At 68.8% G+C, this 44297-nt stretch carries 44 protein-coding genes and 2 pseudogenes (1 of these 46 cut by a window edge); 28 read left to right on the forward strand and 18 right to left on the reverse strand.

Annotated elements, in window-relative coordinates; all coding sequences use genetic code 11:
• From ACWDAG_RS31190 to ACWDAG_RS31210, 5 genes are all read right to left on the reverse strand, one after another.
• Nucleotides 1–195 carry the 5' end (the start) of an ABC transporter gene (locus ACWDAG_RS31190; RefSeq protein WP_450698874.1) on the reverse strand. Its footprint begins 477 nt before the window's first position, so only the first 195 of its 672 coding nucleotides appear in the window; its start codon is at nt 193–195; the stop codon falls past the left edge of the window.
• A gap of 19 nt (nt 196–214) precedes the next feature.
• The gene (locus ACWDAG_RS31195; RefSeq protein WP_450698875.1) at nt 215–1810 is read right to left on the reverse strand and encodes an ABC transporter permease; all 1596 of its coding nucleotides are present in this window, start codon (nt 1808–1810) and stop codon (nt 215–217) included.
• On the reverse strand, nt 1807–2670 hold the full coding sequence (locus tag ACWDAG_RS31200) for an ABC transporter ATP-binding protein (RefSeq protein WP_450698876.1): 864 nt from the start codon (nt 2668–2670) through the stop codon (nt 1807–1809). Before ACWDAG_RS31200 ends, ACWDAG_RS31195 begins: the two co-directional genes overlap by 4 nt.
• A complete protein-coding gene (locus ACWDAG_RS31205; protein WP_450698877.1) occupies nt 2667–3497 on the reverse strand; it encodes a zf-HC2 domain-containing protein in 831 nt (276 codons plus the stop codon). Before ACWDAG_RS31205 ends, ACWDAG_RS31200 begins: the two co-directional genes overlap by 4 nt.
• A gap of 127 nt (nt 3498–3624) precedes the next feature.
• Nucleotides 3625–4164, reverse strand: coding sequence for an RNA polymerase sigma factor (locus ACWDAG_RS31210; protein ID WP_365833492.1), 540 nt, complete (start codon nt 4162–4164; stop codon nt 3625–3627).
• Between the two features lie 129 nt (nt 4165–4293).
• Between ACWDAG_RS31210 and ACWDAG_RS31215 the strand changes: the two genes are divergently transcribed.
• The 12 genes and pseudogenes from ACWDAG_RS31215 (at nt 4294) to ACWDAG_RS31270 (ending at nt 16051) form a co-directional block, all read left to right on the forward strand.
• Nucleotides 4294–4725 carry a GntR family transcriptional regulator gene (locus tag ACWDAG_RS31215; RefSeq protein ID WP_450698878.1) on the forward strand — a complete coding sequence of 144 codons (432 nt, stop codon included), beginning with the start codon at nt 4294–4296 and terminating at the stop codon, nt 4723–4725.
• The gene (locus ACWDAG_RS31220) at nt 4722–5639 is read left to right on the forward strand and encodes an ATP-binding cassette domain-containing protein (RefSeq protein ID WP_450698879.1); all 918 of its coding nucleotides are present in this window, start codon (nt 4722–4724) and stop codon (nt 5637–5639) included. Before ACWDAG_RS31215 ends, ACWDAG_RS31220 begins: the two co-directional genes overlap by 4 nt.
• The gene (locus ACWDAG_RS31225; protein ID WP_450698880.1) at nt 5636–6601 is read left to right on the forward strand and encodes a hypothetical protein; all 966 of its coding nucleotides are present in this window, start codon (nt 5636–5638) and stop codon (nt 6599–6601) included. Before ACWDAG_RS31220 ends, ACWDAG_RS31225 begins: the two co-directional genes overlap by 4 nt.
• Nucleotides 6598–7386 carry a hypothetical protein gene (locus ACWDAG_RS31230; protein WP_450698881.1) on the forward strand — a complete coding sequence of 263 codons (789 nt, stop codon included), beginning with the start codon at nt 6598–6600 and terminating at the stop codon, nt 7384–7386. The genes ACWDAG_RS31225 and ACWDAG_RS31230 overlap by 4 nt, the downstream gene beginning before the upstream one ends.
• Before the next feature lie 315 nt (nt 7387–7701).
• On the forward strand, nt 7702–9936 hold the full coding sequence (locus tag ACWDAG_RS31235; protein WP_450698882.1) for an RNA degradosome polyphosphate kinase: 2235 nt from the start codon (nt 7702–7704) through the stop codon (nt 9934–9936).
• Nucleotides 9917–11077 (forward strand): CHAD domain-containing protein, encoded by a 1161-nt coding sequence (locus ACWDAG_RS31240; RefSeq protein ID WP_450698883.1) that lies wholly within the window; start codon nt 9917–9919, stop codon nt 11075–11077. The genes ACWDAG_RS31235 and ACWDAG_RS31240 overlap by 20 nt, the downstream gene beginning before the upstream one ends.
• 52 nt (nt 11078–11129) lie before the next feature.
• Nucleotides 11130–11237, forward strand: a pseudogene (locus ACWDAG_RS31245) (DNA mismatch repair protein MutT); the annotation flags it as partial.
• A 79-nt stretch (nt 11238–11316) separates the two neighbouring features.
• Nucleotides 11317–11751, forward strand: coding sequence for an NUDIX hydrolase (locus tag ACWDAG_RS31250; protein WP_450698916.1), 435 nt, complete (start codon nt 11317–11319; stop codon nt 11749–11751).
• Complete coding sequence (locus ACWDAG_RS31255) at nt 11751–11972, forward strand: hypothetical protein (protein ID WP_450698884.1); 222 nt, start codon at nt 11751–11753, stop codon at nt 11970–11972. Before ACWDAG_RS31250 ends, ACWDAG_RS31255 begins: the two co-directional genes overlap by 1 nt.
• A 579-nt stretch (nt 11973–12551) precedes the next feature.
• A complete protein-coding gene (locus ACWDAG_RS31260; RefSeq protein WP_450698885.1) occupies nt 12552–14147 on the forward strand; it encodes an alpha/beta hydrolase in 1596 nt (531 codons plus the stop codon).
• 1021 nt (nt 14148–15168) lie between these two features.
• Nucleotides 15169–15711 carry a hypothetical protein gene (locus ACWDAG_RS31265; RefSeq protein WP_450698886.1) on the forward strand — a complete coding sequence of 181 codons (543 nt, stop codon included), beginning with the start codon at nt 15169–15171 and terminating at the stop codon, nt 15709–15711.
• A 10-nt stretch (nt 15712–15721) separates the two neighbouring features.
• Complete coding sequence (locus ACWDAG_RS31270) at nt 15722–16051, forward strand: hypothetical protein (protein ID WP_450698887.1); 330 nt, start codon at nt 15722–15724, stop codon at nt 16049–16051.
• A gap of 195 nt (nt 16052–16246) precedes the next feature.
• Here ACWDAG_RS31270 and ACWDAG_RS31275 read toward each other — a convergent pair whose 3' ends face one another.
• Nucleotides 16247–16426: an LxmA leader domain family RiPP gene (locus ACWDAG_RS31275; RefSeq protein ID WP_450698888.1), complete on the reverse strand. Its 180-nt coding sequence runs from the start codon at nt 16424–16426 to the stop codon at nt 16247–16249.
• Nucleotides 16427–16572: 146 nt separating this feature from the next.
• Between ACWDAG_RS31275 and ACWDAG_RS31280 the strand changes: the two genes are divergently transcribed.
• A complete protein-coding gene (locus ACWDAG_RS31280; RefSeq protein WP_450698889.1) occupies nt 16573–17181 on the forward strand; it encodes a hypothetical protein in 609 nt (202 codons plus the stop codon).
• Nucleotides 17182–17247: 66 nt separating this feature from the next.
• Nucleotides 17248–17631, forward strand: a complete 384-nt coding sequence (locus ACWDAG_RS31285; RefSeq protein WP_450698890.1) for a hypothetical protein — start codon at nt 17248–17250, stop codon at nt 17629–17631.
• 226 nt (nt 17632–17857) lie between these two features.
• Here the strand turns inward: ACWDAG_RS31285 and ACWDAG_RS31290 are convergent, their stop codons facing one another.
• The gene (locus ACWDAG_RS31290; RefSeq protein WP_450698891.1) at nt 17858–18181 is read right to left on the reverse strand and encodes a hypothetical protein; all 324 of its coding nucleotides are present in this window, start codon (nt 18179–18181) and stop codon (nt 17858–17860) included.
• Between the two features lie 320 nt (nt 18182–18501).
• Between ACWDAG_RS31290 and ACWDAG_RS31295 the strand changes: the two are divergent.
• The 3 genes and pseudogenes from ACWDAG_RS31295 to ACWDAG_RS31305 all read left to right on the forward strand — a co-directional run.
• Nucleotides 18502–18708, forward strand: a pseudogene (locus tag ACWDAG_RS31295) (DNA mismatch repair protein MutT); the annotation flags it as partial.
• Between the two features lie 282 nt (nt 18709–18990).
• The gene (locus ACWDAG_RS31300) at nt 18991–19821 is read left to right on the forward strand and encodes a hypothetical protein (protein WP_450698892.1); all 831 of its coding nucleotides are present in this window, start codon (nt 18991–18993) and stop codon (nt 19819–19821) included.
• A 115-nt stretch (nt 19822–19936) separates the two neighbouring features.
• Nucleotides 19937–20104: a hypothetical protein gene (locus ACWDAG_RS31305; RefSeq protein WP_199931950.1), complete on the forward strand. Its 168-nt coding sequence runs from the start codon at nt 19937–19939 to the stop codon at nt 20102–20104.
• 23 nt (nt 20105–20127) lie between these two features.
• On the opposite strand, the gene ACWDAG_RS31310 is transcribed toward ACWDAG_RS31305, so the two are convergent.
• The gene (locus ACWDAG_RS31310; protein WP_450698893.1) at nt 20128–20475 is read right to left on the reverse strand and encodes a metal-sensitive transcriptional regulator; all 348 of its coding nucleotides are present in this window, start codon (nt 20473–20475) and stop codon (nt 20128–20130) included.
• Nucleotides 20476–20699: 224 nt separating this feature from the next.
• Here ACWDAG_RS31310 and ACWDAG_RS31315 point away from each other — a divergent pair, with 224 nt between their 5' ends.
• The gene (locus tag ACWDAG_RS31315; RefSeq protein WP_450698894.1) at nt 20700–21320 is read left to right on the forward strand and encodes a DUF47 domain-containing protein; all 621 of its coding nucleotides are present in this window, start codon (nt 20700–20702) and stop codon (nt 21318–21320) included.
• Nucleotides 21321–21327: 7 nt separating this feature from the next.
• Entirely contained in the window at nt 21328–22326 is a 999-nt protein-coding gene (locus ACWDAG_RS31320; protein WP_450698895.1) for an anion permease, read from the forward strand.
• A gap of 468 nt (nt 22327–22794) precedes the next feature.
• Here ACWDAG_RS31320 and pstB read toward each other — a convergent pair whose 3' ends face one another.
• From pstB to pstS, 4 genes are all read right to left on the reverse strand, one after another.
• On the reverse strand, nt 22795–23571 hold the full coding sequence (gene pstB, locus ACWDAG_RS31325) for a phosphate ABC transporter ATP-binding protein PstB (protein WP_450698896.1): 777 nt from the start codon (nt 23569–23571) through the stop codon (nt 22795–22797).
• Nucleotides 23572–23612: 41 nt separating this feature from the next.
• On the reverse strand, nt 23613–24668 hold the full coding sequence (gene pstA / locus ACWDAG_RS31330; protein WP_450698897.1) for a phosphate ABC transporter permease PstA: 1056 nt from the start codon (nt 24666–24668) through the stop codon (nt 23613–23615).
• On the reverse strand, nt 24665–25669 hold the full coding sequence (gene pstC, locus ACWDAG_RS31335; RefSeq protein WP_450698898.1) for a phosphate ABC transporter permease subunit PstC: 1005 nt from the start codon (nt 25667–25669) through the stop codon (nt 24665–24667). The genes pstA and pstC overlap by 4 nt, the downstream gene beginning before the upstream one ends.
• A 138-nt stretch (nt 25670–25807) precedes the next feature.
• Nucleotides 25808–26932, reverse strand: coding sequence for a phosphate ABC transporter substrate-binding protein PstS (gene pstS / locus ACWDAG_RS31340; RefSeq protein WP_450698899.1), 1125 nt, complete (start codon nt 26930–26932; stop codon nt 25808–25810).
• Nucleotides 26933–27275: 343 nt separating this feature from the next.
• On the opposite strand from pstS, the gene ACWDAG_RS31345 reads away from it, so the two are divergent.
• Entirely contained in the window at nt 27276–28832 is a 1557-nt protein-coding gene (locus ACWDAG_RS31345) for an FAD-binding oxidoreductase (protein WP_450698900.1), read from the forward strand.
• 118 nt (nt 28833–28950) lie between these two features.
• On the opposite strand, the gene ACWDAG_RS31350 is transcribed toward ACWDAG_RS31345, so the two are convergent.
• The 5 genes from ACWDAG_RS31350 to ACWDAG_RS31370 form a co-directional block, all read right to left on the reverse strand.
• Nucleotides 28951–29652 (reverse strand): phosphatase PAP2 family protein, encoded by a 702-nt coding sequence (locus tag ACWDAG_RS31350; protein WP_450698901.1) that lies wholly within the window; start codon nt 29650–29652, stop codon nt 28951–28953.
• Nucleotides 29653–29884: 232 nt separating this feature from the next.
• The gene (locus ACWDAG_RS31355) at nt 29885–30892 is read right to left on the reverse strand and encodes a C40 family peptidase (protein ID WP_450698902.1); all 1008 of its coding nucleotides are present in this window, start codon (nt 30890–30892) and stop codon (nt 29885–29887) included.
• 75 nt (nt 30893–30967) lie between these two features.
• The gene (locus tag ACWDAG_RS31360) at nt 30968–31741 is read right to left on the reverse strand and encodes a trypsin-like serine peptidase (RefSeq protein WP_450698903.1); all 774 of its coding nucleotides are present in this window, start codon (nt 31739–31741) and stop codon (nt 30968–30970) included.
• Nucleotides 31742–32184: 443 nt separating this feature from the next.
• Nucleotides 32185–32865, reverse strand: a complete 681-nt coding sequence (locus ACWDAG_RS31365) for a hypothetical protein (RefSeq protein ID WP_450698904.1) — start codon at nt 32863–32865, stop codon at nt 32185–32187.
• Nucleotides 32866–32937: 72 nt separating this feature from the next.
• Nucleotides 32938–33525 (reverse strand): hypothetical protein, encoded by a 588-nt coding sequence (locus ACWDAG_RS31370; RefSeq protein WP_450698905.1) that lies wholly within the window; start codon nt 33523–33525, stop codon nt 32938–32940.
• Between the two features lie 363 nt (nt 33526–33888).
• Here ACWDAG_RS31370 and ACWDAG_RS31375 point away from each other — a divergent pair, with 363 nt between their 5' ends.
• The 8 genes from ACWDAG_RS31375 to ACWDAG_RS31410 all read left to right on the forward strand — a co-directional run bounded on the left by ACWDAG_RS31375 (nt 33889) and on the right by ACWDAG_RS31410 (nt 43621).
• Nucleotides 33889–35259, forward strand: coding sequence for a S53 family peptidase (locus tag ACWDAG_RS31375; RefSeq protein WP_450698906.1), 1371 nt, complete (start codon nt 33889–33891; stop codon nt 35257–35259).
• 217 nt (nt 35260–35476) lie between these two features.
• Nucleotides 35477–35761 carry a hypothetical protein gene (locus ACWDAG_RS31380; protein ID WP_450698907.1) on the forward strand — a complete coding sequence of 95 codons (285 nt, stop codon included), beginning with the start codon at nt 35477–35479 and terminating at the stop codon, nt 35759–35761.
• Nucleotides 35762–36513: 752 nt separating this feature from the next.
• Nucleotides 36514–36822 carry a hypothetical protein gene (locus ACWDAG_RS31385; RefSeq protein WP_355155411.1) on the forward strand — a complete coding sequence of 103 codons (309 nt, stop codon included), beginning with the start codon at nt 36514–36516 and terminating at the stop codon, nt 36820–36822.
• A gap of 141 nt (nt 36823–36963) precedes the next feature.
• Nucleotides 36964–37776, forward strand: coding sequence for a hypothetical protein (locus ACWDAG_RS31390; RefSeq protein ID WP_450698908.1), 813 nt, complete (start codon nt 36964–36966; stop codon nt 37774–37776).
• A complete protein-coding gene (locus tag ACWDAG_RS31395) occupies nt 37766–39103 on the forward strand; it encodes a hypothetical protein (RefSeq protein WP_450698909.1) in 1338 nt (445 codons plus the stop codon). Before ACWDAG_RS31390 ends, ACWDAG_RS31395 begins: the two co-directional genes overlap by 11 nt.
• Entirely contained in the window at nt 39100–40659 is a 1560-nt protein-coding gene (locus ACWDAG_RS31400) for an SCO6880 family protein (RefSeq protein ID WP_450698910.1), read from the forward strand. Before ACWDAG_RS31395 ends, ACWDAG_RS31400 begins: the two co-directional genes overlap by 4 nt.
• 13 nt (nt 40660–40672) lie before the next feature.
• On the forward strand, nt 40673–42100 hold the full coding sequence (locus ACWDAG_RS31405; RefSeq protein WP_450698911.1) for an ATP-binding protein: 1428 nt from the start codon (nt 40673–40675) through the stop codon (nt 42098–42100).
• A 21-nt stretch (nt 42101–42121) separates the two neighbouring features.
• Nucleotides 42122–43621, forward strand: a complete 1500-nt coding sequence (locus ACWDAG_RS31410) for a type VI secretion protein (protein ID WP_450698917.1) — start codon at nt 42122–42124, stop codon at nt 43619–43621.
• 16 nt (nt 43622–43637) lie between these two features.
• On the opposite strand, the gene ACWDAG_RS31415 is transcribed toward ACWDAG_RS31410, so the two are convergent.
• The gene (locus ACWDAG_RS31415; protein WP_450698912.1) at nt 43638–44189 is read right to left on the reverse strand and encodes a GNAT family N-acetyltransferase; all 552 of its coding nucleotides are present in this window, start codon (nt 44187–44189) and stop codon (nt 43638–43640) included.
• Nucleotides 44190–44297: the final 108 nt, after the last annotated feature.

A 44297-nucleotide genomic window follows, 5' to 3' on the forward strand; every position in this document is an offset into this window, starting at 1 on the left:
GTCGTCCAGCAGGAAGGTCAGGCCCAGGGCGAAGACCAGGGCGGCGGCCCGCAGCAGGGTGAGTGCGAGCCAGGCGCCCGGCGGGCCGTCGGACAGACATGGCAGGGCGACGAGCAGCAGCCCCACGGCCGCGCCCGCCCCGATCGCCCGCCACGGCACGGTACGCGCCACGGCCGACACCAGTGCCCCGCTCACCGGCACGACGATGCTCCGCTCACTTCCCACACTCGTCCGCCCCCTTCGGCACCTCGGTCCCGAGCACCCGGGCCACCTCGGCCGTGGTCACCCCGGGAGCGGTCAGCTGCGCCCAGTGGGACTTGACGGCGGACGTCACCTCGGCGCGCGGACGAGAGAGCAGTTCCCGTACGACATCGGTCTGTCCGGCCGACATCGACACCGGGTTGGTGGGCGTCAGCGCGATCGCGGGCCCGCTCAGGCTGTCGTCGAGGCGGACGTTCCGGAGGTCGGCGACGGGGTCCGCGTCGCGGCCCAGTGCCAGCCACATCACCGTCACCACGCGGCCGTCGCAGAGCTCGCTGCCCTTCTTCTCGTCGCCGCCGACCAGCACGGACGCGACACCGACCGCGAACTCGGGCACTCGGTTGCCGCCCCAGCGTGTGTCGACCGTCACCTGGCCGGGTGCGGTGGACGGTTCGATCGCCGCGTCGCCGTCCAGGCCGTAGCGGGCCTCGATCCGCTGCCGTACGAGAAGGGGACGGCTAGCGGCCGTACCGCCGGCGAGAGCCTGAACCCGGTCGACGACACCGGCCCAGGTGCCCGTCCGGCCCTTCCACTCGTCGAAAGCGCAGTACTCCGAGACACCGTGGCGCACGCACGACTGCTCCTTCTCCGGGGAAACCGAGGCCCGCTCCCGGGCCGCCGCAAGTTCAGGGGACACTCCTCCGGACTGTCCCACCGCGCCGGTCACCACCAGGACAATGGCACCCCCGAGCCCCACCAGCGCCCCCAAGGGGCGCGGGGAACTGCGCGACCAGCCACGACGGGCCGGCAGCCGACCGACGGCCAATCGCGGCACTTCCCGCGGAGCGAAAAACACCGCGGCCATGGCCGCCACCAGGGCCAGCCCAGAGAGATACAGCGCATGCCACCCCGCAGGCCGACCGACCAGGTCGGACGGCAGCGTCGAGTTGCTGCTCTCGCTCACGACCGGCGACAGCCAGCGGCTCCACTCCGTATCGCCCGTTCCCGTGGCGACGAAGAGCAGGAAGGTGAAGAGCCCGATCACCACGAGCGGCGCGGCGAACGCTGACGGGATCAGCCGGGCGACCAGCAGCCCGAGGAACCCGAACAGCAGCACATACAGGGGAGCCACGGCCAGTTCGGCCAGCGACCCATGCCCCACCGCACCCGGCCGCAGCGCCTGCCAGGTGAACTGGACCAGCACGACCAGCGCGGTCAGGAGACCGAACGGCACCACGGACAGGGCATGCCCGGCTGTCCGCCGCCACGGCTCCATGACCAGCACGTCGAAGTGCCGGTCGGTACCGCGCCGACGAGACCGCAGCGCGGCCCGGTTGACGCAGACGAACAGGGCGATGCCGAACAGTATGGGCGTCGTCTGGGTCGCCCGGTCGACGTCCTGGAGCGCCGGGTAGGCGGCCATGCCGTCCGGTGGGGAGAGCAGCCTCCAGCCGGTGTAGCCGACGTAGAACAGCAGGGTCGCCGCCACCGGGATGTACTGGAGCAGTTCGCGTGCCTCGAAGCGGGCGAGGGCGAACACGGCCGCCCAGCTGCGGTGCCGTTCCCCGTGCACGACGGGCGGGGCCGTCGCCTCCATGAGCGTGCTCATGCCGCCGCCACCTCCGCGCCCGCGCCGTCCAGGGTGAGCAAGTAGCCGTCCTCCAGGGTGGGTTCGAGCAGGTCGGCGCCGGGCGGCGGGCTGCCGACGTTGCGGAAGGTGCCCGTGCCGGTGCGCCAGCCCGCCTTCGCGCCGGGGTCGCGTTCCGTGCTGCTCCACACCCGTCCGGCCGCCCGTGCGGTCAGCTCGGCCGGGGTGCCGTCGAAGCGGATGCCGCCGCCCGCCATGACGAGTACGCGGTTGCAGAGCATCGCCACGTCCTCGGTCTGGTGGGTGGAGAGGAGGACGGTGCGGCCCTCTCCGGCCTGTGCGATCAACTCCCTGAAGCGCATGCGCTGTTCGGGGTCGAGACCGACCGTCGGCTCGTCGAGGACGAGGAAGCCGGGGTCACCGACGAGCGCGGCGGCCAGCGCGACCCGCTGCCGCATACCGCCGGACAGCTTCTTGATGCGCTTGCCGCGCACATCGGCGAGATCGACCTCGCCCAGCACCCGCCGCACCTCGCGGTGCCGGGCACCCCGGTCGGTGATCTCCTTGAGGATCGCCACGTAGTCGACGAACTCGAAGGCCGTGAAGTCCGGGTGGAAGCCGGGGGTCTGCGGCAGATAGCCGAGCCTGCGCCGCACCTCCTGCCGGCCGGCCACCGTCGCCGGGTCGTGCCCGAGCACGGTGAAGGCGCCCCGGTCCGCGGGCACGGCGGTGGCCAGCACACGCAACAGGGTGGTCTTCCCTGCCCCGTTGGGCCCGAGCAGCCCGGTGACGCCCGAGGTCAGCCGCAGCGACACCTCGTCGAGGGCCTGGGTCCTGCCGAAGCGGAGACTGAGCCCGGAAGCGGAAACGGTCGGTGTCATACGGCATCCCCCTGGAAGCGGTCGAAACGGTCACGTACGAGGAAGAGCAGCCCGCCGGCGAGCGCGGCGACCGCCGCCGCCACCCCCTGGCCGGCCGCGGTGAACGGCACGGGCGTGGCGCCGGCGTCGTAGGCATGGGCCGCCAGCAGCAGCGTCACCCACACCCCGCCGACCAGCGACGGTGCGAGCACCGGGCCGAGCCGCGCGGTGAGGACCAGGCCGGTCGAGGTCAGGGCCAGCGCGGGCAGCAGCCAGGCGAGGGCGCCCAGCCCGTACCCCGGCAGCGCGAGGGTCGCCAGGCCGCTGAGGCCCAGCACGGCGGTGACCACGGCGACCGTCCGCACCATCAGCAGCTTGAACCCGTGCATCGGCGCGACCACCGCCATCTCGTACGTCGGGTCCAGCGCGGGCCCGTAGGACAGCGCGACCCCGCCGAGGGGCAGCAGCGGCGCGAGGGCGAGGAAGAGCGTGGGCGAGGCGGCCGCCGTGCCCGTGTGCGCCGCCACGACGCTCATCAGCAGCACGGCGACGACCGCACCCAGCCAGGAACGGCGCAGCACGGGCGTGGCCGCGAGCAGCCGCGCGGTGTGATCGGCGACCCCCAGCCGCATCAGCAGCCCCTCGAACACCCCCGGCCGGGGCGCGTCGAGCTCTGCGTCCAGCCGCTCCCAGCCGACGTCGACCCGGTCCGGGTCACCGACCTCGGCGAGAAGCGCCCGGCACTGTGCGCAGGCGACAAGGTGGGTGTCGGCGGACCAGAGCAGGGGCGGCGCCAACTCGCCCTGGGCGTAGGCCCGTAGGTCCTCTGCGTCCACATGCCAGGTCATGCCGTCACCTCCTGCGTCGGCGCCCGGCCCGGCAGACCCCGGTCGCGCGCCTGCCTGCTCACAAGGCCACCTCCATGCAGGTGCTCCGGCCCCGCGGCCCGGCAGACCCGATTGCACTCCCGCCCGCTCATGTCAGCGCCTCCCGCAGTTGCTTACGGGCCCGCATCGCCCGTGTCTTGACCGTCCCCGGCGGTATCCCGAGCAGCACGGCCGCCTCCCGGGTGGTCAGGCCGTCGATGACCGTGGCCTGGAGCACCGCGCGCAGCTCCGGTGAGAGCCGGACCAGGGCGCCCGCGAGGTCCCCGTGCTCCACCCCCGCGAGCACGCGTTCCTCCGCGGACGCCTCGTCCCGGTGCCGCAGCCGGGCCAGCGCCTGCCGCAGCCGTCCGCGTGCCCCGTCGCCCCGCAGCGCGTCGATCAGCCGCCGTGAGCCGATCCGCCACAGCCATCCGGCGACGTCGCCGTCCTCCCGGTAGCGGGCCTTGCCCCGCCAGATCGCGAGGAACGTCTCCTGTACGACGTCGTCGACCACGCCCGCGTCGGCGCACCGGCCGCGCAGCCGGGCGGTCAGCCACGGCGCATACCGCCGGTACAGCTCCTCGAAGGCGCGCCGGTCCCCGTCCGCGGCGGCCCGCAGCAGCTCACCGTCGCTTCTCGTTTCGCTCACGTCCCCTCATCGGTCCGGTCCCGCGGATCGGTTCACACGATTCCGCTCGACTTTCTCAGGCGGCTTGACTTTCGGAGGCCGCCTGCACCACCCTTTCACTACTCAATTAGTGAAAGGGTGGTTGTCCGCGTGGTCGAGTACCGCATCGACCGGCGCTCCGGCGTCGCCACCTACGTCCAGATCGTGCAGCAGACCAAGCAGGCCCTCCGACTGGGCCTGCTGGAACCGGGGGACAAGCTGCCCACAGCCCGCGAGGTGGTCGAGGCCACCGCCATCAATCCGAACACCGTCCTGAAGGCCTACCGCGAGCTGGAACGCGAGGGCCTGGTCGAGGCCCGGCGGGGCCTGGGGACCTTCGTACGACGGTCACTGGGCACCGCCCCGGCCGAGTCCCCCCTGCACGGGGAGCTGGAGGCCTGGGCCGCGCGGGCCCGAGCGGCCGGCCTGGACCGGGACGACGTGGCCGCGCTCTTCACCGCCGTACTCGATAAGCACTTCGTGGACCAGCACAGTGCGGACCAGCACAGCTCGGACCAGTACAGCCAGGGGGACCTTTCATGACGGACACCACCGGCTTCGCCCTGGAGGCGACCGCCGTGGGCAAGCGCTTCGGCAGGCGCCGAGGGGCCGGCGGCTGGGCGCTGCGCGACTGCGGCTTCCGGCTGCCCGCGGGCCGCGTGTGCGCCGTCGTCGGCCCGAACGGGGCGGGCAAGTCCACGCTCCTGGCACTCGCCGCCGGGCTGCTGGCCCCGACCGAGGGCACGGTCACCGTCCTCGGCACGGACCCGGCCGCGGCCCGCACCCGCGTGGGCTTCGTCGCCCAGGACAAGCCGCTCTACCCGCAGCTCACGGTCGCCGAGACGCTGCGCATGGGCGCCGACCTCAACCCCGGCCGGTGGGACGCACCGACCGCCGAGCGGATCGTCGCCGACGGCGGCCTCGGCGCCAGGACGAAGATCCGCGCGCTCTCCGGCGGCCAGCGCACCCGGGTCGCTCTCGCCCTCGCCCTCGCCAAGCGGCCCGAACTGCTGCTCCTGGACGAGCCGATGGCCGACCTCGACCCGCTGGCCCGGCACGAGCTGATGGGGACGCTGATGGCACAGGCCGCGCAGTACGGCACGACGATCGTGATGTCCTCGCACGTCGTCTCCGAACTGGAGGGCTCCTGCGACCACCTGCTGCTCATAGGCGGCGGCCGCGTCCGCCTCGCCGGGGAGATCGACGAGCTGCTGGAGGCGCATGTGCGCGTGTCCGGCCCGGCGCAGACCTCCCTCGAACCGCACACCGTCGTCGAGTCCCGTACGACCGGCCGCCAGCTCAGCGCGCTGATCCGCCCGGCGGGCCCGCTCCCGGACGGCCTGCGCACGAGCACGCCCTCCCTGGAGGAGCTCGTCCTCTCCTACCTGCGCAACCCCGAGGCCCCGGGTACGACGCCGGCCGACGCCGCGTCCGAGTCCGAGAAGGCCGCGCTGTGAGCGCGCTCTCCGTGCCGGGACTGCCCCGGACGGTCCTGCGGCTGCACCGCCCGGCGCTGATCGTGTGGGGTGCCTTCGTCGCCGCCCTGATCGGCTGGCTGGTCTGGCTGAACACGGTGACGTCTCGCGCGGGCGAGCGGGAGCGGGCCTACTGCGACCATCACGAGACCTGCAACATCCTGGACCAGCTGAACTACGGCCAGCGGACCGTCTGGGTCGCGACGCTCGTCTGCTACAGCTCCCTCGCCGTGGCCGCCTGGGCGGGCGCCTCCCTGATCGGGCGCGAACTGGAGTCCGGCACCGCGCAGCTGGCGTGGACGCAGGGCGTCTCCCCGGCCCGCTGGCTGGCCGCCAAGCTCGCCGTGCCCGCGCTGCTGCTCACCCTCGGCACCACCGCGCTGGTGCTGGCGTACCGCCGAGCCTGGAGCGCCCACCCCGGCCTGCGGGACGGCGACTGGTTCTCCGTCGTCACCTTCGTGGCCCGCGGCCCGGCGACCGTGGCGTACGCCCTGTGCGCGCTCGCCGTCGGCACGCTCACCGCCCTGCTGCTGCGCCGCACGCTGCCCGCCCTCGGCGTCTCCCTCGCCGCAACCTGGGTGCTGCACTTCGTCCTGGAACGCTTCCGCGAGCACCTCTGGCCGGCGGTGAACCGCGTCACGGCGACCGAGGAGCTGTGGCCCAGGCACGCATGGGTACTGGAGAGCGGGGCCATCCGGCACGGCCACCGCGTCGCGTACACCGGCAGTTCGCCCTGCGAGGGCAACCCTGCCCAGGTCAAGCAATGCGCGGCCGACCTGCACATCACCGGCTACTACCAGGTCTTCCACCCCCAGGCCCACTACTGGCCCCTCCACCTCGTGGAGACCGGCATCGTCCTGGCCGTCGCCGCCCTCGCGACCGTCCTCGCCTTCCGTCTCCTGCCCCGCCGCGCCCGGGCCGCCCGCAAGGAGTCCCTCGCATGACGGCCCTCGACATCAAGGTGCCGGTCACGGCCCGCGGCGGCGGTGAGAGCGCGGGCCTGGTGGCTGTGCTGCTACGGCTGCACCGCCCCGCGCTGGTCGTCTGGGCCCTCCTGGTCGCCCTCACTTCGGCGCTCCTGCTGTGGGCCCACGGCCCGGGGGCCGACGCGGCGCACGCGGAGTGGCTGCGGAGCTGCGGCGGCGGGGAGCCCTGCACGTGGGGCAGCGCGATCACGGACTACTACCGGGCCCGCACGCTCGCCGAGGCCGTCGCCGCCGTCCTCCCCCTGCCGGTCGCCGCCTGGGCGGGCGCCGCACTGATCGGCCGTGAACTGGAGTCCGGCACCGCACGCCTTGCCTGGACCCAGGGGGTGAGCCCCACCTGTTGGCTCACCACCAAGCTCGCCCTTCCGGCCGCACTGCTCACCACCGGCTCGGCGCTCCTGGTCGTACTGCACGGCCTGCCGGCCGCGACGGCACCGTTCCCGTACGACTGGCGATGGCAGAGCCAGAACCTCCCGTCCGATGGCGCCCTCGCCCTGGCGAACCCCCTCCTGGGTCTCACCCTCGGCACCCTCGCGGGCCTCGTACTGCGTCGGTCCCTGCCCGCACTGGCCGTCGCCGTCGGGGGCACGGAAGCGCTCCTCGCCACGACCGGCTGCCTCCGCAACCCGCACGCCTCGTCCCCCTCCTGGCCGCTCCTCCTCGCCGAGACCGGCCTCGTCCTCACCGTCGCCGCGGCAGCCGTGACGATCTCCTTCCGGCTGCTGCGCCGCAGCACCGTGTGAGGCATCCGATGCGCGTACGTCCTTCCACGGGGGGATGGACGTACGTATCCTCGGGGCGGCTCCCAGCGGCCTGTTACGTCGGTCCCGCCGACGTAGACGCCCGGGAGCCGCCCCCAGATATCCCGCACGCCATGTCGCCGTAACCAACGGTTCAGACTGGCTTGCGACGCTCGGCCAATGACGCCCTCCGTGCCACAGCCTTCGCCGTCCCCCGAGGGGTCCGCGGGGAACGGGGACGCCCTCCCGCCCGTCAAGGCACTCCCGCCCGCGCTTTCCGACGCGCCCGTTTCTCCGGGAACGCGGAAGAATGGGTTCATGAGTCAGCCAGAAACCGCCCAGGCACAGGTCCAGCACGCGCAGCCCTCCGTGGGCTCCATAGCCGCGCACCGCCCGCACACGGTGGCCGCCGCGGTCTCCGACCTGGAACCCGACATCGATGCAGATCTCGATGCCTACGAGGAGTCGCCGTACGACGGCCCTCAGTTGCCGCAGGGTCGTTTCCTCGACCGGGAGCGCAGCTGGCTGGCGTTCAACGAGCGGGTCCTCGAACTCGCCGAGGACCCGAACACCCCCCTGCTGGAGCGCGCCAACTTCCTCGCGATCTTCGCGAGCAACCTGGACGAGTTCTTCATGGTCCGGGTGGCCGGTCTCAAGCGCCGTATCGCGACGGGTGTCGCCACCCGCTCCGCCTCCGGCCTCCAGCCCCGCGAAGTGCTGGAGATGATCTGGGCCCGCTCCCGCGAACTCATGGCCCGGCACGCCGCCTGCTACCACGAGGACGTCGCCCCCGCGCTCGCGGAGGAGGGCATCCACCTGGTCCGCTGGAGCGAGCTGACGGAGAAGGAGCAGGCCCGCCTGTTCACCCTCTTCCGCCACCAGATCTTCCCGGTGCTCACCCCCCTCGCGGTCGACCCCGCGCACCCCTTCCCGTACATCTCGGGCCTCTCCCTGAACCTGGCCGTGGTCGTACGCAACCCGGTCACCGGCCACAAGCACTTCGCCCGCGTCAAGGTCCCGCCGCTGCTCTCCCGCTTCCTGGAGAGCTCCCCCGGGCGCTACGTCCCCATAGAGGACGTCATCGCCGCCCACCTGGAGGAGCTGTTCCCTGGCATGGAGGTCCTGGAGCACCACGCCTTCCGCCTCACCCGCAACGAGGACCTGGAAGTCGAGGAGGACGACGCCGAGAACCTGCTCCAGGCCCTGGAGAAGGAGCTCATGCGCCGCCGCTTCGGGCCGCCGGTGCGCCTGGAGGTCGAGGAGTCCATCGACCGCGAGGTCCTGGACCTGCTGGTGCGCGAGCTGAAGATCTCCGAGGCCGAGGTGTACCCGCTGCCGGGTCCCCTGGACCTCACGGGCCTCTTCCGGGTCGCCGGCCTCGACCGCCCCGAGCTGAAGTACCGCAAGTTCGTCGCCGGCGTCCACCGCGACCTCGCGGAGGTCGAGTCGGCGTCCGCGCCCGACATCTTCGCCGCGCTGCGCAGCCGGGACGTGCTGCTGCACCACCCTTACGACTCCTTCTCGACGTCGGTGCAGGCGTTTCTGGAGCAGGCGGCCGAGGACGACGACGTCCTCGCGATCAAACAGACCCTGTACCGCACCTCCGGCGACTCCCCCATAGTCAACGCGCTCATCGACGCGGCCGAGGCCGGCAAGCAGGTCCTCGTCCTGGTCGAGATCAAGGCCCGCTTCGACGAGCACGCCAACATCAAGTGGGCGCGCAAGCTGGAGGAGGCCGGCTGCCACGTCGTCTACGGCCTGGTCGGCCTGAAGACCCACTGCAAGCTGTCCCTGGTGGTCCGTCAGGAAGGCGACACGCTACGGCGTTACAGCCACGTCGGCACGGGCAACTACCACCCCAAGACGGCCCGGCTCTACGAGGACCTCGGCCTGCTGACGGCAGATCCCCAAGTGGGCGCGGACCTCTCGGACTTGTTCAACCGTCTCTCGGGCTACTCGCGCCGCGAGACGTACCGCCGTCTCCTCGTCGCCCCCAAGTCCCTGCGCGACGGCCTGATCGCGCGGATCAACAAGGAGGCCCAGCACCACCGTGCGGGGCGTCCGGCCTTCATCCGCATCAAGGTCAACTCGATGGTCGACGAGGCCCTCATCGACGCGCTCTACCGAGCGTCCCAGGCCGGCGTGCCGGTCGACGTCTGGGTCCGCGGCATCTGCGCGATCCGCCCCGGCGTCACGGGCCTGTCGGAGAACATCCGGGTCCGCTCGATCCTTGGCCGCTTCCTCGAACACTCCCGGGTCTTCGCCTTCGGCAACGGCGGCGAACCGGAAGTGTGGATCGGCAGCGCCGACATGATGCACCGCAACCTCGACCGCCGTATCGAGGCCCTGGTCAGGGTTACCGACCCGGCCCACCGCGCAGCCCTGAACCGGCTGTTGGAGACCGGCATGTCCGACACCACCGCCTCCTGGCACCTCGGCCCGGACGGCGAGTGGGTGCGGCATGCCACCGACGCGGACGGCGGGCCCCTGCGAAACATCCAGGAGATGCTCATAGACGCCCGGAGGCGCCGGCGTGGCACAGCAACACCTTGACCCGACGGACCCCACGGCCGGGCCCGTGGCAGGCGAAGCCCTCGCGGGCTACCTGCGGGCCCAGGCCACGGAGTTCCTCCGCGCCCTGCGGCTGCACCGGGAAGCCGGCGGTGCGAGCGGCAACGGCACGGAGGATTCCGTCGACGCGGCCCGCGCCCTGCGCCGCTCGGTCCGCCGCATCAGCGGCAGCCTGCACACGTTCCGCCCCCTCCTGGAAACGGAATGGTCGGAGTCCCTCCAGCCCGAACTGGCCTGGCTGTCCGGCACATTGACGATGGAACACGCCTACGCGGCACGGCAGGAACGGCTGTTGCTGGCACTGCATCGGTTGTCGGGGGCAACGGTTTTCCCGGCCCAGGCGGCAGCCACGATCGGTGTTCCCGCCACCGCGGACGCAGCTACGGGCAGCCGTGCCGACGTAGCTGCGGGCAGTCGTGCCGCCGGGGCGGCACCCGTCCCACTGAAAGCGGCACCCGGCACCGCCGGCCCCCCGACCCCCACGCCCACAACAGACCGCGGAAACTTGACAGTCGGCGCGGCCAAAGCAGGCGCCCTGCTGGAGCGCCAGCTCACCCTCGCCCGCACCCGAGCCCACAGCACCGCCCTCCAGGCACTGGGTTCCTCCCGCTTCCACGCCGTCGCAGACAAAATCGCCGTACTGGCCAGCGAAGTCCCCCTCACCCCCACGGCCCCCACCACCGACCTCCGCCCCCTCGCCAAAGCCGCCGAGGAGCGCCTCACCGACGCCATCACCGCGCTCCCCCTCGTCACCGCGGGCAGCCCCTACAACGCGGAGGCCCTGATCCACGGCCTCTCCCCGGACCCGTCCCCGCACCCCCAGGACGCCCCCTGGCACCAGGTCCGCCTGCTGCTGCGCCTGCACCGCTACGCCCGCGAGGCCCTCCACGGCACCGGCGGCCCGATCGACCTGCGCCTGCTGACCGCGGGCCAGGCCCTGGACCGGCACCGCGACGCCTCGGAGGCGGCGGCGGCCGCGGCCTCGGCGGCCCGTACCCCCCGGATCGCCCCGGCGACGGCGTACGCACTCGGAGTGCTCCACGCCGACCAGCGCCACGAAGTGGAGGCGGCCCGCTTCGCCTTCCAGCAGTGCTGGCAGAAGCAGGCGGTGAGCACGCCCTGAGCCGGTCACCCCGGCGCCCCAAACCCCTGTCGAAGGAGGCGGTGACCCACCCGTGACCCACACCAACGACACCATCCAGGCAGCCGGCTGCGTCCTGTGGCGACGCTCACCGGTCGACGGCGAGCTGGAGGTCTGCCTCGTCCACCGGCCGAGGTACGACGACCCGTATGATCGTCAACCGTGAACAAATCCGCAGGTCAGAGGGCATCTGGAAGCAACACGGCAACGTAGGGGAAGCCATGGGACGTGCCTCTGTGGTCCATGCGGCGGGCTGCGTACTCTGGCGTCGTTCGCCCACGCATCAACTGGAACTGGCGTTGGTGTACAGGCCTAAGTGGGCTGATTGGTCCTGGCCCAAGGGCAAGCTCAAGAGGGGCGAGACCCACGAAGAGGCAGCCCATCGTGAGGTGCTGGAAGAAACGGGCCAGACGTGCCGTCTGGGGGCGGCGCTTCCGTCAGCTCTGTACGTCGATCACCAGGGCCGGCTCAAAGAAGTCCGCTACTGGGTGGCTGAGGCAACCGGCGGAGCCTTCACGCCCAACGACGAAATCAGTGACCTCGTCTGGCTCACGCCGGACGAGGCCCGTGAACGAGTCACACACCCCAGGGACCGAGACATGATCCCCCTTGCCCTGATCGCGATCGCCACGAACGAGGACGCGAGGGGGCTGTGATGAGTGAGCAGGAGGAGCGAGGTTGGGACGGCCCGTCGACTGTCAGCGTTGCTGACTGGGTGGCGGCACAGCCGGCAAAGGCTCCCGAGCCTGGCGAGGAGCAGCGCGGGGCGCTGACCATCGCGGCCAACATGCTCGAACTGGCTTGGAGGAACCGCCACGAAGAACCGGGAGTCGTACCGGATATGCGGGTGTCCTACAGGGCGAAGGATCCCGTATGACAGCGGTATGACGCAGGTCAGTCGGTATGGAGACGGCCCCCCTCTCGGAACCCCAGGTGAGAGGGGGGCCGTCTTGCTTTCAGCAAGAGGGCGTTTTCTCATGATGGTTCGTCCTGAGAGGCGGTTTTGACGAGGCATCAGGGGCCTCACCAGGTTGGAGTGGATTCTCTGGTGAGGCGGCGGGCCATCATCGCAAGGTAGATCACGGCGGTGGAGCGGGCCGGGAGGGTCTCGTGGTCACGGACAGGCGACGGTGACCGCCACGAACCAACGGGACGGTGGCCGCAGGCGGTTCGGCGAGCCTCGGGTTCGGCGGGGCGCCGGGGGGCGGGAGCGTACCGACGGTGACCTGCACGGCGACTTGAGCGGCGCGACCCGTACGGTGGCATGAGCGAGGGGGCGCCCCGCAGTCGGCCGGGCGCCCCCTCCGTGTCGTCCACGCGGCCGGGGCCGCCGGATCACAGCTGGTTCAAATCTTCGGTCGGGATGTTCTCCGGCGGCACGCTTTTCCGAAAAGATCACGCCAGGATCGCCAGCCTTCCGATCCTTGCCCAACCCCCCATGCTCTGAAGGATCTTCATGAGAAGAAGTACAGCCGTGCTGTGCGGTGCGACCGTCGTCCTCGCCGGCTCGCTCACCGCCGTCCCGGCCCAGGCCGACGCCCCGCAGTCCGCGCAGGCGTCGAGCCTCACCTGGAAGAAGTGCGGCACGGACGACTACCCGACCCTCCAGTGCGCTTCGGTGAAGGTGCCCCTGAACTACGCCAGGCCCCAGGGGCGGAAGATAACCATCGCCCTGTCCCGCGTGCCGCACACCGCGCAGCACTACCAGGGCCCGCTGCTGGTCAACCCCGGCGGCCCCGGCGGCAGCGGCCTGACCCTCGCCGGCTTCGTCGCGTCCGCGCTCCCCAAGCAGGTCGCGAGCCAGTACGACGTCATCGGCTTCGACCCGCGCGGCGTCGGCAAGAGCAAGCCCGCCCTGGACTGCGTGCCGGGCTACTTCAACCCGGTCCGCCCGGACTCCGTGCCCAGCACGGCCGCGATCGAGAAAGCCAACCTCGCGCGCGCCAAGTCCTTCGCCAAGGCCTGCGGCACCAAGTACAAGGACGTGTTGCCGTACATCAACACGATCAGCGCCGTGAAGGACATGGACTCGATCCGCAAGTCGCTCGGCGCGAAGAAGATCAACTACTTCGGCTACTCGTACGGCACCTACCTGGGCCAGGTCTACGGCAAGCTCTTCCCGAACCGGGTGCGCCGCCTGGTGCTGGACTCCATCGTCAACCCCGACGGAGTCTGGTACGACGACAACATCGGGCAGGACTACGCCTTCGACGCCCGGCACAAGGCGCTCATGGCGTGGATCGCCAAGTACAACTCCACGTACAAGCTCGGCACGAACCCGGCCAAGATCGAGGCCAAGTGGTACGCGATGCAGGCCGAGTTGGCGAAGACGCCCGCCGGCGGCAAGGTGGGCGCGGCCGAGCTGGAGGACACCTTCCTGCCCGGCGGGTACTACAACGGCTACTGGCCCATGCTGGCCAAGGCGTTCGCGTCCTACGTGAACGACAAGAAGACCGACCTGCTCATCAAGACATACGAGCGCATCGCCGCCATCGACGCCTCCGGTGACAACGGCTACAGCATCTACGCCGCCGTGCAGTGCCGCGACGTCTCCTGGCCGCACGACTGGAACCAGTGGCGCAAGGACAACTGGGCCGTGTACGAGAAGGCTCCGTTCAACACCTGGAACAACGCCTGGTACAACGCGCCGTGCGCGTTCTGGCCGACGAAGTCGCTGAAGCCGGTGAACGTCGCCAACAGCAAGCTGCCTCCGGTGCTGCTGTTCCAGGCGACGGACGACGCGGCCACCCCGTACCAGGGCGGCGTCACCGCGCACCGTCTGCTCAAGCACTCCAGCCTGGTGGTGGAACAGGGCGGCGGCAACCACGGCATCTCGCTGAGCGGCAACGCCTGCCTCGACAAGTACCTGGTGAAGTACCTCACCGACGGCACGGTGCCGCGCGGCAGCGGTGTGGCCGACGCCGTCTGCAAGAAGACCCCCGACCCCAAGCCGGAGGCCGCGGCCTCGGCGATGTCCGCGGTGACCGCCGGACAGCCGGCCACGGCGCCGAGCGGTGCCCGTCTGCACGATCTCCTCGGCTTCCGCGGCTGAGCCGACAAGCGCTGAAGCAGCACTGAAGCAGGACCGAACAAACAGGGCGCCCGGTGAACACCGGGCGCCCTGCTCGTCGTCGAAAAAAGCAGCTACGGCAAGCTGTGAGCGGACGCCACGCCTCAGGCCGCAAGCCCCGGCAGTTACGTGCTATCTCGTACACCCCAACCGCGCCCCACCTGGTCGGCTACCGGTGCGAAGCCCTCGCCGCACGATGGCTCCAAGGGCAGGCCGAACGACTCGCGCGGCGCCTCGACCCGGACCCGTTCGCCCCATGGCTGCATGACGCCCCAGTCGTCCTCACGGGTGACACACACTCCGCCGACGTCCTGTGGGTTGACCACGTGTCGCCGTGGAGTGAAGCGAACGAGGTTGCTCGCGAGGTGACCGGGGCGCCTGAGGAGCTGGGCCTCGATGTGCGGGTGGTGCGTGCGGTGGCGCATACGGGGCCGCACGGTGAGCCGGCGGTGTGGCTTTACCTGGACGGTGCGCGGCTGCTCGGTCCATCGCGGGTGCCCCGTCTCACTTTCCTTCTCATTCACCGTCGTTCGCGTCGGTTCAGGCGAGACCGATCCCCGAGTCGAGCCCGCAGGCCGACCGCCCGTGAACGCCCCTGCACCCGCTTCCTGACCCCACCACAGTTGGAAAGCGTGTGGACCGTAAGCAGGCGTCGGGCTACACCGTGCCCGGCTGGGTTCACCCGATGCCACTGCATGCCACCCGCGTACTGCCATCCTCGATTCGGCTCTCCCAGCTTGGGGGCGAGCGTCCGCAGCGTCGGTATGCCCTCCAACTCGCAAGATCCGCCCCTTCGGGAGGAACGAGATCGCCCTCCACGAGGCTGCCCACCCTCTTGAACACGCCAGGCATCCCGCACGAGATGAATAACTCAGCATATCGGTTCCACTTCAAAGCGTGAAGATGATCACCAAGAAACCGCTTGCACCTGTAAATACTGGGAAGAGAGGATGAGTAAACCCACAGGAGACACACAGAAGTATCTGCACCGAAAAGAGAAAACGTGCGCGCCACGCATTTCCGCAAGTCCACAGCGACGTTCATCGCGGCAGCAGGAGCAGCTGTCCTGCTCACCACGCCTACAGCTGCGAACGCATCCGACGAGATGCCCGCAGCCGTTACAGCTCACGTTTCGACCAATGCCGCGGCTGCCGTGGCGAGCGCATCAGATCCCTGCCAGAGGCAGCATTACTCAAAGGTCGCCTACACCTATTGGATCGGCCCGAGCAAGATGCCTCTGCGCTGCGGAACGAAGACTTGGGGCTACAACCACATAGTTGAGCGCGGGCGCTGGAGCACCAGCTTCAGCAACAAGATAAGCGACACCCTCTTCAACGGCTACGAGAAGACACCTGGGGTGTACTACCGGTACAAGGTAGGCAGCGGCTGCTCCTCGAAGCCGCCGACGAAGAACTTCAAGGTGGTTGTCAACAAGGGCCCCCTTGGAGGGAGGCCGGGCGGTCTGACACCGCAGGGAATCATCACGGCCACGGTAGAGTACACAACACCAGCCGTAGCGGCAGCTTCAGCGGGCGCAAAGTGCTGAGAGGACCTGAATGGCCACCCAGGAGCAAGTGAGGGAAGCGCTCACCCAAAAGCTTTCAGGGCTACAGAGCGAGGGAGGAGGAACCTCCCTTGAAGTCCTTGACGTAAAGGTGCCGTCTGTCTTCCCGAAATTGCTTCTGAAAATTCAGGTCAGTGTCTCAGGACAGCTCTGGGAAGTCTCACTCGACTACAAGGGTCATGAAGCGAGTCTGGTGAGCGGAGACCTCACCGAGGACACCCTGAACTACCTCGGGTTCCTTGTGCGCACCCACCTATTCGAGTGGTGGCACACGAAGGACACAGAGAAGTTTTCGGCGCGCATGGGGAAGAGACTGGACTGAGGCGTCTTACGCCTACCGCTCGGCGGGCTTCGTCGTCGCCGGTGGTAGGCGTTCGCTCCGGTGATGCCCGGAGTGAGGCGTCTGTGGGCCGTCCGACAGCAACCAGCGCTGACAGTCCACGACGGTCGCCGACCGCTCACGCTGTACCGGTGAGGAACGGGCAAGGCCCGGTCGGGCGAGCTGCGGAAGAGGTTTTCAGCAGCCGAACTTGATGCTGTCCGAGACGGAGGCACCGACCGGGGCACCGGAGACGGCCCAGCTGACCGACTCGATCGACGCGGGAGCCTCGCCGGCTGCAGCGGTGCCGTACTCGTCCGAGGTGGTGTAGGCGGCGTAACCCGCGATGAGCTTCTCGTCCCCACCTACACCGCTCATGTCCAGAACATCTGAACAGCCATCCTGGAGGTCTCCAGTGCAGATGGTGCGACGCGAAACGAGCGTCGGCAGTTCCCTGGTAAGCCAGTGATTTCGACCTCCCCTAAATTGATTGAATGTACAACACATGATTGATAGATTCCCCGATGTCGATCACTGACCAGGCGACATTTTTGGGGAGAGAATTGAAAATCGCAAAAAGAGTGTCAAGTCTAGCCCTTGCCGTGGCGGCCATGGCGACACTGACTGCTACCGCTTCCGCTGCGGAGCAATCTGCCGACACCTCTAAGCAGCCGCTCCGTACGACTGCGGTCACGGTGACCGAACGCACCGAAAGCCGAACCTTCACAGACGGAGATTCACGCCCGGTTGAAAAGTCAATCAAGTCAGGACCGACGCATACCTTTACGCCTCAGTCTCCTGATTACCGCGGCGACTCGCAATATGGGCACTTCACTGGGCAGGTTCGTTATAACGATGGCGATCATATGCACTTCGCCTGGGGCTTGAAACTGCACACGAACGTGGCAGCACAGGCAACCGGACCGATGACTGAGACCGCCACGGCAACCCGGAACGGCCGCGGTTTCGGCTATTCGGACAGTCACGGCCCCATTCCGGCAAGCTACTTGGTCCACTCCTCATTCCAGGTGAACACCAGCCACTACGTGCTGACGGTCCAAGAGGACTTCAAGATTGCTGGTGGCCGGAAGGAGATCACGACTGTCTTCGACTTTACGGTGACACTGATCTGACATAGCCTGGTTATCCCCTTGGGGCCCCTCAGGCGTAGTCACGCCTTCACAATCGAGGATTCGCCTGTGCCGAACCTGGAAGAGCTTGCCGGAAGAGTAGTAAGGGATCTATCTGCAGGGTTTGACAAAAAACCCTTCATCACGTATTCGAATCCAAACGAGGAAGGTTTTGCAGAAATCTTCCTCCGGGATGAATCGGGAATGACAGTGGGCTTCGGTGTAGACCCGCTGGCGCCCGAGGTGGAAATCCTCTACGAAATGGCCTATCGGATCCCAACCATCTATGTCGAGTTCTATTCCGTGGGGCTTCCTGTGGTGCCCGGGACAGAGCGACCTGCCGAACCGAAAATTATCGATGGCGCGGTTTTTTGGGAAGATCCGAGCGAACAGGGGACATGGTCGTGCCTGGTTGGTGAATACAGGTTGGACCGCGGGCACGAGAGCTCGTAATCGCGTGGGCGTCATCGCCGATTGTGGGCGTCGATCTTGTTGGAGCCAAAGGAATCGCAGCGCAGGTAGGCCGCAGTCTCGAAGTAGACTGCGGCCTCCGTCGTTCCTGGGGCTGCTGACTGTTCTACGGTGATTCCGATGGGCGCCGGCGCTACGCTGGCCGGCCGGCTTCGTCGGCGTGACGGGGAAGGTGAGCTGGCAGGTGGCGGCGGGCGCCTTCAGCTCTTCACACAGCAGAGGGCGGTCCTGGCCTGCGTCGGCGGTGATGCGGTAGGTGATCAGAAGGGGGCTGGCGTCCCTGAGTCCGAGTGCGGCGCTCGTCCGGGTACGGGGTGCGGGCGGTTACGTGCTCGGTGAACGAGAGACTGGGTGCGGCCTCGGCGAGCTGGCAGTACAGGTCGCTGACTTCGACGTCGGGCTGCTCGGCCACGGTGGGCACCTCGACGGCGGTGGCCATGGGGATCAGGACACGGTGAGCCGTGCGGGTACCGGTCACCCGGTCGTAGAGCATGCGGTCGACGCTGATGGCGTCCTGGTCCTGCTGGCCCAACAGGGGGCGCGGGGCGCCCGTCGAGTGCGGTCCTGCTGACAGCGGGCGGTTCCGCCTCGGCCGTCCCCGGAAGGCTCCAACTCCCCTTCGCTGTACGGTGGATAGTGCGGTCCACGCTGGTTGCGGGCATGCCTTGGCTGGAGGCAGGTACGACCGTTCCCCTGCCTTGCTGGGACTCGGCCAGTCCCATGTTCCGCAGCTCGGCGACGGCAGCGCGCGGTGGCCTTGCCGACGCTTCGTCGGCCATGCGTTCAACGACCTGCATGTACATGGCTGGACGACGCTCAAGGTGCTCTCGGGCTGCCATGGCGTGCCCCGCCGAGCTGTCCACCCTGCGCCACTTCGCGGGCGGCCGCCCCAAACAGATCCGTTACCGGGCGGCAGAGGCGGTCTCGGGCGGCTTCACTCCCACCACGGAGGTGGACCGCATCCTGTGGCTCTCCCCCGCCGCGGCCCGCAGCCGGCTGACCCAGTACCGCGACCGCACCCTGGTCGACGAACTGCTGACGACGTTGCGTCACGCCTGAAGGCTCACATGCCCTTCGGCGTCCGCCCGGGCCTGGCTGCGCGCTCTGCGGGCCGGCCCGCGCCAGCCACAACTGCACCGAGCAATACAGAACCGGCCCTGTTCGACCGTCGTCGTGCGATGTTCCTGCTGCGCCACGTGACAACGTTACCCACCCCGAGGCTGCATTCATCAGCCGCCTCCGGCAGCGGAGCCGGTATGCGCGTGACGACCCCACCCAGCCGTCGTTATCCGGAACGACAGGGGGCCCGTGACGGACGTACCGGCTGGGGGTAGGCAGGCGATGGCGGAGCGGCAGCGCAGGGGGACGGTCGTCACGGCAGGACTCATGGTGTGTGTCTGCATGGGGGCCGGCGGATGCTCCGGCACCGGGTCCGCCGCCGAGGACCCCCGCGCCTCCGACCCCGTCGAGACCCTGCACCGCGCCGCCGAAACCCTGGTGGCAGCGAGCAGTTCAAGGGCGACCACGTCGATGGAGATGGCCATCGGCGGCACCCGCGTCACCATCCGCGGCGAGGGCGACTACGACTACCGCCGGCAGCTCGGCCGGCTGAAGGTACAGCTCCCGCAGAGCCCGGCCGGCACCGACGACCACCGCCCGATCACCGAACTCCTCGCGCCCGGCGCCCTGTTCATGAAGAACCGGGGCGCGGGGGTGCCCGCCGACAAGTGGGTACGGGTGGACACGGCCACCCTCTCCGACGGCAACCTGGTGACCGGCGGCGCCACCGACCCTTATGCCGCGGCCGAGTTGCTGCGCGGGACGCGCAGGGCGACGTATCTCGGCCGGAGCGAGTTCGCCGGCGTCGAGGTGCGGCACTACCGCGGCACCGCCGACCTCACCCTGGCGGCGCGGCACGCCTCGAAGGGCGTGCGGGAGGCCCTCGCCGCGGCGGCGAAAGGGTTCGCCACGGCCGAGGTCCCGTTCGACGTCTACCTCGACGACCAGGGCCGCATCCGCAAGATCCGGCACCGGTTCAGCTTCGTCAACGGCCTCCAGAAGGGCACCGTCGCGGTCGCCTCGACGACGCTGCTGTACGACTTCGGGGCCCCCGTCGACGTACGGCTGCCGGCCTCGAAGGACATCTACGCAGGCAAGATCGCCGAGCAGTAGACCGTGCTGGAGGATGAGTGACGGGCGTCAAGAACTAGCCCGTCCGTGCCATGCGCGGTGTGTAGGCCGCTCCCTACTCTAGGAAGTCGGTAACGGCAGAGATGAGGTGATGCACGTGGCTCCGGTCGGCGGTACGGCAGTTCAGGACCACGTGGCCCTCGCCGAGATCGAGCTGTGCGGAGAGCTGATCATCGCGGCCTCGGCCGCGGAGGACCGGCTGAGCCTGGAGAGCATCGACGAGGTGCTGAAAGTGGCCGAAGAGCGCGACGCCTCCGGCGACTAGCCGGAGGCCCCGCACCGGCAGGTTCAGGTGCGCAGCAGCCGGGCGATCGCCTTCGTCGCCTCGTCCACCTTGGCGTCGATCTCGTCACCGCCCCTGACGGCAGCATCGGCGACGCAGTGCCGCAGGTGTTCCTCCAGGAGCTGCAGCGCGAAGGACTGCAGGGCCTTGGTGGAGGCGGACACCTGGGTGAGTATGTCGATGCAGTAGATGTCCTCGTCGACCATCCGCTGCAGTCCACGGATCTGGCCCTCGATCCGGCGCAGGCGCTTGAGGTGCTCGTCCTTCTGCTTGTGGTAGCCGTGCGTCGCGTTCGTCACGTTCTGCATGCTGTCGTCGGAGGGCGCCGTCGCGCCGGCCTCGGTGGTCGTCATCGCGTCCTCCCGTAAGACATGCGGACATATACCCCTGGTGGGTATATGGTATCGAACTTTGCTGGGTATACGGCCCTTGTCCCCTGCCGGGACCGGGTCTGCGTACCGCCCCCGTGCCGACCACTGTGCCCGATGGGCGACACTGGGGGACGGCCCATTAGCCGTGGCCGGATGATGCGCCTAGCATCAGCCTGACCGAAACCGAAGCATCCCGAGGACCCCACGTGCGCTTTCGTCTGACCCCCAGGGAGACGAGCTTCTATGACATGTTCGCCGCATCCGCGGACAACATCGTCACGGGCTCGAAGCTCCTCATGGAACTGCTCGGGGCGGACGGACCTGCCCGGGCCGAGATCGCAGAGCGTATGCGGGCCGCAGAACACGCGGGTGACGACGCCACACATGCGATCTTCCACCAGCTGAACTCCTCGTTCATCACGCCCTTCGACCGCGAGGACATCTACTCCCTCGCCTCGTCCCTCGACGACATCATGGACTTCATGGAGGAGGCCGTCGACCTGGTCGTCCTCTACAACATCGAGGAACTTCCGAAGGGCGTCGAGCAGCAGATCGAGGTCCTTGCCCGAGCTGCCGAGCTGACCGCGGAGGCCATGCCGAACCTTCGCACACTGGACAATCTGACCGAGTACTGGATCGAGGTCAACCGCCTCGAGAACCAGGCCGACCAGATCCACCGCAAGCTGCTCGCGCATCTCTTCAACGGCAAGTACGACGCGATCGAGGTGCTCAAGCTCAAGCAGATCGTGGACGTGCTGGAGGAAGCGGCGGACGCGTTCGAGCACGTGGCGAACACGGTGGAGACCATCGCCGTCAAGGAGTCCTGACCCCTTCATGGACACCTTCGCTCTGGTCGTGACCATCGCGGTCGCGCTCTTCTTCACCTATACGAACGGCTTCCACGACTCGGCGAACGCGATCGCGACGTCCGTCTCGACGCGGGCGCTCACGCCGCGGGCGGCGCTGGCGATGGCCGCGGCGATGAACATGCTGGGTGCGTTCCTCGGCAACGGCGTGGCCAAGACGGTCAGTGAAGGCCTGATCGAGACGCCCGAGGGCTCCCGGGGAATGGGCATCCTCTTCGCGGCGCTCACCGGCGCGATCGTGTGGAACCTGATCACCTGGTACTTCGGCCTGCCCTCCTCGTCCTCCCACGCACTGTTCGGCGGCCTGGTCGGCGCGGCGCTCGCGGGCGGGACCGAGGTGCTCTGGAGCGGCGTCCTCGACAAGGTCGTCATCCCGATGTTCGTGTCGCCGATGGTCGGCCTGGTCGCCGGCTATCTGGTGATGCTGGCGATCATGTGGATCTTCCGTCGGTCCAACCCGCACAAGGCCAAACGCGGTTTCCGCATCGCCCAGACCGTCTCGGCGGCGGGCATGGCGCTCGGCCACGGCCTTCAGGACGCGCAGAAGACGATGGGCGTGGTCGTGATGGCACTGGTCATTTCCGGCCACCAGACCTTCGCCGACCCGATTCCGGTCTGGGTGAAGATCGTCTGTGCCCTGATGCTGTCCCTCGGCACCTACGCCGGCGGCTGGCGCATCATGCGCACGCTGGGCCGCAAGATCATCGAGCTCGACCCCCCGCAGGGCTTCGCCGCCGAGACGACCGGTGCGTCGATCATGTTCACGACGGCGTATCTGTTCAAGGCCCCCATCTCGACGACCCACGTCATCACCTCGGCCATCATGGGCGTCGGCGCGACGAAGCGGGTGAACGCGGTGCGCTGGGGCGTCGCCAAGAACATCATCCTGGGCTGGTTCATCACCATGCCGGCGGCCGCACTGGTGGCGGCGGGCTCCTTCGGGATCGTGAACCTGGCGTTCCTGTAGGGGGTTCTTCGCCCCCGCCGCCCCTACCCGTCCCGTCCCGGGGGCCAGCCCCCGGACCCCCGCTCCTCAAACGCCGGAGGGGCTGATTTGTGCCGACCCGGGCCTGGTCTTTTCTTTGACCGGGGCCTGATCTCTTTCCTACGCCGGGCTTGATCTCTTTCCTACGCCGGGGCTTGATCTTTCAGCCGGGCGGGGCTGACCTTTCAGCCCGTCCATGGCTTCATCCTTCAGCCGGGCGGGGCCCGATCCTTCAGCCCGTCCATGGCTTCATCCTTCAGCCGGCTGGGGCCCGATCCTTCAGCCCGTCCGGCGTTTGAGGACGAGGCCCCTTAAGGGCCGGAAGCGGGGGTCTGGGGGCGGCAGCCCCCAGGTGGTACGACGACGGGCCCGCCCCCGGGAGCCAGGGGCGGGCCCTTCATCGTCCTCGCGGTGGCACCGCCATGCAGCACCGCGAGGGGTCTTGAGGGATCAGCCGAAGCGGCCGGAGATGTAGTCCTCCGTCGCCTGGACCGACGGGTTGGAGAAGATCCGCTCCGTGTCGTCGATCTCGATCAGCTTGCCGGGCTGCCCGACCGCCGCCAGGTTGAAGAACGCCGTACGGTCGGAGACACGTGCAGCCTGCTGCATGTTGTGCGTCACGATGACGATCGTGAACCGGTCCTTCAGCTCACCGATCAGGTCCTCGATGGCGAGCGTGGAGATCGGGTCGAGGGCCGAGCAGGGCTCGTCCATGAGCAGCACCTTCGGCTCGACCGCGATCGCCCGAGCGATGCACAGACGCTGCTGCTGACCACCGGACAGCCCCGAACCGGGCTTGTTCAGCCGGTCCTTGACCTCGTTCCAGAGGTTCGCGCCCTTGAGGGACTTCTCGACGACGTCCGCGAGCTCGCTCTTCTTGTACGAGCCGTTCAGACGCAGACCGGCCGCCACGTTGTCGAAGATCGACATCGTCGGGAACGGGTTCGGCCGCTGGAACACCATGCCGACCTCGCGCCGCACGGACACCGGGTCTATGCCCTGCCCGTACAGATCCTCGTCGTCCAGCAGCACCTTGCCCTCGACCCGGCCGCCGGGCGTGACCTCGTGCATACGGTTGAGCGTGCGCAGGAACGTCGACTTGCCGCAGCCGGAGGGACCGATGAACGCCGTCACCGAACGGGGCTCGACGGTCATCGAGATGTCTTCGATCGCCTTGTGGGCGCCGTAGTAAGCGGTGAGTCCGCTTACGTCGATTCGCTTGGCCATGATTACGTCACTTCCAGAATTCTCGGTCGCATATGGCCGCGTCAGCGACCGGTCTTCGGGGCCTTCCAGCGGGCGATCGCCCGGGCCACCAGGTTCAGGATCATCACGAAGGCGATCAGCGTGAGCGAGGCCGCCCAAGCCCTGTCGTACGACGTGTCCGCACCTGCCGCGTACTGCTGATAGATGTACAGCGGCAGCGACTGCTGCGCACCCTCGAAGGGGTTGTTGTTGATGAACCGGTTGCCGAACACCAACAGCAGCACCGGCGCCGTCTCACCGGTGATACGGGCGATCGACAGCATGATGCCGGTCATGATGCCGCCGATGGAGGTCGGCAGAACCACCTTGAGGATGGTGCGCCACTTCGGGACACCGAGCGCCAGGGAGGCTTCGCGCAGCTCGTTCGGGACGAGCTTGAGCATCTCCTCCGTGGAGCGCACGACCACCGGCATCATCAGGATGGCCAGGGCCAGCGAACCGGCGAAGCCGAAGGGCTCCATCTTGAAGATCAGCATGAGGCTGAGGATGAACAGACCCGCGACGATCGACGGGACACCCGTCATCACGTCGACGAAGAAGGTGACGGCCCGGGCGAGCCTGCCGCGGCCGTACTCGACCAGGTAGATGGCCGTGAGGATGCCGACCGGCGCGGCGATCAGCGTGGCGAGGCCGACCTGCTCCAGGCTGCCGATGATCGCGTGGTAGATGCCGCCGCCCGGCTGGGAGTCGGCGACGAGGCCCATCGAGTGGGTCAGGAAGTAGACGTTGAGGACCTTCACACCGCGCGAGATGGTCACCCACACCAGGGAGACCAGCGGGACGACGGCGATCAGGAAGGCGACCCAGACCAGGCCGGTCGCGATGCGGTCCTTGGCCTGACGGCGGCCCTCGACTCGCGCGGAGATGCCGTACGTGGCGACCAGGAAGACCAGCCCGGCGATCAGGCCCCACTGGACCTTGCTGTCGAGGCCGGCGGCGGCGCCGATACCGGCGGCCACGGCCACGGAGCCGGCGGCGATCGCCCAGGGCGACCACTTGGGCAGGCTGGCACCGCGCAGCGTGCTGGCGGGCTTTTCGGCGATGGCGGTGTGGCTCATGCGTTGGCCCCCGAGTACTCCGCACGGCGGGCGATGATCATGCGTGCCGCGCCGTTGACCAGCAGGGTGATGACGAACAGGATCAGACCGGAGGCGATCAGCGCGTCACGGCCGAACTCGTCCGCCTCGCCGAACTTGCTGGCGATGTTCTGTGCGAAGGTGCCGCCGCCCGGGTTGAGCAGGCTGCCGTGGATCAGGAAGTCCGGGGAGAGCACGGTCGCGACGGCCATCGTCTCGCCGAGCGCACGGCCGAGGCCGAGCATCGAGGCGGAGATCACACCGGAGCGGCCGAAGGGCAGGACGGCCATGCGGATGACCTCCCAGCGCGTGGCGCCGAGGGCCAGCGCGGCCTCCTCGTGCATCTGCGGGACCTGGCGGAAGACTTCGCGGCTCACGTTGGTGATGATCGGCAGGATCATGATCGCGAGCAGGATGCCGACGGTGAGCATCGAGCGCGGGGCACCCTCGTCCCAGGAGAGGACGCCGGTCCAGCCGAAGTAGTCGTTCAGCCAGCCGAAGAGGCCGTTCATGTGCGGAACGAGGATCAGCGCGCCCCAGAGGCCGTAGACGATCGACGGCACTGCGGCGAGCAGGTCGATCACGTAGGCGACCGGGCCGCTCAGCCGACGCGGGGCGTAGTGCGTGAGGAACAGCGCGATGGCCACCGCGATCGGGACCGCGAGGACCATGGCGATGATCGAGGAGATGATCGTGCCGTAGGCCAGGACCGCGATGCCGAAGGACGGCGGCTGGATGTTGGTGTTCCACTCGAAGGTGGTGAGGAAGTTCCCGTGGTCCTTGCTGATGGCGAGGGACGCACGGTAGGTGAGGAAGACCGCGATCGCGGCCATGATCACCAACAGGAAGATGCCCGACCCGCGGGAGAGACCGAGGAAGATCCGGTCACCGGGTCGGGTGGCGCCGCGAGCCGCGCGCTTCTGTTCGGCGGTGGGCTGCGGGGCGGGGGGTGGAGTGTCAGTTATCTCTGTAGAGGTATCCATCGGGTTCTCCGGTCTGCGGAACCGCACGCGGAGTGCGGTTCTGCGAAGCCGTACGCGACGTACGGCTCGTGGCGGCGGTGCACCGGACGATGTGGTCCGGTCCCGGGTTTTCAGGCCCGGGACCGGACCACACTCGGATTAGCTCAGGCCCTCGATGGTGGTGCGGACCTTGGCGATGATGTCGGCGGGGATGGGGGCGTACTTCAGGCCCGGCAGCAGGCCCTGGCCGTCCTCGGAGGCGATGTAGCGCAGGAACGCCTTGGTGGCGGGCAGGGTGTCCGCCTTGTTGCCCTTGTCGCACACGATCTCGTACGTGACCAGGGTGATCGGGTAGGCGCCGTCGGCCTTGGTGGTGTAGTTCAGCTTGAGCGACAGGTCCTTGCCCGTGCCCACGACCTTCGCGTCGGCGATGGCCTTGGTGGCGCTGTCGCTGCTGGGCGCGACCGGGGCGCTGGCACCGGTGTTGATGCTGGCGGCCTTGACGCCCTCGCCGACGTAGGACAGCTCGAAGTAGCCGATGGCGCCGTTGGTCTGCTTGACCTGGGCGGCCACACCGGAGGACTGCGCGGCGGACTGACCGCCCTTGGCCTGCCAGGCCTTACCGCCGGAGTACTTCCAGTTGTCGGGCGTCGCGGCGATGAGGTACTTGGTGAAGTTGTCCGTGGAGCCGGACTCGTCCGAGCGGTGGAACGCCTGGATCTTGAGGTCGGGCAGCTTGGCGGACGGGTTCAGCTTCTTGATCGCCGGGTCGTTCCACTTCGTGATCTTGCTGTCGAAGATCTTCGCAATGGTCGGAGCGTCCAGGACCAGGTTGTCCACGCCGGACAGGTTGTAGCCGAGCGCGAGCGGGCCGCCGACCATCGGCAGGTCGATGCCCTGGCCGCCGGAGCAGACCTTCTTCGAGGCGGCGACGGCGTCGGGCTTCAGCGCCGAGTCGGAACCCGCGAAGGCGAGCTGGCCCTGGGTGAAGGAGGTGACACCCGCACCGGAGCCGCCGGCCTTGTAGTTGATCTGCACGCCGCAGGCCTTGGAGAACTGCGCCACCCACGCGTCGATCGCGTTCTTCTGCGCGGACGAACCGTCGGACAGCAGCTGGCCCTTGGCGTTGTCGCACTTGATCGAGCTGGCGTTGCCCGTCGAGGACGCGCTTGCGCCGCCGCCGCTGCTGGTGTCGTCCGAGCCGCACGCCGTGAGGACCAGGGCGCTCGACGCGGCGATGGCACCGAGGGCGATGGCCCGCCGATTCATGCGCTGAAGCTTCACTTGAAAGAGTTCCTTCCAGGAGCCGCCGTCCTGAATTCGGCGGCGTGCGAGGTTGAAGTCCCGGCGACACGGGACGCACCTTCCCCGAGGCACGGCCCACATCGCGTAAGGCCGAAATTAGGCAGACCAGGTGAAGGCGCCTACGGCCGGAAATGAACGGAAGGTGAACCCCTGCCGACGGTGTGGTTAGGTCACGGAATGCTCACGGGGAGGGCACACATAGGTTCCGGCTCCGCGGATGTCAGACTCCCCAACTCCACGGTGACACAGGAGTGACAATCCCGCCGGAACCCGTGTGGTCGGCGAGCCGTCTCGTTCCCCGAGAGCGATCGGGAGGCAGAACATGGAACGTCGTACGTTCATAGGAGGCGGCGCGGCCGCGATGGCGGCGGTCGCCACGGCCGGGTGCAGGGCCGGGGTCGCCGACGCGGGCACCGGCGCCGCCTCGTCGTCCTCCTCCTCCGGTACGGCGATCAGGTCCCAGTCCGCGGCGGCCGCCCCGGCGAACTGGACCGCGCTCTCCCACGACCTCGACGGCGCCCTGATACGACCGGGCGAGGCGACCTGGTCCACGGCCCGCCAGCTCTACAACACCCGCTTCGACGGCCTGAAGCCGGCGGCCGTGGCCTACGTCGCCCACGCCGACGACATCCGGACGACCCTCGCCTACGCCCGCGCCCACAACATCCGGGTCGCGATCCGCAACGGCGGCCACTCCTACGCGGGTTGGTCCTCCGGCAACGGCAAGCTGATCGTGGATGTCTCGAAGCTGAAGCAGATCCGGGTGAGCGGCGGCCAGGCCGTCGTCGGCGCCGGTTCCAAGCTGATCGACGTCTACCGGGCGCTGGCCGCGAAGGGCGTGACGATACCCGCGGGCTCCTGCCCCTCGGTCGGCGTCTCCGGCCTGGTCCTGGGCGGCGGCCACGGCGTGGTCTCCCGGGCGTACGGCCTGACCTGCGACAGCCTCACGCAGGCCACCCTGATCACGGCGGACGGCAAGCAGCTCACCGCCGACGCGACGACCAACAAGGACCTGTTCTGGGCGCTGCGCGGCGCGGGCAACGGCAACTTCGGCGTCGTGACGGAACTGCACTTCAAGACCCACCCGGCACCGCAGGCCGTCTCCGCGTATCTGACCTGGCCCTGGTCGAAGGCCGCCGCCGTGGTGAAGGCCTGGCAGGAGTGGGGCCCCGACCAGCCCGACGAGATCTGGTCCTCCTGCCACCTGGAGAACGGCGGCTCGCCCACCGTGTCGGTCGCGGCGTTCTCCATCGGCACGTACGGCGAACTGCAGAACGCCCTCGACCGCCTGGTCTCGGCGGTCGGCGCGCCGACCCGCAGCGAAACGCTCAAGCGGCACACCTACGAGGGCGCGATGGAGGCGTACGCGGGCTGCTCGTCCTTCGCCACCGAACCCCAGTGCCACCTCCCGGGTTCCACCCCGAACCGCAACCCCCAGGGCTCCCTGAGCCGGGAGACCTACACGGCACGCTCGGACTTCTTCGACCGCTCGATCTCCTCGGCGGGCATCCAGACCCTGCTGCGGAACATCGGCTCGGTCCCGGGCGGCGCGGGCAGCATCGCGCTGACGGCCCTGGGCGGCGCGGTCAACCGCGTCTCCCCCACCGCGACGGCCTTCGTCCACCGCCGCTCCCGGATGCTGGCCCAGTACCTGGCCTCATGGCGCGCCGGCAACACGGGCTCGTCGGCCCAGACCTGGCTCACCAACACCCACGACGCCATGCGCCCGTACGCCTCCGGCGCGGCCTACCAGAACTACACGGACCCGACCCTGACGAACTGGCGCCAGGCGTACTACGGCGACGCGGCATCCCGCCTGACGACAGTGAAGAAGCAGTACGACCCGAACCGCTTCTTCACATACCCCCAGGCGCTGTAGCAGACCCGCGGAGCCTGCCGGCAGTCGTGCCGCTGGGGCGGCTCCCGACCCAAAGAGGGCGGCACCCCGCAAGCGCGGGCAAGCGACACCCCCGTACGTCAGCCCCGCCCCGCCGCAGCTATGCCGCCAGGTCCCGCTCCTCCGCCGCTTCCTTGCGGGCCCCGGGAATCAGCGAGCTCTGCCCTACAGCCGCCCGCCCCCGGGCCCGAACCAGCCACCCACCCCAAGCCGACCCCTCGACAGCCTTCACCAAGGGCGTCAGCAACAACATGGCAACCGGCGAAAGCAACAACGCCACAGCCGTCCCGAGCGCAAACCCCCCGACCACATCAGTCGGGTAGTGCACGCCCATATAAACCCGACAGAACCCCTCAAGCAGCGCCAGCCCGATCCCGATCATCCCGAACTTCCGGTTGGCGACAAACACCCCCACCGCCATGGCCATGGTGATCGTCGCGTGATCGCTCACAAACGAGAAGTCGGTCTTCCCGGACACCAGCACATCAAGCCCGTCGTGCGTCCGAAACGGCCGAGGCCGCTCGACGAACCCCCGTATCGGCACATTCACCAGCACCGCCAGCGCGCCGGCCACCGGCGCCCACACCAACGCGGCCACGGACGAAGCAGCGTCCTCGTCCCCCCGCCGCCGCACGGACCACCAGCACCACACCACCAGCAGCACCATGGCCAGCAGCAGCCCGTACTCCCCGACGAAGGAGACGACCCGGTCGAACCAGTGCGGCGCGTCCTTGGCCAGGCCATTGATGTCGTAGAGCAGGTCGACGTCGGGGTTCGACCCGGATTCGGCGAGTCCAGCCATGGTGCTGCGGCCCCTTCGTCGTCTGCGGCCGGACGTACTCGCGCACGCCCGCTTACCCACCCCCGTGGTTGTAGGTCACGTCGCGGACAGCCACCGGGATGACTGTCGGATGACTACGAGAACAGGAACGCACGGTCCCAGTTACTACGTTCCACACTCCACCGAATGATCACGCAGACGTTATCGAAGAGAGACTCATCTCCGCAGCTCAGGGGGTGGGTTCACGCTCGGTTCACACCGTGGTGGGCAGTGCTTTCGCGCCATCTTCGGTGACTCGCGTGGCGCCGAAGTACTCAGAGGTGTCAATCGGGTCGAACCGGATCACCGCACCGGTCCTCGGTGCGTCGATCATGTACCCGCCCCCCACATAGATCCCCACATGGTGGATGGCCCGGGAGTCGGTGGGGTCCTTGGAGAAGAAGACGAGATCGCCGGGCAGAAGCTCGTTCCTCTTCGGGTGCGGCCCGGCGTTGTACTGGTCGTTGGCGACTCGCGGCAGCGTGACCCCGACACTCTCGTACGCGGCCTTCGTCAGCCCCGAGCAGTCAAAACGCCCGTCGTCCGCGGCGGTCCCGTTCCCGCCCCACAGATAGGGCGTCCCGAGCTTCTTCTGCGCGTAGTAGATGGCCCCGGCCGCCTGCCTGCTGGGATCCACCCGGCTGACGGGCGCGGCGAAGCTCTCCTCGAGCGTCGTGATCGTCTTGACGTAGTTCTGGGTCTCCCTGTACGGCGGCACGCCACCGTACTTGATCACCGCGTACGACCCCGCGTTGTACGAGGCGAGCATGTTTTCAGTCAGATTCCCGGGTACGTCCTTGACGTACGAGGCCAGCTGGCAGTCGTAGGAGGCGGCGGACGGGATGGCATCCGCCGGGTCCCAGACGTTCTTGACCCCGTCCCCGTTGCCGTCGACGCCGTGCGTGGCCCAGGTGCCGGGGATGAACTGCGCTATCCCTTCCGCGGCCGCCGCGCTCCTGGCGTTCGGGTTGAACCCGCTCTCCTGGTAGAGCTGGGCGGCGAGCAGTGCGGGGTTGAGGGCGGGACAGAGGTTGCCCCACTTCTGCACGATGGCCGAGTACGCGGCGGGCACGGCCCCCTTGGCCAACGCCTTGGTACCGCCGCCCACCCCGTTGATGAGGTTCCCGGCGACGACGTACACCCCGACGACGAGCAGCATCACGAAGGACAGAGCAGAACCGACGGCAACGCCGGCCATGACCCACGCCTTACGCACCGTCAACCGCCCCTCGCCGCCCGGGAGTCCGATAGCCCAGGTCAGTCTAGGGGCGCGTCCCGTGTTCCGGGAGGTCAGAGATCAGCCGGTCGCATCCCGATACAACTCGGCCGCTTCCGCTCCGAACACGACGCTGTACGAGATGTCGTCCGTGAACCCGCCCTTCTCGTGCCCGCCCAGGATCCCGACGACCGCCTTGTCCCCGTTGACCCAAGGACTCCCGCTGGTTCCTCCGGAAAGGCGGGGGCAGTAGATCCGCTGCTGGGTACGGCTGTGCACGGTCGGCCGGTTGGTGCAGCTGACGGGCACTTCCCGGGTGTTGGGATACCCGGTGATGGTGACGGCGGTCGCCCCGGTCGCCATCCCGGCCACGAAGGGGTTGCCACCGACGGCGTCCTCGACGCCCTTCCCGCCCTTGTTCTCGACGACGGCAAAGGCGACGTCACTGTCCTCGCGCTGCCCCTTGGCCCATCCGTCGGGCAGGAACACCTTCCGCACCGTCCACACCCCGTACGGCGCCCGGCCGGCCCGGTACCCCGGCACGAAGACGAGGTCCCCGTCCCTGCTCCCGCCCAGGCAGTGGGCCGCGGTGACGATGAGATTGCGGCGCGGGCTGTACACGACGGACGCGGTGCAGAAGTGCCCGCCGGCCAGCGAGGATCTTCGGCCCGCGTCGAAGAGGGCTCCGACCTTCCTCGACTGCGCGTTGTCCCCCGCGACAACGGTCACACCGAGGGGACCCGGCCCGTCGTTCGCCTTGGCGAGGGAGGCGGACGTGAGCGCGGGCACGAGGAGCACGACGGCCGCGCACAAAGGACTGCTCATACGCCTGCTGATGCGTGAGATGCGCTTCATCGGCAGCCACTGTGTCCGATGAAGGTGAGAAAAAGGTCTGCCGTTCACTTGGATCTCTCCGTGAACGGCCCTTCTTCCGATTGCGGCCCCGGCTGCGGACGGCGCGGGGAAGCGCCGTACACCGGGAAACCGTCGGTGGCGACCTCACTGCCGATCGGCTGGGGCAACGGAAGGGCCCGCAGCACGACAGCCAAGTGCTTCGACACGGACATGGCTCGCTGCCTCCGTCTCTCCGCCGCTTCGGGGTCGCCTCCACCGTACGGTGCGGCCACCGACCCCGCCTTCCGTGTCATGCCCCACGGGCGCTCGCGCAGCGCTTCTGCGCCGCGATTCCACCTTCGCCACAAGACCCTCCCTTCACTCTCCGAACCCACACCATCACATTAGGCCACAGGAGTGACATCGGGCCCGCACAAGCTTCCGGGCACGTCTCATCCGGTTGCTCAGGAGTCCAACAGCGTCCCCGGCAGGTCGAACTCCTTCGTGGCGCCCGTGGTCGGGTTCACCCGGGTCACCGTCTTCTCGGTGTAGAGCAGCCAGCCCGCCGAAGTGGGGGTGAGCCCCAGGGCCGACGCCACGCCCTTGACGCGGGCTCGGTGGAGTTCCTTGCCGGTGGTGGCGTCGAGTTCGACGAGTTCGGTGTCGTTGCCGGTGGATGCGGCGATCACGATCGAGGAGCCCGTGGCGGCCACCGCATCGGCCCGGCCGCCCTCCACCGAGACAGTGGTGGCAGCCGCGTTACGGGTCACGGTCGTCCGGACGGCGCCGGAGCGGCCGGACGACGGGGAGCCGACGATCACCGGGCGGCCGCCGGGGCAGGCGAGGTTGTTGATGCCCACGCCCTTCGGCGAAGGTACGGGGGCCACCTTGCCGTCGGTCAGATCGGCGACGTAGAGCTTCGCGTCCCCGACCAGGCAGACCTTGTCCGAGGCCGGGTCGGAGGCAGCGAGGCCGATGGTGCCCGGGATCTTCAGCTCACGCTTGGTGGTCCAGTCGGACGGGTCCTTGACCAGCACGCTGGACGCGGCGCTGCTGCCCGCCGACTTGCTGTCCGGCAGCCCCGCCACCTCGGCGACCAGGGTCCTGCCGGGCAGGGTGCGGCGCAGCCGCTCGTCACCCGTCATACCGTCGAGACTGTGATCCTTGCGGTTGACCCTGCATCAGGACGGCTGCGCGGACGCGCCGGCGAACCCCGCTCAGCCGCTCACACCCGATTTGCCCCCGGACGGCGTGACCGCATACCACTGCCCCTCCTTCCCCTGCCCGTTCAGCTGCCCCACCCCGGTATCGCCCACATACCGATACAACGGCCACCCCCCGAGGGTGAGTTGTTTCCTGCCGTCGCGGTGGACCGTACCGAGAAGGCTCTTCTCGACGCCCACGGTCTGCACGGAGTCCGACACGATGACAGGGATCCACGTCTTCACGCACTCACCCGCACACGTCCACCTGGACGGGTTCGGTCGATCCCTGTCGTAGCGGTAGAGGGTCGCCCCCTTGCCGTCGGTGACCACGCTGCCCCCGCCCTTCACGGCCTCGGCCCGCACCAAGGCGGTCGTGCCGTCGTCGGCGGGTGCGGGGCTCGCGGGTGCCGAGCTCGCCGGAGCCGAGCTCGCCGGAGCCGACGCAACAGGCGCGACGCCGGCGGCGCTCGCGCCGGACGCGCTGCTGTCCGACGCATCGCACGCCGCCAGCAGGAAGGCACAGACGAGCCCTGCGGCCGAAGCGAGGACGATGCGGTGCTGGATCACTGGGTTGCCGTTCTTCGGGGTCGCCATCCACATGCCAACTACATACGTCGGGCAACTCCCGCCCTCTCAGGCACCCATCCCACATGACGCAGACTTGACCACCACCCCGGCCCGGACAGGACCGGCCACCCGTCGGACGCGACGCGCGTAAACCTGTCTCCCACCTGTCCGAATACTGTGCGCGAAGTCAAGCCACCCCCAACCCCCCTCCATCGCCGCGCCATTGAGCAGCAATCCCCCAAGCCCCTTCAGTAATGCGGAAGTCAGAATTCCGAAACTGCCTTGTTTGTCGCGTACTCAACAAGCGATGGTCTACGCGGGTCGCCGCCCCTGCCGAGAACGCCCGGCAGTCCCCCCACCGCAGGCCTCTGCCCACCACTTTCAGGAGGCTGTACGTTGCGTACGACCACCCCCAACTCCCCCCACAGATCCGGTAGATGGCGCCACATCGGTTCGGCCGCCGCGGCCACCGCGGCGCTGGTCCTCGCCGGATTCGGCACCGCGGTCCAGGCGAACGCCGCCACCACAGCCCCGGCCGCTCACAAGGTCAGCACCAAGGCGATCGCCGCACAGGTCGCCAAAGCGCACGTGCAGTACACGAAGGCCTGTGGCGCCACCCCGAAGAAGGGTTACGCCGCCTGCAACGCCCTGCGCGTCACCGGCGGCACCACCGCCTTCATGGAGAGGCAGGCCGCACTCAAGGGCGTCGCCCCCAAGACCATCCAGCCGAACGCCGCTCAGGACGACCCGACCGGGTACGGCCCGTCCGACATCCAGTCGGCCTACGGTCTGACGGACGCCGCCTCCTCCAACGGCTCCGGCGAGACCGTCGCCATCGTCGACGCCTACGACGACCCGAACGCCGAGGCCGACCTCGCCACCTACCGCGACCACTACGGCCTGAGCTCCTGCACCACGGACAACGGCTGCTTCTCCAAGGTCAGCCAGACCGGCTCCACGACCTCCCTCCCCTCCGCCGACAGCGGCTGGGCCGGTGAGATCTCCCTCGACCTCGACGTGGTCAGCGCGACCTGCCCGAACTGCAACATCCTCCTCGTCGAGGCGAAGTCGGCGTCCGACGCCAACCTGGGCACCGCGGTGAACGAGGCCGTCAAGCTCGGCGCCAAGTTCGTCTCCAACAGCTACGGCGGCTCCGAGTCCTCGTCCGACACGACGTACGACTCCTCGTACTACAACCACCCGGGCGTAGCCATCACCGCGAGCGCCGGCGACAGCGGCTACGGCGCCGAATACCCGGCGGCCTCGAAGTACGTCACGGCAGTCGGCGGCACCAAGCTGTCCACGTCCTCGGGCAGCCGCGGCTGGACCGAGAGCGTCTGGAACACCAGCAGCACGGAGGGCACCGGCTCCGGCTGCTCCTCGTACGACGCGAAGCCCTCCTGGCAGACCGACACCGGCTGCACCAAGCGCATGATCGGTGACGTCTCCGCCGTCGCCGACCCCGCCACCGGCGTCTCCGTCTACGACACCTACGGCTCCGACGGCACCGGCTGGAACACCTACGGCGGCACCAGCGCCTCGTCCCCGCTCATCGCGTCGGTCTACGCCCTCGCTGGCACCCCGGGCAGCAGCGACTACCCGGCGCAGTACCCCTACAACGCGGCCGGCACCTCCGCCCTCAACGACGTGACCAGCGGCAGCAACGGCTCCTGCTCCACCAGCTACTTCTGCACCGCGAAGTCGGGCTACGACGGCCCGACCGGCTGGGGCACCCCCGAAGGCCTCGGCGCCTTCACCGCGAGCTGACAGCAGCACGCGACAGGACCACCCCGTCGGGTCACGGGGAGCCGCCGGAACGAGGAGTACGTGGGGCCTCCTCGGCGGCACGGAAAGGGAAACGGGTCACGGCAGCCGGCCGCGGCCCGTTCTCCCGTCCGCCCCGACGTTCGTACATGACAGCGCATCGGGCACCATCTTCCGGAGAACGTCGCCGTCCCATCCACGACGCCCCGGGGGAAACCGCATGAAGCGCACGCTCGCAGCCCTGCTCACCGTCGCCGCACTCACCGCGCCACTGGCCGGTTGCAGCAGCTCGTCGAAGAACGTCACCGGCACCGTCGTCAGCAAGAACACGGACCACGAGTGCAAGACGAAGAAGAAGGGCACCAAGCGGACCCGCAGCTGCCACACCGAGTACGAGCTGATGGTCCGCCCGAAGGGCGGCGACGAGCAAGAGGTCGACGTCAGCTACAGCGCGTACAACAACTGCGTCGAGGGTTCGACCTACCCCAAGTGCACCACGCGCTAGCGGAGCAGCCACGGCCGACGCCTGATGCAACTCCCGGGAACCACCTGCGAGTTGTGCAAAGCCTCAGACGTTGTGTTCGGTAAGCCCGGAAGTCAGGGAGGCCGCACGATGCATCGCACTCCCCTCCGACAGACCGACCGGCCGCCGCGGCTGGCGTCGTATCACCACCGCGGCGGCCGCCACGCGACCCCCTGCGCGGCAAGGACGGGCGTCACCCCCAAGGCCACCGACGCCACCACCCCCTCCGACTACAGCCCTGTACGGCGGCCAGCGGCAGCTGCTCCACGACCTACCTGTGCACCGCCCGCTCGCGGTACGACGGCCCGACCGGCTGCGGCACCCCGGAGGGGTCTCGGCCTCCACGGGCTGACTGCCTGACTCTCCGTCACCGAGCGGGCCGCGGCCAGCACCGCGGCCCGTTCCCCGCACCGGATACTCTTCATCTGTTCGTCCGTCACCCGGAGAACATCGGCACGACCCCTCACCCGACCCACGGTCGGGAAGATGCAGGCCATAAGAGGGTTCAACGACGGAACCGCACCACAGGTTCCGCCCAGGTCCCACTCAGGCCTCATTGCCCGGCGTGACCTGCCGTGATACATAGAGTGACCTAACAGCTATTCGTACGAAACCCGCCAATCAATGACGCCAAGTCGACATACGACGGCGACATCGTCGGCGAGAATGGGCTTGACCTCTGCACCCGCAGAGGACTGCGGAACCGGAACAACCCACCAGGGGCGGTGACTTACATGTTCTTCGCAGCCGACAAGGGCGACATCAACACCATCATCGGCGGGATCGCTCCGGACTGGGGCCCCTTCGGCAGCCTGGGCAACGAGGCGAAGGTGATGATCGAGGTGGTGATGGCGGTCGCCATTCTCCTCTGCCTCGGCATCGCCGTCTGGGGCGCCGCGAAGCAGCGCATCGGCGCGACCGCGCTCCGCGACACGTTCAGCGCGGAACAAGGCAAGGGCCTCATCATCGCCGGTCTGACCGGGGTATTCATCATCGGTTCACTGGGCACGCTCTTCACCATCGTGTACGGCATGGCCGTCTAGCCCTCCCCTTTCACCCCACCCGCCCGTCGTGCTCACCGGCTGAGGTTGCGTTTCCCTGATGTCGAGTCACCACACCGCGCCCGCGCGGGAACCAGCACGGCTACCGTCGTATGTCTACGAGGTGGAGAGGGCGTACGCGGCATGAGTCTCGGAGACGAGCACGAGGCCTCCGGCGGTTACGGCGGCACGGGCCAGACCCGGACCCGGCTGCCCGACGGCGGCGGCGATGTGTACGGCGGCGCACGGCGCACCAGCCGCTCGCCGTCCCGGAGCCTGGTCACGGTGGTGGGCGTGGTGGTCCTGCTCATCGCAGCGATCGCCTTCGCGAATCGTGGAGGGGGCGATTCCTCTTCGGCCGGCGACTCGGGCAACAAGCCGGACGCTGCGTCCACGGCTGCCAGCGGGACGAAGCCGGTACAGGCAGGCTTCGCCCACGACCAGCAGGGGGCACAGAGCGCGGCGGCGAACTACTCGGTCGCGCTGGGCTCGACGGACATGTTCAACACCGCCGGTCGGCACGCGATCGTCAATACCGTCTATGCCCCGGATGTCGCCGCGGCTCGGCAGTCCGCCCTGGACAGCGCGTACTCCAGCGAGAAGTTCCTGACCAACATCGGCCTCGACAAGGACGGCAGGGCGCCGAGCGGGCAGACCTTCGTATCCCGGGTCGTTCCTGTGGGCACCAAGGTCACCTCCTCCACCGCAGGCGCTGCCACCGTCGAGGTCTGGTACACGTCGCTGTTCGGCCTGTCCGGTGAGAGCTCGACCAACCCGGTGTCCGAGAGCTGGTACACCACGACGTACCAGCTGAAGTGGGTCGACAACGACTGGAAGGTCACCGACTTCCAGCAGAAGGACGGACCCGTACCGGTCGGGCGCGACCAGAAGGCTTCCACCGCCGACGACATGACGAAGGCTGTCGAGGAGTTCGGAGGCTTCACCTATGCGCGCTAACCACCGCTTCCTCAAGGTCACGGCCGCTGTCGCCACCGTCCAGGCCACCACGGTGCTGCTGGCCACCCGCGCCTTTGCCGCACCAACGCCCAAACCGACAACGAGCAACGACCCCTGCGACCTCATCCGCGGCCCCGCCAAGGACTACTGCGAACGCGGCAACGGCGCCAAGGGCATCACCGGCACCGGTGGCGGTCTGGACCCCACCTCCACCCTCGACCCCCTCTCCTCCCTCGCCAAAGGCTGTGCAAAAGCCGCCTCCTGGACCGTCACCAAGCTCAGCGACGCCGTAAAAGAAACCGCGAACGTCGACTTCACCAACCCGAAGTTCCTTCAGCAGTACGCAGTCGTCTTCGCGGCGTCCGCAATCCTCACCCTCCTCCTCTGGCTGCTCGCGGTGGCCAAGCGAGCCGTCCGAGGTGTCCCCCTCACGACGGCCATCTCGGAGGCGGTCGGTTTCCTCTGGCTGACGGTCCTGGCCTCGGCGTTCACGCCCCTGATCCTCTACACCGTCGTATCGGCGACCGACGCCGTCACCGACGTCATCGCGAAAGGCACCGGCGACCAGACGGACACGTTCTTCGGCACGTTCTCCGCAGCCCTCAGCAAGGGCAACGACATCGGCGGCGGCCCGATCATGCTGATCATCGTGTCGCTGGTCTCCGTACTCGCCGCGGGCGTCCTCTACCTGGAGCTCTATCTGCGGGCCGTACTGCTGTACGTCGGCGCCCTGCTCGGCGTCGTGGTCTATGCGGGCCTCGTGGACAAGAACCTGTGGGGCCACGTCCGCCGCTGGGCCGGCATCATGATCGCGGTCATCCTGGTCAAACCCGTGATCGTCATCGTCCTCGGCCTCGCCGGCGCCCTCGCCTCGGGAGGAGGCCCCGACTCCCTCGCCGCCGTCGTCTCCGGCCTCGCCATCATCCTGCTCGCGATCTTCGCCTCCGGGATGATCTACCGCTTCGTCCCCGGCTTCGGCGACGAGATCGCGAGCGGCCGCAACAACCGCATCATGCAGGGCGCCGAAGGCAAGGCCGCCGCGGTCATCAGCTCCCCGGCGACCATGGTCGCGCAGGGCATCAAGACGCACAGCGCCCGCGCCAACGACAACGGAGGCGGCGGCCAGTCGTCCTCCGGCGGCGCCCGCCCGGCCAACCCGGTCTCCGGCGGCGTCGCAGCCCACAGCACCCGCCCCTCGAACGGTGGCGGCGGCGGAAGTGTCCCCTCCGCCGCACCCGCACCCCGTTCGTCGAGCCCGGTGAACACCCCGCACGCCAGCAACACCCGCAACAGCAGTACCAACCGCACGGGAGGTGAAGGGCGTTGACGACCGAGTCCCACCTGTCCCATCCGGTCACGCCCCGCCGTACATATCTCATCGGCCGCGCCCGGCCGAACGCGATCGTCGGCCGGAACCGCGAGTCCGGCGAGATCGCGCTGATCATCGCGGGCGCGTTCCTCGGCATGATGTGCGGGCTCCTCGTCCCCGTCCTGTCCCTGCGCATCGTGCTGCTGATGGGCTTCCCGCTGATCGCCCTGATGGCGGTCTACGTGCCGTACAAGCACCGCACGTTCTACAAGTGGTTCGAGATCAACCGCAGTTACAAGCGCACCCTGAAGCAGGGCACCCTGTACCGCAGCGGTGTCATCGAGGCCGGTACGCGGCTCGACGGACGCGAGGTCGAGATCGGCCCGCCCCCCGGGATCGGCCGCATCACCTGGCTGGCCGCCCCCTTCGGCCCGGACGAGATCGCCGTACTGCTCCATGCGGACCGCCGCACAGTGACAGCAGCCATCGAAATCGAAGGCCCCGGCGTCGGCCTGCGCGACTCGGAGGACCAGGAAGCCCTCGTCGACCGCTTCGGCACCCTCCTCAAGCACGTCGCCAACGGCGACGGCTTCGTCACCCGCCTCCAGATGCTCGCCCGCACCCTCCCCGCCGACCCGGACGCCCACGCCAAGGACGTCGCCATCCGCGGGGACGAGAAGTCGCTGGGCTGGCTGCAGCAGTCGTACGACCAACTGCAGTCGATGGTGTCGACGAGCAGCGAGCAGCACCGCGCCTACCTCGTCGCCTGCATGCACTTCACCCGCGAGCTCGCGGCCGAGGCCCACGCGATGGCCCGCGCGGCCCGCCCCCAGAACGGCCGCAAGGTCGACCGGGACGCCGGCCTCGCGGTCGTCATGGCCCGTGAGCTCACCGACATCTGCTCGCGCCTCCAGGAGGCCGACATCCGCGTGCGCCAGCCCCTCGGGCAGGGCCGTCTCGCCTCCCTCATCCACTCCATGTACGACCCCGACCACCCGATCGACCACATCCAGGCGATGACCAAGCGCAACGCCTGGCCGGCCGAACTCGACGCCATGGAGCCGACGTACCTCCAGGCCAAGACCCGGGAGTCGTCCACCCGCGCGCCCTGGTGCCACGCCACGGCCTGGGTGAAGGAGTGGCCGATGACTCCGGTGGGCGTCAACTTCCTGGCGCCCCTGCTGGTCCACACCCCGGACGTCATCCGGACGGTCGCCGTCACGATGGACCTCGAACCCACCGAGGTGGCCATCGAACGCATGCTGACCGAGAAGACCAACGACGAGGCCGAGGCCTCCCGGGCCGCCAAGATGAACCGCACGGTCGACCCCCGCGACGTCGCCGCCCACAACCGCCTGGACCAGCGCGGCGAGGACCTGGCGAGCGGCGCGGCCGGCGTGAACCTGGTCGGCTACATCACCGTCTCCTCCCGCTCCCCCGAGGCCCTCGCCCGCGACAAGCGGACCATCCGCGCCTCGGCCGGAAAGTCGTACCTCAAGCTGGAGTGGTGCGACCGGGAACACCATCGCGCCTTCGTGAACACGCTCCCGTTCGCCACCGGCATCCGAAGGTAGGGGCTGAGTTCTGATGCGGGATCCGCTGTCCGTCCTGACCGACGCCTTCACGTCCTTCCTCTTCGGGAAGGTCGAGACGACCCGCCTGCCGGTGCGCACGTCGACAGGCCAGGCCCAGGCGGTCTACCTCCCGACCGCCGCCCCCGGCCTCGGCGACTCGGGCGTGATCATCGGCCGCGAGGTCTACTCCGGCAAGGGCTACATCTACGACCCCTTCCAGCTGTACGGCCAGCAGCTCCCGGCCCCCCACTGGCTGGTCCTCGGCGAGTCCGGCAACGGCAAGTCGGCCCTGGAGAAGACCTACGTCCTACGGCAGCTGCGCTTCCGCGACCGCCAGGTCGTCGTCCTCGACGCCCAGGGCGAGGACGGCGTCGGCGAATGGAACCTGATCGCGCAGGAGCTGGGGATAACCCCCATCCGCCTGGACCCGACGGCCGCCCTGGACATGGGAATCCGCCTCAACCCACTCGACCCGGCGATCACGACGACCGGCCAGCTCGCCCTGCTCCGGACGATCATCGAGGTCGCGATGGGCCACGGCCTGGACGAACGCTCCGGCTTCGCCCTCAAGGTCGCGCACGCCTACGTCAACGAGACGATCGTCGAACGCCAGCCGGTCCTCACCGACATCGTCGAGCAGCTACGGCACCCCGAACCCGAGTCGGCCGAGGCCATGAACGTCGCCATAGAGGACGTACGGGCCTGGGGCCTGGACGTGGCGCTGGTCCTGGACCGCCTGGTCGACGGTGACCTCCGCGGCATGTTCGACGGCCCGACCACGGTCGGCATCGACCTCGACGCACCCCTCATCGTGTTCGATTTGTCCCACATCGACCGCAACTCCATCGCCATGCCGATCCTGATGGCGATCGTCGGCGTATGGCTGGAACACACCTGGATCCGCCCCGACCGGAAGAAGCGCATCTTCCTGGTCGAGGAGGCCTGGCACATCATCAACAGCCCCTTCGTGGCCCAGCTGTTCCAGCGACTGCTGAAGTTCGGCCGCCGGCTCGGTCTGTCCTTCGTGGCGGTGGTCCACCACCTCTCGGACGTCGTCGACGGCGCGGCGGCCAAGGAAGCCGCGGCCATCCTGAAGATGGCGTCGACGAGGACGATCTACGCCCAGAAAGCCGACGAGGCACGGGCGACAGGCCGCGTCCTGGGCCTCCCCCGCTGGGCGGTGGAGATCATCCCCACCCTCACCCCCGGTATCGCCGTGTGGGACGTCAACGGCAACGTCCAGGTCGTCAAACACCTGATCACCGAGACGGAACGCCCGCTGGTCTTCACCGACCGCGCCATGACGGAGTCGTCCGCCGACCGCCAACTGAACGACGACGCCCTGCGCGCCGCCGAGTTGGAGGCGGAGGAGCGCGCGGCGGCCTTCATGGAACAACACGTGAGCGACCTCGAGGGCCCGTCCGAGTCGACGGTGGCGTAGCTAGCGGGAGGCGGGACCGTGGTGAGACCGGACGAGCGGCGAAGAGAAACCCGGGACGGGCAGGGCGGCATCCCGGACGGACTCCTGCTCGGCATACTCGCCTTCCTCCTCGGCATGACCCTGCTGGTGTGGACGGCCACCGGCCTCGCCGGCCTGTTCGCCAAGGGCAGCTGGCCGAACGGCGTCACCTTCACCCGCACCCCCCTCGCCATGCGCCACCTCATCGGCCAACCCCACGACATCGCCGGCGCCTGGCCCGAGACCCCGGACACCCAGCTCTCCGGCTACGGCCTGTTCTGGGGCCTGTTCATCGGCCAGTTGATGGTGCTGTTCGTACTGACGGTGTTCGCGATGGGCACGTTCGCCCGCTGGCGCGCAGGCCGCCTGAAGCGCCGCGCGGAACAACCGACGCCACTGGAGCGCCCCACACCCGAGCCGACACCGGCGTACTACGAGGTCCCTACACCGAGGACGGCACCACCCGAACCACAGCCGACAGAACTCCTCCAGGAACCGGCACCCACGCCCGAGCCCTCCCCCTCCCTGTTCGCCGAGGACCAGCCGACGGCGGGCGGGGTGGCCGGAGTGGGGGGCAGTCGCGAAAAACTCGTCGTAGCCCCAAGAGAAAGCCGCCAGGCGACCGCGACCCAGGCCGTACGCGACGCGGAAGGCCCGGCCCTCGTCATCACCTCGAACCCGGCGGTCTGGTCGGACACCAAGGACGCCAGGGCAAAACTGGGCCCCGTCCTCCTCTACGACCCCGCCCACCTCTGCGACACCCCGGCCCGCCTGCACTGGTCCCCCACCACGGGCTGCGAGGACAAGCAGACGGCCGCGGCCAGAGCCATCGCCCTGCTCGCCCCCATCCGCCCCACGGCCAAACTCGACCAGGCCCTGGCAGCGACAGCCGAAACGCTCCTGCGCAGCTATGTGCACGCCGCCGCCGTCGACGGCCGCACCATCCGCCACGTCCACCGCTGGTCCCAGGGCACCCAGGTCCAGGACGCGGTCCGCATCCTCCGTACGAATCCCAAGGCGGCCCCCGGCTCCGCGGGCGAACTCGAGGCCGCGCTCACCGCGCACCCCGAACGCCGGGACATGGCCCAGGAGTTGACCAGCCGAGCCCTCTCCGCCCTCTTCACGGTCAACATCCGCGAGGCCTGCACTCCAAACCGAACAGATGCCCTCACCTTGGATTCCTTCGTCCATGAAGGGGGCACGCTTTATGTGGTGGGGGAATCCATCGAGGACCCCAGAAGCAACCCGGGCGCAATGCCCCTTCTGACGGCCCTCGTCTCAAGCGTGGTCGAGCGTGGCCGGCGCATGGCCGAACGGTCATCCTCCGGTCGCCTCGACCCACCACTCACGCTCGTCCTCGACGACGTCGCAGCGGTGGCTCCGCTTCCCCAGCTCCCGGAGCTACTGGCCACAGGAGCGGACCAGGGCCTGCCGACCCTGGCCCTGCTCCGCTCCCGTGAACAGGGCAGGGCCCGGTGGCCGCACGACGAACTGCCGGTGTAACCCTCCGGAGCCCCCTCTACGGCTGCTCGCGCTCGACGGCCATCTCCAGCTCACGCTCATCGGTGTCCTCACCCAGCGGCACGACGAGCCCGGTGGGCACGAACCCGGCCTTGCCGTAGAAGCGCCGGGCCCGCTCGTTGTCCTCGTGGACGATGAGCCGCACCCGCTCGACGTCACGCCCCCAGGCCCACTGCAGACCGGCGTCGAAGAGCACTTCGGTCAGCCCGATCCCCCGGTACTCGGGCCGCACGAACACACCGACGATGTGCCCCTGCCTCCGCTCGACCGTGAGCCCCGTCCAGTCCTGGGTGCCGGCCTCCTCGATCAGCACGGTCAGCGTTCCGACCCATTCCCCGCCGGGCCCCTCAACGATGATCTGCTGCGCCCCGGTCGCACCTTCGGCACCTCCGGCAGCCCGCTCCTGCCAGAAGGAATCGGGCAGGGCAGTGGCCTGGTCATAGGTCTCGAGGAACGCCAGATGCGCAACGGGATCCCGCAACGCCTCAAGCCGAAGCTCCTTGACCTCAGCCCACTCGTCGGCACGTATGGAACGGATCTTGTACGTCATGTCGGCCACCGTACCTGAAACGCAGAAAACCCCCGTACCGAATAAACGGTACGGGGGTTCCCTCAACAATTGTTCGGCGGCGTCCTACTCTCCCACAGGGTCCCCCCT

The sequence above is a fragment of the Streptomyces sp. NPDC001157 genome (genome assembly GCF_053598255.1).

Coding starts and splice junctions, on each gene's coding strand:
- ACWDAG_RS31195 (WP_450698875.1), bottom strand. CDS start 1,810: ATGAGCACGCTCATGGAGGCGACGGCCCCGCCCGTCGTGCACGGGGAA.
- ACWDAG_RS31200 (WP_450698876.1), bottom strand. CDS start 2,670: ATGACACCGACCGTTTCCGCTTCCGGGCTCAGTCTCCGCTTCGGCAGG.
- ACWDAG_RS31205 (WP_450698877.1), bottom strand. CDS start 3,497: ATGACCTGGCATGTGGACGCAGAGGACCTACGGGCCTACGCCCAGGGC.
- ACWDAG_RS31220 (WP_450698879.1), top strand. CDS start 4,722: ATGACGGACACCACCGGCTTCGCCCTGGAGGCGACCGCCGTGGGCAAG.
- ACWDAG_RS31230 (WP_450698881.1), top strand. CDS start 6,598: ATGACGGCCCTCGACATCAAGGTGCCGGTCACGGCCCGCGGCGGCGGT.
- ACWDAG_RS31235 (WP_450698882.1), top strand. CDS start 7,702: ATGAGTCAGCCAGAAACCGCCCAGGCACAGGTCCAGCACGCGCAGCCC.
- ACWDAG_RS31250 (WP_450698916.1), top strand. CDS start 11,317: ATGGGACGTGCCTCTGTGGTCCATGCGGCGGGCTGCGTACTCTGGCGT.
- ACWDAG_RS31255 (WP_450698884.1), top strand. CDS start 11,751: ATGAGTGAGCAGGAGGAGCGAGGTTGGGACGGCCCGTCGACTGTCAGC.
- ACWDAG_RS31260 (WP_450698885.1), top strand. CDS start 12,552: ATGAGAAGAAGTACAGCCGTGCTGTGCGGTGCGACCGTCGTCCTCGCC.
- ACWDAG_RS31270 (WP_450698887.1), top strand. CDS start 15,722: ATGGCCACCCAGGAGCAAGTGAGGGAAGCGCTCACCCAAAAGCTTTCA.
- ACWDAG_RS31275 (WP_450698888.1), bottom strand. CDS start 16,426: ATGAGCGGTGTAGGTGGGGACGAGAAGCTCATCGCGGGTTACGCCGCC.
- ACWDAG_RS31280 (WP_450698889.1), top strand. CDS start 16,573: ATGTCGATCACTGACCAGGCGACATTTTTGGGGAGAGAATTGAAAATC.
- ACWDAG_RS31300 (WP_450698892.1), top strand. CDS start 18,991: ATGGCGGAGCGGCAGCGCAGGGGGACGGTCGTCACGGCAGGACTCATG.
- ACWDAG_RS31310 (WP_450698893.1), bottom strand. CDS start 20,475: ATGACGACCACCGAGGCCGGCGCGACGGCGCCCTCCGACGACAGCATG.
- ACWDAG_RS31320 (WP_450698895.1), top strand. CDS start 21,328: ATGGACACCTTCGCTCTGGTCGTGACCATCGCGGTCGCGCTCTTCTTC.
- pstB (WP_450698896.1), bottom strand. CDS start 23,571: ATGGCCAAGCGAATCGACGTAAGCGGACTCACCGCTTACTACGGCGCC.
- pstA (WP_450698897.1), bottom strand. CDS start 24,668: ATGAGCCACACCGCCATCGCCGAAAAGCCCGCCAGCACGCTGCGCGGT.
- pstC (WP_450698898.1), bottom strand. CDS start 25,669: ATGGATACCTCTACAGAGATAACTGACACTCCACCCCCCGCCCCGCAG.
- ACWDAG_RS31345 (WP_450698900.1), top strand. CDS start 27,276: ATGGAACGTCGTACGTTCATAGGAGGCGGCGCGGCCGCGATGGCGGCG.
- ACWDAG_RS31350 (WP_450698901.1), bottom strand. CDS start 29,652: ATGGCTGGACTCGCCGAATCCGGGTCGAACCCCGACGTCGACCTGCTC.
- ACWDAG_RS31360 (WP_450698903.1), bottom strand. CDS start 31,741: ATGAAGCGCATCTCACGCATCAGCAGGCGTATGAGCAGTCCTTTGTGC.
- ACWDAG_RS31365 (WP_450698904.1), bottom strand. CDS start 32,865: ATGACGGGTGACGAGCGGCTGCGCCGCACCCTGCCCGGCAGGACCCTG.
- ACWDAG_RS31370 (WP_450698905.1), bottom strand. CDS start 33,525: ATGTGGATGGCGACCCCGAAGAACGGCAACCCAGTGATCCAGCACCGC.
- ACWDAG_RS31380 (WP_450698907.1), top strand. CDS start 35,477: ATGAAGCGCACGCTCGCAGCCCTGCTCACCGTCGCCGCACTCACCGCG.
- ACWDAG_RS31385 (WP_355155411.1), top strand. CDS start 36,514: ATGTTCTTCGCAGCCGACAAGGGCGACATCAACACCATCATCGGCGGG.
- ACWDAG_RS31390 (WP_450698908.1), top strand. CDS start 36,964: ATGAGTCTCGGAGACGAGCACGAGGCCTCCGGCGGTTACGGCGGCACG.
- ACWDAG_RS31395 (WP_450698909.1), top strand. CDS start 37,766: ATGCGCGCTAACCACCGCTTCCTCAAGGTCACGGCCGCTGTCGCCACC.
- ACWDAG_RS31405 (WP_450698911.1), top strand. CDS start 40,673: ATGCGGGATCCGCTGTCCGTCCTGACCGACGCCTTCACGTCCTTCCTC.
- ACWDAG_RS31415 (WP_450698912.1), bottom strand. CDS start 44,189: ATGACGTACAAGATCCGTTCCATACGTGCCGACGAGTGGGCTGAGGTC.